The 56,337-nt window shown below is 39.8% G+C and carries 61 protein-coding genes and 1 pseudogene (1 of these 62 running past the window's edge); 51 read left to right on the top strand and 11 right to left on the bottom strand.

Annotation, left to right across the window (positions count from 1 at the left end; all coding sequences use genetic code 11):
- Both pyrF and pyrE read left to right on the top strand, forming a co-directional pair.
- Positions 1-44: the end of an orotidine-5'-phosphate decarboxylase gene (gene pyrF, locus HMPREF2987_RS02920; protein WP_075229262.1), read on the top strand. 658 nt of this gene lie to the left of the window's left edge; the window shows 44 of its 702 coding nt (coding positions 659-702); the start codon falls outside the window, past its left edge; its stop codon occupies positions 42-44.
- 38 nt (positions 45-82) lie between these two features.
- Positions 83-715 (top strand): orotate phosphoribosyltransferase, encoded by a 633-nt coding sequence (gene pyrE, locus HMPREF2987_RS02915; protein ID WP_075229261.1) that lies wholly within the window; start codon positions 83-85, stop codon positions 713-715.
- A gap of 60 nt (positions 716-775) precedes the next feature.
- On the opposite strand, the gene HMPREF2987_RS02910 is transcribed toward pyrE, so the two are convergent.
- Genes HMPREF2987_RS02910 through HMPREF2987_RS02895 form a run of 4 tightly spaced genes read right to left on the bottom strand, consistent with a single transcriptional unit; the run spans position 776 to position 3,737 of the window.
- Positions 776-1,642, bottom strand: a complete 867-nt coding sequence (locus tag HMPREF2987_RS02910) for a cysteine ABC transporter substrate-binding protein (protein WP_075229260.1) — start codon at positions 1,640-1,642, stop codon at positions 776-778.
- 18 nt (positions 1,643-1,660) lie between these two features.
- On the bottom strand, positions 1,661-2,419 hold the full coding sequence (locus HMPREF2987_RS02905; RefSeq protein ID WP_004252334.1) for an amino acid ABC transporter ATP-binding protein: 759 nt from the start codon (positions 2,417-2,419) through the stop codon (positions 1,661-1,663).
- Complete coding sequence (locus HMPREF2987_RS02900) at positions 2,420-3,097, bottom strand: amino acid ABC transporter permease (RefSeq protein ID WP_049509559.1); 678 nt, start codon at positions 3,095-3,097, stop codon at positions 2,420-2,422.
- A complete protein-coding gene (locus tag HMPREF2987_RS02895) occupies positions 3,057-3,737 on the bottom strand; it encodes an amino acid ABC transporter permease (RefSeq protein ID WP_075229259.1) in 681 nt (226 codons plus the stop codon). The genes HMPREF2987_RS02900 and HMPREF2987_RS02895 overlap by 41 nt, the downstream gene beginning before the upstream one ends.
- A 204-nt stretch (positions 3,738-3,941) precedes the next feature.
- Here HMPREF2987_RS02895 and HMPREF2987_RS02890 point away from each other — a divergent pair, with 204 nt between their 5' ends.
- The 5 genes from HMPREF2987_RS02890 to HMPREF2987_RS02870 all read left to right on the top strand — a co-directional run bounded on the left by HMPREF2987_RS02890 (position 3,942) and on the right by HMPREF2987_RS02870 (position 9,402).
- A complete protein-coding gene (locus HMPREF2987_RS02890; RefSeq protein WP_075229258.1) occupies positions 3,942-4,337 on the top strand; it encodes a CopY/TcrY family copper transport repressor in 396 nt (131 codons plus the stop codon).
- Positions 4,338-4,347: 10 nt separating this feature from the next.
- Complete coding sequence (locus tag HMPREF2987_RS02885) at positions 4,348-4,719, top strand: cupredoxin domain-containing protein (RefSeq protein ID WP_004252344.1); 372 nt, start codon at positions 4,348-4,350, stop codon at positions 4,717-4,719.
- A gap of 9 nt (positions 4,720-4,728) precedes the next feature.
- Positions 4,729-6,951 (top strand): heavy metal translocating P-type ATPase, encoded by a 2,223-nt coding sequence (locus HMPREF2987_RS02880; RefSeq protein WP_075229257.1) that lies wholly within the window; start codon positions 4,729-4,731, stop codon positions 6,949-6,951.
- Between the two features lie 217 nt (positions 6,952-7,168).
- Positions 7,169-8,944 (top strand): pyruvate oxidase, encoded by a 1,776-nt coding sequence (gene spxB / locus HMPREF2987_RS02875; RefSeq protein ID WP_075229256.1) that lies wholly within the window; start codon positions 7,169-7,171, stop codon positions 8,942-8,944.
- Positions 8,945-9,054: 110 nt separating this feature from the next.
- The gene (locus HMPREF2987_RS02870) at positions 9,055-9,402 is read left to right on the top strand and encodes a VOC family protein (protein WP_020901924.1); all 348 of its coding nucleotides are present in this window, start codon (positions 9,055-9,057) and stop codon (positions 9,400-9,402) included.
- 177 nt (positions 9,403-9,579) lie between these two features.
- On the opposite strand, the gene HMPREF2987_RS02865 is transcribed toward HMPREF2987_RS02870, so the two are convergent.
- Positions 9,580-9,924, bottom strand: a complete 345-nt coding sequence (locus HMPREF2987_RS02865; protein WP_075229255.1) for a LapA family protein — start codon at positions 9,922-9,924, stop codon at positions 9,580-9,582.
- A 322-nt stretch (positions 9,925-10,246) separates the two neighbouring features.
- On the opposite strand from HMPREF2987_RS02865, the gene HMPREF2987_RS02860 reads away from it, so the two are divergent.
- From HMPREF2987_RS02860 to manA, 3 genes and pseudogenes are all read left to right on the top strand, one after another.
- Positions 10,247-10,507: a SemiSWEET family transporter gene (locus HMPREF2987_RS02860; RefSeq protein WP_025170330.1), complete on the top strand. Its 261-nt coding sequence runs from the start codon at positions 10,247-10,249 to the stop codon at positions 10,505-10,507.
- Positions 10,508-10,741: 234 nt separating this feature from the next.
- Positions 10,742-10,897 (top strand): annotated as a pseudogene (locus HMPREF2987_RS10255) (family 1 glycosylhydrolase); the annotation flags it as partial.
- 120 nt (positions 10,898-11,017) lie between these two features.
- The gene (gene manA, locus HMPREF2987_RS02855; RefSeq protein ID WP_075229254.1) at positions 11,018-11,962 is read left to right on the top strand and encodes a mannose-6-phosphate isomerase, class I; all 945 of its coding nucleotides are present in this window, start codon (positions 11,018-11,020) and stop codon (positions 11,960-11,962) included.
- Positions 11,963-12,004: 42 nt separating this feature from the next.
- On the opposite strand, the gene HMPREF2987_RS02850 is transcribed toward manA, so the two are convergent.
- Positions 12,005-13,345 (bottom strand): sodium-dependent transporter, encoded by a 1,341-nt coding sequence (locus HMPREF2987_RS02850; protein WP_075229375.1) that lies wholly within the window; start codon positions 13,343-13,345, stop codon positions 12,005-12,007.
- A 228-nt stretch (positions 13,346-13,573) separates the two neighbouring features.
- Here HMPREF2987_RS02850 and HMPREF2987_RS02845 point away from each other — a divergent pair, with 228 nt between their 5' ends.
- Positions 13,574-14,314, top strand: a complete 741-nt coding sequence (locus HMPREF2987_RS02845; protein ID WP_075229253.1) for a MerR family transcriptional regulator — start codon at positions 13,574-13,576, stop codon at positions 14,312-14,314.
- 279 nt (positions 14,315-14,593) lie between these two features.
- On the opposite strand, the gene HMPREF2987_RS02840 is transcribed toward HMPREF2987_RS02845, so the two are convergent.
- From HMPREF2987_RS02840 to HMPREF2987_RS02825, 4 genes are all read right to left on the bottom strand, one after another.
- A complete protein-coding gene (locus HMPREF2987_RS02840) occupies positions 14,594-15,049 on the bottom strand; it encodes an 8-oxo-dGTP diphosphatase (protein WP_075229252.1) in 456 nt (151 codons plus the stop codon).
- A 10-nt stretch (positions 15,050-15,059) separates the two neighbouring features.
- Positions 15,060-15,581 (bottom strand): DUF1697 domain-containing protein, encoded by a 522-nt coding sequence (locus tag HMPREF2987_RS02835; RefSeq protein WP_075229251.1) that lies wholly within the window; start codon positions 15,579-15,581, stop codon positions 15,060-15,062.
- A 38-nt stretch (positions 15,582-15,619) separates the two neighbouring features.
- Complete coding sequence (locus tag HMPREF2987_RS02830) at positions 15,620-16,798, bottom strand: aminoacetone oxidase (protein ID WP_075229250.1); 1,179 nt, start codon at positions 16,796-16,798, stop codon at positions 15,620-15,622.
- Positions 16,799-17,048: 250 nt separating this feature from the next.
- Positions 17,049-17,894: a DegV family protein gene (locus HMPREF2987_RS02825; protein WP_075227127.1), complete on the bottom strand. Its 846-nt coding sequence runs from the start codon at positions 17,892-17,894 to the stop codon at positions 17,049-17,051.
- A 124-nt stretch (positions 17,895-18,018) separates the two neighbouring features.
- Between HMPREF2987_RS02825 and HMPREF2987_RS02820 the strand changes: the two genes are divergently transcribed.
- The 22 genes from HMPREF2987_RS02820 (at position 18,019) to HMPREF2987_RS02715 (ending at position 33,571) form a co-directional block, all read left to right on the top strand.
- On the top strand, positions 18,019-18,576 hold the full coding sequence (locus tag HMPREF2987_RS02820; protein WP_000840875.1) for a TetR/AcrR family transcriptional regulator: 558 nt from the start codon (positions 18,019-18,021) through the stop codon (positions 18,574-18,576).
- 18 nt (positions 18,577-18,594) lie between these two features.
- Complete coding sequence (locus HMPREF2987_RS02815) at positions 18,595-19,062, top strand: deoxycytidylate deaminase (RefSeq protein WP_075229249.1); 468 nt, start codon at positions 18,595-18,597, stop codon at positions 19,060-19,062.
- A gap of 87 nt (positions 19,063-19,149) precedes the next feature.
- A complete protein-coding gene (gene upp, locus HMPREF2987_RS02810; RefSeq protein ID WP_075229248.1) occupies positions 19,150-19,779 on the top strand; it encodes a uracil phosphoribosyltransferase in 630 nt (209 codons plus the stop codon).
- Positions 19,780-19,939: 160 nt separating this feature from the next.
- Positions 19,940-20,530: an ATP-dependent Clp protease proteolytic subunit ClpP gene (clpP, locus tag HMPREF2987_RS02805; protein ID WP_000613459.1), complete on the top strand. Its 591-nt coding sequence runs from the start codon at positions 19,940-19,942 to the stop codon at positions 20,528-20,530.
- Positions 20,531-20,605: 75 nt separating this feature from the next.
- On the top strand, positions 20,606-20,875 hold the full coding sequence (locus HMPREF2987_RS02800) for a YlbG family protein (RefSeq protein WP_049549362.1): 270 nt from the start codon (positions 20,606-20,608) through the stop codon (positions 20,873-20,875).
- An 86-nt stretch (positions 20,876-20,961) separates the two neighbouring features.
- A complete protein-coding gene (locus HMPREF2987_RS02795; protein WP_075229247.1) occupies positions 20,962-22,122 on the top strand; it encodes an ABC transporter substrate-binding protein in 1,161 nt (386 codons plus the stop codon).
- Between the two features lie 115 nt (positions 22,123-22,237).
- A complete protein-coding gene (locus tag HMPREF2987_RS02790; protein ID WP_075229246.1) occupies positions 22,238-23,107 on the top strand; it encodes a branched-chain amino acid ABC transporter permease in 870 nt (289 codons plus the stop codon).
- Between the two features lie 3 nt (positions 23,108-23,110).
- Positions 23,111-24,067, top strand: coding sequence for a branched-chain amino acid ABC transporter permease (locus HMPREF2987_RS02785; protein WP_075229245.1), 957 nt, complete (start codon positions 23,111-23,113; stop codon positions 24,065-24,067).
- Entirely contained in the window at positions 24,067-24,831 is a 765-nt protein-coding gene (locus tag HMPREF2987_RS02780) for an ABC transporter ATP-binding protein (RefSeq protein WP_075229244.1), read from the top strand. The genes HMPREF2987_RS02785 and HMPREF2987_RS02780 overlap by 1 nt, the downstream gene beginning before the upstream one ends.
- Positions 24,831-25,541 carry an ABC transporter ATP-binding protein gene (locus tag HMPREF2987_RS02775; protein ID WP_075229243.1) on the top strand — a complete coding sequence of 237 codons (711 nt, stop codon included), beginning with the start codon at positions 24,831-24,833 and terminating at the stop codon, positions 25,539-25,541. Before HMPREF2987_RS02780 ends, HMPREF2987_RS02775 begins: the two co-directional genes overlap by 1 nt.
- A gap of 408 nt (positions 25,542-25,949) precedes the next feature.
- On the top strand, positions 25,950-26,606 hold the full coding sequence (locus tag HMPREF2987_RS02770; protein ID WP_075229242.1) for a CBS domain-containing protein: 657 nt from the start codon (positions 25,950-25,952) through the stop codon (positions 26,604-26,606).
- A 129-nt stretch (positions 26,607-26,735) separates the two neighbouring features.
- A complete protein-coding gene (gene rpsF / locus HMPREF2987_RS02765) occupies positions 26,736-27,026 on the top strand; it encodes a 30S ribosomal protein S6 (RefSeq protein ID WP_075229241.1) in 291 nt (96 codons plus the stop codon).
- Positions 27,027-27,037: 11 nt separating this feature from the next.
- Positions 27,038-27,508 carry a single-stranded DNA-binding protein SsbA gene (ssbA, locus tag HMPREF2987_RS02760; RefSeq protein WP_075229240.1) on the top strand — a complete coding sequence of 157 codons (471 nt, stop codon included), beginning with the start codon at positions 27,038-27,040 and terminating at the stop codon, positions 27,506-27,508.
- 31 nt (positions 27,509-27,539) lie between these two features.
- Positions 27,540-27,779, top strand: coding sequence for a 30S ribosomal protein S18 (gene rpsR, locus HMPREF2987_RS02755; protein WP_000068664.1), 240 nt, complete (start codon positions 27,540-27,542; stop codon positions 27,777-27,779).
- Between the two features lie 143 nt (positions 27,780-27,922).
- Positions 27,923-28,426, top strand: a complete 504-nt coding sequence (locus tag HMPREF2987_RS02750) for a GNAT family N-acetyltransferase (protein ID WP_075229374.1) — start codon at positions 27,923-27,925, stop codon at positions 28,424-28,426.
- Positions 28,427-28,506: 80 nt separating this feature from the next.
- Positions 28,507-29,907, top strand: a complete 1,401-nt coding sequence (locus HMPREF2987_RS02745) for a bifunctional Cof-type HAD-IIB family hydrolase/peptidylprolyl isomerase (protein ID WP_075229239.1) — start codon at positions 28,507-28,509, stop codon at positions 29,905-29,907.
- 1 nt (position 29,908) lies between these two features.
- Entirely contained in the window at positions 29,909-30,271 is a 363-nt protein-coding gene (locus HMPREF2987_RS02740; protein WP_075229238.1) for a S1 RNA-binding domain-containing protein, read from the top strand.
- Between the two features lie 49 nt (positions 30,272-30,320).
- Complete coding sequence (locus tag HMPREF2987_RS02735; RefSeq protein WP_075229237.1) at positions 30,321-31,067, top strand: tRNA1(Val) (adenine(37)-N6)-methyltransferase; 747 nt, start codon at positions 30,321-30,323, stop codon at positions 31,065-31,067.
- Positions 31,057-31,341, top strand: a complete 285-nt coding sequence (locus HMPREF2987_RS02730) for a GIY-YIG nuclease family protein (protein ID WP_075229236.1) — start codon at positions 31,057-31,059, stop codon at positions 31,339-31,341. The genes HMPREF2987_RS02735 and HMPREF2987_RS02730 overlap by 11 nt, the downstream gene beginning before the upstream one ends.
- Before the next feature lie 84 nt (positions 31,342-31,425).
- The gene (locus HMPREF2987_RS02725) at positions 31,426-32,361 is read left to right on the top strand and encodes a manganese-dependent inorganic pyrophosphatase (protein WP_075229235.1); all 936 of its coding nucleotides are present in this window, start codon (positions 31,426-31,428) and stop codon (positions 32,359-32,361) included.
- A 63-nt stretch (positions 32,362-32,424) separates the two neighbouring features.
- A complete protein-coding gene (locus HMPREF2987_RS02720) occupies positions 32,425-32,937 on the top strand; it encodes a YiiX/YebB-like N1pC/P60 family cysteine hydrolase (RefSeq protein ID WP_075229234.1) in 513 nt (170 codons plus the stop codon).
- The gene (locus HMPREF2987_RS02715) at positions 32,921-33,571 is read left to right on the top strand and encodes a DUF1803 domain-containing protein (protein WP_075229233.1); all 651 of its coding nucleotides are present in this window, start codon (positions 32,921-32,923) and stop codon (positions 33,569-33,571) included. Before HMPREF2987_RS02720 ends, HMPREF2987_RS02715 begins: the two co-directional genes overlap by 17 nt.
- Before the next feature lie 192 nt (positions 33,572-33,763).
- Here the strand turns inward: HMPREF2987_RS02715 and HMPREF2987_RS02710 are convergent, their stop codons facing one another.
- Positions 33,764-35,209: a UDP-N-acetylmuramoyl-L-alanyl-D-glutamate--L-lysine ligase gene (locus tag HMPREF2987_RS02710; RefSeq protein WP_075229232.1), complete on the bottom strand. Its 1,446-nt coding sequence runs from the start codon at positions 35,207-35,209 to the stop codon at positions 33,764-33,766.
- 105 nt (positions 35,210-35,314) lie between these two features.
- Here HMPREF2987_RS02710 and HMPREF2987_RS02705 point away from each other — a divergent pair, with 105 nt between their 5' ends.
- From HMPREF2987_RS02705 to nadE, 18 genes are all read left to right on the top strand, one after another.
- Positions 35,315-36,937 (top strand): putative polysaccharide biosynthesis protein, encoded by a 1,623-nt coding sequence (locus tag HMPREF2987_RS02705; protein WP_075229373.1) that lies wholly within the window; start codon positions 35,315-35,317, stop codon positions 36,935-36,937.
- Positions 36,938-37,127: 190 nt separating this feature from the next.
- Positions 37,128-39,086 carry a peptide ABC transporter substrate-binding protein gene (locus tag HMPREF2987_RS02700; RefSeq protein WP_075229231.1) on the top strand — a complete coding sequence of 653 codons (1,959 nt, stop codon included), beginning with the start codon at positions 37,128-37,130 and terminating at the stop codon, positions 39,084-39,086.
- A gap of 145 nt (positions 39,087-39,231) precedes the next feature.
- Positions 39,232-40,326, top strand: coding sequence for a cystathionine gamma-synthase (locus HMPREF2987_RS02695; protein WP_075229230.1), 1,095 nt, complete (start codon positions 39,232-39,234; stop codon positions 40,324-40,326).
- A 4-nt stretch (positions 40,327-40,330) separates the two neighbouring features.
- Positions 40,331-41,497, top strand: a complete 1,167-nt coding sequence (locus tag HMPREF2987_RS02690) for a MalY/PatB family protein (protein WP_075229229.1) — start codon at positions 40,331-40,333, stop codon at positions 41,495-41,497.
- 92 nt (positions 41,498-41,589) lie between these two features.
- Positions 41,590-44,676 carry a pilus expression-regulating Snf2 family helicase gene (locus HMPREF2987_RS02685; protein ID WP_075229228.1) on the top strand — a complete coding sequence of 1,029 codons (3,087 nt, stop codon included), beginning with the start codon at positions 41,590-41,592 and terminating at the stop codon, positions 44,674-44,676.
- Positions 44,677-44,734: 58 nt separating this feature from the next.
- Positions 44,735-45,331 carry a divisome accessory protein ZapJ gene (locus HMPREF2987_RS02680; RefSeq protein WP_075229227.1) on the top strand — a complete coding sequence of 199 codons (597 nt, stop codon included), beginning with the start codon at positions 44,735-44,737 and terminating at the stop codon, positions 45,329-45,331.
- 11 nt (positions 45,332-45,342) lie between these two features.
- The gene (murC, locus tag HMPREF2987_RS02675) at positions 45,343-46,677 is read left to right on the top strand and encodes a UDP-N-acetylmuramate--L-alanine ligase (protein WP_075229226.1); all 1,335 of its coding nucleotides are present in this window, start codon (positions 45,343-45,345) and stop codon (positions 46,675-46,677) included.
- A gap of 8 nt (positions 46,678-46,685) precedes the next feature.
- On the top strand, positions 46,686-47,201 hold the full coding sequence (locus HMPREF2987_RS02670) for a GNAT family N-acetyltransferase (RefSeq protein ID WP_075229225.1): 516 nt from the start codon (positions 46,686-46,688) through the stop codon (positions 47,199-47,201).
- Complete coding sequence (locus HMPREF2987_RS02665; protein ID WP_075229224.1) at positions 47,198-47,692, top strand: GNAT family N-acetyltransferase; 495 nt, start codon at positions 47,198-47,200, stop codon at positions 47,690-47,692. The genes HMPREF2987_RS02670 and HMPREF2987_RS02665 overlap by 4 nt, the downstream gene beginning before the upstream one ends.
- 75 nt (positions 47,693-47,767) lie before the next feature.
- Positions 47,768-49,525 (top strand): endolytic transglycosylase MltG, encoded by a 1,758-nt coding sequence (gene mltG / locus HMPREF2987_RS02660; protein ID WP_373878854.1) that lies wholly within the window; start codon positions 47,768-47,770, stop codon positions 49,523-49,525.
- 267 nt (positions 49,526-49,792) lie between these two features.
- A complete protein-coding gene (gene greA, locus HMPREF2987_RS02655) occupies positions 49,793-50,275 on the top strand; it encodes a transcription elongation factor GreA (protein WP_075229222.1) in 483 nt (160 codons plus the stop codon).
- A gap of 80 nt (positions 50,276-50,355) precedes the next feature.
- Positions 50,356-51,729 (top strand): amino acid permease, encoded by a 1,374-nt coding sequence (locus tag HMPREF2987_RS02650; protein ID WP_075229221.1) that lies wholly within the window; start codon positions 50,356-50,358, stop codon positions 51,727-51,729.
- A 98-nt stretch (positions 51,730-51,827) separates the two neighbouring features.
- Positions 51,828-52,238, top strand: a complete 411-nt coding sequence (locus HMPREF2987_RS02645; protein WP_075229220.1) for a GNAT family N-acetyltransferase — start codon at positions 51,828-51,830, stop codon at positions 52,236-52,238.
- Between the two features lie 56 nt (positions 52,239-52,294).
- Positions 52,295-52,891, top strand: coding sequence for an HAD family hydrolase (locus HMPREF2987_RS02640; RefSeq protein ID WP_075229219.1), 597 nt, complete (start codon positions 52,295-52,297; stop codon positions 52,889-52,891).
- 149 nt (positions 52,892-53,040) lie between these two features.
- Entirely contained in the window at positions 53,041-53,250 is a 210-nt protein-coding gene (locus HMPREF2987_RS02635) for a helix-turn-helix transcriptional regulator (RefSeq protein WP_075229218.1), read from the top strand.
- Complete coding sequence (locus HMPREF2987_RS02630) at positions 53,240-53,728, top strand: DUF6773 family protein (RefSeq protein ID WP_075229217.1); 489 nt, start codon at positions 53,240-53,242, stop codon at positions 53,726-53,728. The genes HMPREF2987_RS02635 and HMPREF2987_RS02630 overlap by 11 nt, the downstream gene beginning before the upstream one ends.
- A 107-nt stretch (positions 53,729-53,835) precedes the next feature.
- Entirely contained in the window at positions 53,836-55,296 is a 1,461-nt protein-coding gene (locus tag HMPREF2987_RS02625; RefSeq protein WP_075229216.1) for a nicotinate phosphoribosyltransferase, read from the top strand.
- The gene (nadE, locus tag HMPREF2987_RS02620) at positions 55,293-56,117 is read left to right on the top strand and encodes an ammonia-dependent NAD(+) synthetase (RefSeq protein ID WP_075229215.1); all 825 of its coding nucleotides are present in this window, start codon (positions 55,293-55,295) and stop codon (positions 56,115-56,117) included. Before HMPREF2987_RS02625 ends, nadE begins: the two co-directional genes overlap by 4 nt.
- Positions 56,118-56,337 lie beyond the last annotated feature (220 nt).

Genomic DNA, 56,337 nt, shown 5'->3' with positions numbered 1-56,337 from the left:
CCTATCATGCCATCAAAGAAGAATGGACACAAGATTGGATTTAAAAAGAAGATTCATTTAACGCTATAAAAAGGAGCACATCATGACACTTGCTAAAGATATTGCTAGCCATCTATTGAAAATTCAAGCCGTTTACCTCAAACCAGAAGAGCCCTTTACATGGGCATCAGGCATTAAGTCACCGATTTACACAGACAACCGTGTAACACTTGCCTACCCAGAGACACGTACCTTGATTGAGAATGGATTTGTAGAAGCTATCAAAGAAGCCTTTCCTGAAGTAGAAGTGATTGCAGGAACTGCGACAGCAGGGATTCCACACGGAGCCATCATCGCTGATAAGATGAATCTGCCATTTGCCTATATCCGTAGCAAACCAAAAGACCACGGAGCAGGCAACCAAATCGAAGGCCGTGTAGCCCAAGGGCAAAAAATGGTCGTTGTTGAAGATTTGATTTCAACTGGTGGCTCAGTTCTTGAGGCCGTGGCTGCTGCCAAGCGTGAAGGAGCAGATGTTCTGGGTGTTGTAGCTATTTTCAGCTATCAACTAGCAAAAGCAGATAAGAACTTTGCGAATGCTGGTGTCAAACTGGTGACACTTTCAAACTATAGCGAACTCATCCACCTAGCCCAAGAAGAAGGTTATATCACACCAGAAGGACTTGACCTTTTAAAACGATTTAAAGAAGACCAGGAAAATTGGCAAAATGTTTAGAACATAGAAAAATCAGGTAGTCACTAGGATTACCTGATTTCTTTTTATTCTCGGAAAGTATTAGTCAACTTTTCCGCCTTCAACAACAAGGTCATCTGCTTTAGCAGCGTCACCGTAAGTTGGGTGGAGTGTTTTTTCATAGGCTTTGTGGAAGAAGTTTTCCTTACCTAATTTTTCGATTTCTTGGTTGATGTAGTCAAGTAATTCTTGCTTACCTTTTTGAACTGCTGGTGCGATGGTATCTGGGTTACCTAGAGAGGTAATTCCTACTTCAAATCCTTTGTTTTCAAGCGCCCAAGCTAGGACTTCAGTATTGTCAGTAGAAAAGGCATCTCCACGTCCGTCAAGAAGGGCTTGGTAGGCATCGCTATATTGATCGTATTTTTGTAGTTTTACTTCTGGGTGATTTTTCTCAAAGTAAGTTTCAGCAGTAGTTCCTTTTGTAACGATCAAGGTTTTGCCTTCAAGTTGCTTAACATCTGTAATGAGACCAGTCTTAGGTGACACAACACCGAGAGAAACTTTCATGTAAGGAAGGGCAAAGTCAACTTGTTTCTTACGTTCGTCAGTAACTGTGAAGTTGGCAAGGGTGATATCAACCTTGTTTGAAATCAAGTATTCAGCACGGTTGGCAGCATCGACAGAAACGTATTTGACCTTTACACCAAGGTCTTGTGCTAATTGGTTACCTAGTTCGATATCATAACCTTGGTAAGAACCATCATTGTCAACGTAACCAAATGGTTTCTTGTCTCCAAATACGGCGATTCGCAGTTCACCGCTTTTTTTGATTTCATCGATTGTGCGAGCCTTGGCAGTGGTTTTACCAGACGATGAACCAGCGTTTCCACCTGAGCTACAAGCTGTGATAAAGATAAGGGCAAAGGCGAGTGCTAAAACAGTTAAAAGTGGTTTAAGTAGTTTCATAATAATCTCCTTTATTGATTATAGATATGAGCCAAACTGGCTAAAGTCAAAGACATTTAAAAATTCTTGTGCTCGTTTCGTTTGTGGATTTGTGAAGAATTCTTGAGCAGTTCCTTCTTCAGCAATTTTTCCCTGGTCTAGAAAGATAATGCGATCCGCAATTGCTTGGGCAAACTGCATTTCATGGGTTACCAGTATCATGGTACGCCCTTCTTGTGCCAAGTCATTGATAAGTTCTAGGACCTCACGCACCATTTCTGGATCCAGTGAAGCAGTTACTTCGTCAAAGAGGATAATTTCTGGATGCATGAGAAGGGCACGAACGATGGCTACCCGTTGCTTTTGTCCACCAGATAACTGGCGAGCGAAGCTATGTTTTTTGTCTAGAAGTCCGACACGTTCCAGTAGTTGCAGAGCTTCTTCCGTTACTTCTTTCTTGTCTCTCCCTTGAGCCTTGATAGGGCCTAGGATGAGGTTTTGAAGGACATCCAAGTGAGGAAAGAGTTCATAACTTTGAAAGACCATACCGATCTTTTGGCGAACCAGGTGAAAATCTTTTTTATTTTCAACGATGGACTGGCCATCCAGCAGGATATCTCCTCCTTGAATACTTTCTAAACCATTGAGGCAACGAAGGAGGGTACTTTTCCCACAACCAGATGGTCCTAGGATGACGACAACTTCACCCTTTTTGATATCTAGAGAAAGTCCTTGGAGGATAGGATTGTCTCCGAAGGATTTTTTTAGTTCCTTGATTTCTAAAATAGTTTCAGACATTTAGTTCCTCCAATGTTTTTCTAGATGAGTAGATAGTTTGGAAATAGGGAAGCAAACTGCGAAATACAAGACTAGGATGGTTCCATATATCCAAAAGGAAGCGGTTGGGATGGTTAAGCGATTGCTATCGATGATTTGTTGTCCAACCTTGGTAACCTCAACAACCCCAATCAAAACAACCAAGGAAGTTGTTTTAATCATCCGAGTGACAAGGTTGATGGCTTGCGGTAGAAGCCTTCTCAAAACTTGAGGGATAATGATATGGTAGTAGAGTTGCACTTTAGTTAAGCCAAGCGCTTGTCCGCTCTCAAACTGATGCTTAGGAAGAGAAGTGATTGCTCCACGGACCAAGTCTCCCATCTCAGCTGTTCCCCAGAGGGTAAAAACGATAATGGCAGAAGTCTCACCAGAGATATTGATATTAAAGTTTCGAGCCAAACCAAAGTAAACGATGAAGAGAAGCACTAGCTGGGGCATGATACGGATAAATTCTAGATATAAGCGTGTCAAGAAGCGAATCACTCTAGAATGAGAAGTCATGATAATTCCCATAACTGTTCCGAAAATCATGGATAAGAAGACAGACAGGATAGAAATCCCAATCGTGACGCCCAATCCCTGTAAGATTCTCAGGAGATTATTTCCCTGAAAGAGTACTTGCATTCCCGAATCCTGCATGACGGAGCCTCCTTTCTATCCAACTAAAGACTAGTGAAATAGGTAGAAGCATGATAAGGTAAGCAACCACCAACATGGCTAGTGCGATATCTGTTTCATAGTAGAGTCCTATCAAATCCTTAGCAACGTACATAAGATCAGCAAGGGCAACCGCTGAGAAGACAGAAGTTTCCTTGATGAGGAAAATAACATTGGCGCTAAAGGATGGTAGAGCAACCGCTGTCGCTTGTGGCAGAACCACGTAGCGAAAGACCTGGAATGGAGTAAGCCCAATGGCTAAACCAATTTCATGCTGGGTTTGACTGACTGCTTCTAGCCCGCTTCGGAAGGATTCTGCCATATAGGAACCACCTAAAAAGATGAGCCCGACTGTTGCACAGACTTCTGAAGAAAGAACAATCCCTATTCTAGGTAGGCCGAAGTAGAGAAAGAAAAGTTGTATCAAAAGGGGTGTATTTCGTGAAAGTTCGATATAGGCTGTTGCCAACTGGGAGAAAACAGGAAGGCGGTAATGCCGGATGACGCTGACAAGTAGACCAACCAAAAAAGAACCTAGAATTCCCCAAACTGCAATATGCAAGGTTAGAAAGAATGCCTTTTGATATAGTGGTAGATATTGTTCAACAATGGACCAATCCAAAAATAGAACCTCCCATCTAGAAATGATAAAAACATTGTAGCATTAAAAATCTGCTTTGGATAATATGTATTTTCTATCACAATGATAGATAAAATCTATTGGAAAGAGAAATTTTAAAATTTTAAGGAAATTTAATTGACAAATGTAGATTTTGAGAGTATACTTAGTTTATAATTGACAAATGTAGATTTAGGAGGGATAACAATGCAGATTTCGGATGCAGAATGGCAGGTCATGAAGATTATCTGGATGCAGGGAGAGCAGACTAGTACTGATCTCATAAAAGTATTAGAGAAAAGGTTCAGTTGGTCCAAATCCACGATCCAGACACTCTTGGCTCGTTTGGTGGAGAAAGAATGTTTGACTCGAGAAAAACAGGGCAAGTCCTTTATTTATTCAGCTCTTTTGACGCAGGAAGATAGTAGGAAGTTACTTGTCCAGGATATCAAAGACAAGCTTTGTTCTCGCAGAATGAAACAGTTACTTGCTGATTTGATTGAAGAATGTGACTTTACCCTAGCTGACTTGGAAAGCTTGGAAGAAGTGATTTCAAAGAAAAAAACAAGTGCTGTAACAGAAGTAAGATGTAATTGTATGTAAAGGAGACGCTATGTTAAATCTATTTGTATCTATTGTTGTTTTAGGAATGATTGCTTTTATCCTCTTTTGGTTTTTCAAAAAACCGCAAGAAGATGCTAAGAGAGCCCAGCAAAAAAATGGCTATCAGGAGATTCGTGTGGAAGTCATGGGGGGCTACACTCCAGGAACTATTATCCTCAAAAAATCGCAACCAGCTCGCATTATTTTCGATCGAAAAGATCCTTCACCTTGCTTGGACCAAATCGTTTTCCCAGACTTTGGTGTGCATGCTGATCTGCCTATGGGAGACCAATATGTGGTTGAAATTACTCCTGAAGAAGCAGGAGAATATGGTTTCTCTTGTGGCATGAATATGATGCACGGTAAGATGATTGTAGAATAGGAGAATGATATGACTGAAATTGTAAAAGCAAGCCTTGAAAATGGTGTGCAAAAAATTCGTATTACAGCAGAAAAAGGCTATCATCCAGCCCATATTCAACTACAAAAAGGAGTTCCTGCTGAGATTACCTTTCACCGTGTGACACCATCAAACTGCTATAAGGAGATTCTCTTCGAAGAAGAAGGAATCCTAGAACCAATCGCTCAAGATGAGGAAAAAGTCATTCGTTTTACTCCTCAAGAGTTGGGTGAGCATGAATTTTCATGCGGCATGAAGATGCAGAAGGGGAGTTATACTGTAGTTGAGAAGACTCAAAAATCTCTAAGCCTTTTACAACGTTTTTGGATTACTAGTATCTTTACTATGCCTCTTGTGATTCTCATGATTGGGATGTCTACAGGAGGAATTAATCACCAAGTCATGCGTTGGGGCACCTTTTTAGCCACAACACCCATTATGCTGGTAGCTGGAGTTCCATATATCAGAAGCGCCTGGGCTAGTTTTAAAAAGCACAATTCCAACATGGATACCTTGGTTGCTCTGGGAACCCTAGTGGCCTATTTCTATAGCTTAGTTGCCCTCTTCACTGGTCTGCCCGTTTACTTTGAAAGTGCTGCATTTATCCTCTTCTTCATTCTTTTGGGAGCAGTTTTTGAGGAAAAAATGCGAAAAAATACTTCGCAGGCAGTCGAAAAATTATTAGACCTACAAGCCAAAACAGCAGAGGTTTTGCGTGATGATGTTTATGTTCAAATCCCTCTAGAACAAGTCAAAGTTGGGGATCTCATTCGCGTTCGACCAGGTGAAAAAATTGCCGTTGATGGGACTGTGTTAGAAGGTGAAACGAGTATTGATGAATCAATGGTAACTGGGGAAAGTATTCCAGTCGATAAATCAGTTGGAGATGCTGTTATTGGATCAACCATCAATAATAGTGGTACGATCATTTTTAGAGCTGAAAAAGTAGGTTCTGAAACAATGTTGGCTCAGATTGTAGACTTTGTGAAGAAAGCTCAAACAAGTCGTGCTCCTATTCAAGATTTGACAGACAAGATTTCTGGGATTTTTGTACCAGCAGTTGTCATTTTAGGACTTCTTACTTTTTGGGTCTGGTTTGTTTTGCTTGGTGAAAGCTTTGTGACTTCCCTTCTTTATGGAGTAGCAGTCTTGATTATTGCCTGCCCTTGTGCTCTTGGACTTGCGACACCGACAGCACTCATGGTTGGAACAGGACGAAGTGCCAAGATGGGAATTCTTCTCAAAAATGGTACAGTTTTACAGGAAATTCAAAAAGTCCAAACGGTTGTTTTTGATAAGACAGGAACCTTGACCGAAGGGAAGCCAGTAGTGACAGATGTTATTGGTGATGAAAGAGAAGTGCTCAGCTTGGCTGCTTCACTGGAAGATGTATCTCAACACCCGCTAGCTCAAGCTGTTGTTAATCGTGCATCTGAACTAGGAATTAGCCTTTACCCAGTGGAAAACTTCCAAGCCTTGCATGGAAAAGGTGTGACTGGGATTATTAATAGTAAACAAGTCTTGCTGGGGAATGCCAAACTCTTAGATGATCTTGCAATTCCACATGATTATCAAGAACGATTTGATTTGCTTGAGAAAGAAGCAAAAACAGTTGTCTTCCTATCCGTGGATGGTGAGTTAAAAGGCTTAATTGCCTTACAGGATGTCCCTAAGGAAAATGCCAAAGAAGCTATTGCTAAATTGAAAAAACGCGGTCTTAGAACGGTTATGCTTACAGGAGATAATGCTGGAGTAGCCCATGCCATTGCAAGCCAAATTGGAATCGAAGAAGTGATCGCAAATGTCTTGCCAGAGGAAAAGGCACATGAAATTCACAAGCTTCAAAAGAATGGCAAATTGGCCTTTGTTGGAGATGGCATCAATGATGCGCCGGCCCTCAGTGTAGCGGATGTCGGAATTGCCATGGGCTCTGGGACAGATATTGCCATTGAATCAGCAGATCTTGTCCTTACAACCAACAATTTACTAGGATTGGCACGTGCTTTTGATATGAGTAAGAAGACCTTTAATCGTATTCTACTCAATCTTTTCTGGGCTTCTATCTATAACCTCATTGGTATTCCGATTGCAGCAGGAGTGTTTTCTGGTCTTGGTTTGGTACTCAATCCAGAACTTGCAGGATTGGCCATGGCCTTTAGTTCAGTATCTGTTTTAATCAGCTCTCTCATGCTTAATTTTACTAAAGTCGATTAAAAAGGCGGTCTTAACCGCTTTTTTGCTATTCTAAAACAGATTTTCAAAACGTTTTCAATCTGTACTGTAATAGAGAATGAAAGTTTCTGAGCACATTCTTATGAAACTATAAGTAAATGTGATAAATTAGGAGTGTAAATTTACTGAATCGTTTTCAAAAAACATATAAAAGCGCTTTTATTATTCATCAAATTAACTTTTAAGGAGAGTTATCATTATGACTCAAGGGAAAATTACTGCATCTGCAGCAATGCTTAACGTATTGAAAACATGGGGCGTAGATACTATCTACGGTATCCCATCAGGAACACTTAGCTCACTTATGGACGCTTTGGCTGAAGACAAAGATATCCGTTTCTTGCAAGTTCGCCACGAAGAAACAGGTGCTCTTGCCGCTGTTATGCAAGCGAAATTTGGCGGCTCAATCGGTGTTGCAGTTGGTTCAGGTGGACCTGGTGCGACTCACTTGATTAATGGTGTTTACGATGCAGCAATGGATAACACTCCATTCCTAGCGATCCTTGGATCACGTCCAGTTAACGAATTGAACATGGATGCCTTCCAAGAATTGAACCAAAACCCAATGTACAACGGTATCGCTGTTTACAACAAACGTGTAGCTTACGCAGAGCAATTACCAAAAGTGATTGACGAAGCTTGCCGTGCTGCCGTTTCTAAAAAAGGTCCAGCTGTCGTTGAAATTCCAGTAAACTTCGGTTTCCAAGAAATCGACGAAAACTCATACTATGGATCAGGTTCATACGAGCGTTCATTCATCGCTCCTGCTTTGAACGAAGTTGAAATCGACAAAGCTGTTGAAATCTTGAACAATGCTGAACGTCCAGTGATCTATGCTGGTTACGGTGGTGTTAAAGCTGGTGAAGTGATCACTGAATTGTCACGTAAAATCAAAGCACCAATCATCACAACTGGTAAAAACTTTGAAGCTTTCGAATGGAACTATGAAGGTTTGACAGGTTCTGCTTACCGTGTTGGTTGGAAACCAGCCAACGAAGTGGTCTTTGAAGCAGATACAGTTCTTTTCCTTGGATCAAACTTCCCATTTGCTGAAGTATACGAAGCATTCAAAAACACTGAAAAATTCATCCAAGTTGATATTGACCCTTACAAACTTGGTAAACGTCACGCCCTAGACGCTTCAATCCTTGGTGACGCAGGTCAAGCAGCTAAAGCTATCCTTGACAAAGTGAACCCAGTTGAATCTACTCCATGGTGGCGTGCAAACGTGAAGAACAACCGAAACTGGCGTGATTACATGAACAAACTCGAAGGTAAAACTGAGGGTGAATTGCAATTGTATCAAGTTTACAATGCAATCAACAAACATGCTGATCAAGACGCTATCTACTCAATCGACGTCGGTAACTCTACTCAAACATCAACTCGTCACCTTCACATGACTCCTAAGAATATGTGGCGTACATCTCCACTCTTTGCAACAATGGGTATCGCTATCCCTGGTGGTATCGCTGCTAAGAAGGACAACCCAGATCGCCAAGTATGGAACATCATGGGTGACGGAGCTTTCAACATGGTTTATCCAGATGTTATTACTAACGTTCAATACAACCTTCCAGTTATCAACGTTGTCTTTACAAACGATGAGTATGCCTTCATCAAGAACAAATACGAAGATACAAACAAACACTTGTTTGGTGTAGACTTCACAAACGCTGACTACGCTAAAATCGCTGAAGCACAAGGAGCTGTTGGATTTACAGTAAACCGTATCGAAGATATCGATGCAGTTGTTGCAGAAGCTGTTAAATTGAACAAAGAAGGTAAGACAGTTGTCATCGATGCGCGCATCACACAACACCGTCCACTTCCAGTAGAAGTTCTTGAGTTGGATCCAAAACAACACTCAGAAGAAGCAATCAAGGCCTTCAAGGAAAAATACGAAGCAGAAGAACTCGTACCATTCCGTCTCTTCTTGGAAGAAGAAGGATTGCAATCACGCGCAATTAAATAATTTCTCTCGTCGAAAATCAAATTTTAAATTTGTAGAATTTATTCTTTGATTTTCATAGAGTGAAACTTAAAAAGATCGGAGCAATCCGGTCTTTTTATGGAGAATAGTAAATGAATTTAAATCAATTAGATATCATCGTTTCAAGTATTCCTCAAGTCTGTGCTGACTTGGAGCGTATTTTGGATAAACAGGCAGATTATGTTGATCAAGGCTTTGCTCAGTTCACGATTGGCAGTCATTGTCTAATGTTGTCCCAAAATCATTTGATTCCTTTGGAAGATTTTCAGTCAGGTATCATTCTTCACATTGAGATTGAGGATCTAGAGCAGAATTACCAACGTTTAAAAGAGAGAGGTGTCGAGATTTTACACGGTCCTTGTGAAACGGATTGGGGAACAGAGTCCTTATTAGTTAAAGGTCCTGCTGGTCTAGTGCTTGATTTTTATCGTATGAAATAAGGGGCTTAGTCATTTGAAGATAACCTTAACTATTCTTAAAACAGAATGTGAGAATATGAACTATTGAAAGATCGGAGCAATCCGGTTTTTTTTCTGTTATGCGATTTTCAGTCCGTCTCGTTCCATTAGGTGCGAGACAAAAAACCACCCGCTGACGGGTGGTTATGATTTCTACACTTATTGTTTGGCTTCCTGTTTTAATTGTTGCACCTGTTCCTTGTACTGGAGAAGCTCCTTGTCTTTTTTATGGATAGTCGTTTCTGCTTCAGCAATGCGGCTTTTCAGCTCTTGAGTCTTGCCATGGTGATAGCTAAAACCAATAGCACTACCAACAATGATCCCGATTACTAGACAAGTAAAAATCACCAAAATCAAGGAAGCAGATAGTTGTGTAAAGACAAGACTGACAGTTACTGTTTGACGATTGAGCAGACCAAAGCAGATCACAATGACTAATAAGATCAAACCGCCAATTAGATAAGCCTTATCTTTCAGTGACAATTCATTAAATTTTTTTAGCATAAGTTCCTTTTCTCCTGACTATGTTGATAGAAAATTACACACCATTTAGGTATTAACAAAATTCATTTTACTAGAAAATTTCGATACTGTCAATAATTTCTAACAGCTTATTTACCATCAATCGATTCATTGAAAAGGAGTATTCATTTTCTAATATTTGATTGACTAAACAGATCGGAGCAATCCAGTCTTTTTTCTGTTCCCACTTTCTTCTCACAAGATTGTGATAGTTTACATCTTTATAACAAAAGCTTCAAAGTCTTGATTGTTTTGAAAGAAGATTATAAAATAAGATTCAGTAAAAATGAAATAGGTTTTGAAAATAACTGAAAAACAAATGAAAATGTTAGGTTGGGTAGCGACCTTTATGTCTGTTATGATGTATATGTCTTACTTCCCACAAATCATGGACAATCTGGCTGGTCAAAAAGGAAATTTCATTGAGCCCTTGGTTGCAGCGATCAACTGTAGTCTATGGGTCTACTACGGTCTTTTCAAAAAAGAAAGAGATATCCCCCTTGCAGCAGCGAATGCACCAGGTATTATTTTTGGCCTAGTAACCGCTATCACAGCTTTGATTTAAAAGGAACAGAGGAGACTAGTTTTCAGTCTTCTTTTTTTGTTTCCGGGGAGGCTATTTGCTTTTTCGAGAGGATAATTTTTTAAAAAACAATCTGATCAACTTAAATAGTAGAATAGTATCAGTATGTCACAGTATTTTATAAGAAAAGGTTTCAGAATGAGCTATAATATAAGTAAATGAACAAGCAAATAAGAAAGTTGAGTAGACTTATGACCGAAAAACTGACTTTTCCGGATGGTTTCGGCTGGAACAGGCGAAATGAACAAGCGCTATGGCTTTATCTATGTTGATCGAGGCAATGCAGGAAATGGGACTCTCAAACGTAGTAAAAAGAAATCCTTCTACTGGTACAAGGACGTCATTGCCAGCAATGGTGCAAGCATTGAGTAGAACACATTTATTCACTATTTTTACAAAATCTTCTCCCTACTTTATAAGATGTGAAAAAGAGTTCAATTAGACCTAGCTTTTTGCTATAATGAGGGGAGAAAAATCAGACAGGAGATCGACATGTCAGAACCATTATTTTTAAATTCCGTTATGCAAGAAAAAATCTGGGGTGGGACTAAACTACGTGATGAGTTTGGCTATGACATCCCGAGCGAAAAGATTGGTGAATATTGGGCAATCTCAGCTCACCCAAATGGTGTTTCCAAGGTAGCCAATGGTCGCTTTGAGGGAATCGACCTCGCTACTTTGTATGCGGAACACCGTGAATTGTTTGGCAACCGTCCAGAGCCAGTATTTCCACTTTTGACCAAAATCCTTGATGCTAATGACTGGCTCAGTGTTCAAGTTCATCCAGACGATGCCTACGGACTAGAGCATGAAGGCGAACTCGGAAAAACAGAGTGCTGGTACATCATCGCCGCAGATGAAGGTTCTGAGATTATCTATGGCCACAATGCCAAATCAAAAGAAGAACTCCGTCAGCAAATCGAAGACAAGAACTGGGATGCCTTGCTGACAAAGGTTCCTGTTAAGGCTGGGGATTTCTTCTATGTTCCAAGTGGAACTATGCATGCTATCGGTGCAGGTATCTTAATTCTTGAAACGCAACAGTCTAGTGATACAACCTACCGTGTTTATGACTTTGACCGTAGGGATGATAATGGCAACTTGCGCGAGCTTCATCTTGAAAAATCCATCGATGTTTTAAATATCGGTGAGCCTGCAAATAGCCGTCCTGTAACAGTCAAAGCAGATGATTTGCGTTCAACTCTCCTTGTATCCAATGAATTCTTCGCAGTTTACAAGTGGGAAATTACTGGAAAAGTTGATTTTGAGAAGACAGCTGATTATAGCTTGTTTAGTGTCTTAGCTGGCCAAGGTCAACTAACTGTTGATGGAAAGAACTATCCAATCCAAAAAGGTAGTCACTTTATCCTACCAAGCGATGTTGAAGCATGGACTTTGGAAGGTCAAGGTCTAGAATTGATTGTTAGTCATCCATAAAAAGAAAGGGCCTGAGTTCATTACTCAAGTCCTTTTTTGTATTTACATAAATTGGGCGATAAAGACCACAATGATGATAATTGGAATGATGAAACGAAGAAGGAAGAGCCAGACTTGGAAAAGTCCTTGTTTCCAAGGTGTTTCATCAAGATGGAGTTCCTCCATTGCCAGTGCCTTTTTGAAAATATAGCCTGTAAAGAGAGACAAGCAGAGGGCGCCGAATGGCATGAAGAGGTTGGAAACCAAGAAATCCATAGCATCAAAGAAGGTTTTCCCAAAGATTTGAACATCCGCCATGACACCGTAGGATAGGGCCGAAGGGATACCAAAGATAAAGGTCAAGATACCTAAAATAAGACTCCATTTATTACGTTTTTCGTTATCTTGGTCAGTGATATTTCCAACATTAATTTCCAGCATAACGACAGAAGAAGTGACCGTCGCAAAGAGGAAGAGCAAGAGAAAGAGGATGTAGAAAATCGTACCAAAAGGCATCTTGTCAAAGAGTTGGGGCAAGACGATAAAGAGGAGACTCGGACCACCTTCAGACTGGATATTGAAGGCTGACATAGCTGGGAAAATAGCTAGTCCTGCCATGATCGATACAGAAATGTTCATGGCAACGATAGACATACCTGATTGGACCAGATTGGTTTTCTTATCTAGGTAAGAAGCATAGGTCAACATGGCCGTAACCCCGAGGGACAAAGCAAAGAATGACTGTCCTAGAGCATAGAGGAAACCAGCACTTGTCAGTTTTGAAAAGTCAGGTTTGAGGAAGTAAACCACACCTTCCATGGCATTTGGCAAGCTAAGAGAGCGCCCGATAATAATGACAAAGATGATAAATAGCAGGGGCATCATGACCTTAGATGCTCTTTCAATTCCTTTTTGGACTCCCTTAGATACGATAAAGATGTTGAGGAAGATAAAAAGAGTTTGAGACCCAAGGGCAATCCAAGGATTTGAAATGATGTCTGTAAAGAGTTGGGCATAATCACTGCTAATCCCAACTTGGAAGGCTTTAGCAATAGCGATACCTAGATAAACTAAAACCCATCCCCCGATAACACTGTAAAAGGATAAGAGGATGAAAAGGGCAAAGGCACCGATCCAACCGATAAAATTGTATTTGCTATTGTTGCCAAGTTTTCCAAAGGTTTTGATTGCTGACACGCCAGCGCACCGACCGAGGGCAAACTCAGCCAAGAGAAGTGGAAATCCAATCAATAGTGTCGAGATGAGAAAGACCAGTAAAAAACCTCCCCCACCATTGGCAGCAGTCATGTAAGGGAACTTCCAAACGGCCCCAAGACCAATAGCAGAACCTGCAGATGCAAGGATAAAGCCTAGTTTTGAGCCCCATTGCGATTTTTCAGACATTGTTAAACTCCAATCTATTTCTAAATAATGAAAGGCTACTTGAGTTGTCAAATAGCCTTCTCTCAATTGCTCTTTTGAGCTTATTCTTTGATTGATAGACTTGATTATCCTATCATGATTTTTCAAGTCTGTCAAGAAAGCGATTTTCATGTTTTTATAAAAAATATGATAAAATACTTGACTCTCCTCAAAGGGGAGGGTATATACTATTTATGTGAGGAGGAAATCATGTACCATATCAAAGAAGCTGCGCAACTTTCAGGTGTCTCCGTCAAGACCCTCTACCATTATGATAAGATAGGACTCTTGGTTCCTTTAAAGTCGGAAAATGGCTATCGAACCTACAGTCAGGAGGATTTGGAACGCCTTCAGGTTATTCTTTATTACAAATATCTAGGCTTTTCTTTAGAAAAGATAGCAGAGCTATTAAAGGAAGAAAGGAAAAATTTATTGCCTCATTTGACCAGGCAGTTGGACTATTTGACTCGAGAAAGGGAACATCTGGATACCTTGATTTCAACCTTGCAAAAAACCATTCAAGAACAAAAAGGAGAAAGAAAAATGACTATTGAGGAAAAATTCACTGGATTTAGCTATCAAGACAATCAAAAATACCACCAAGAGGCTGTAGACAAGTATGGCCAAGAAATCATGGATCAAGCGCTCGAGCGCCAAAAAGGTCACGAAGACGAAGCTACGGCTGCCTTCAACCAAGTCTTTCAAGCCATGGCACAAAATCTTCGAGATAGTCTACCTGTAACAGCATCTGAAAACCAAGAAGAGGTAGCTAAGCTATTGCAAGCCATCCGTACTTATGGATTTGACTGTTCTATCGAGGTCTTTGGTTATATCGGAAAAGGCTATGTCTATAATCCAGAGTTTAAGGAAAACCTTGATAAGTTTGGACAGGGAACAGCCCAGTACACATCAGATGTCATTGCCCACTATGTAAGCACACAAACTCGATAAAACTCAAAGACTAAGCTAAGGTTGACAAAGCTGGTGACAGAATTTTATACTCTTCGAAAATCTCTTCAAACCACGTCAGCTTCCATCTGCAACCTCAAAATAGTATTTTGAGCTGACTTCGTCAGTTCTATCTGCAACCTCAAAGCTGTACTTTGAGCAGACTGCGGCTAGCTTTCTAGTTTGCTCTTTGATTTTCATTTAGTATTAGTAGGAGGACACAGACCTAGCTTGAAGATTAGATAAGATAAAATCGGCGGAGTGACCTCTGCCGATTTACTGTTATTTGAGTTGGTAAGACCAGTCTTCTCCATCCTTATAGTAAAAGAATTCACTGAGATCATCTTCCAAAAAAACACGAAGCATATCAGACATATCCTCAGTAGCTAGTTTGAGATGAGATAGATTTTCAAAGTCCTCCCACCAGACTTTTCCTTCGTCTGAAGATTGGAGCTCACCAGTAAAGTGTTCTGTTTTGTAAAAGAGGACAACATAACGATAGTCCTCGTCATCATACCAGTCTTTGATACCACGGAGTTGGGGTTTAGAAATGGTCAGGCCAGTTTCTTCTTTCACTTCTCGAATGACAGCATCGACAAAGGATTCGCCACGTTCAACATGACCACCAGGAAAAGTAATGCCAGGCCAGTTAGGACTAACTCGGTCTTGAACGAGGACCTTGTCCCCATTTTTAATCAAGCACATGTTGACAAATTCGACTGATTCTCTTCTGCTCATATTATTTTTCCTATTTTGTTAGTAATTTTTCTACCACGTTTAACTTTCGCATGGTCAGATCAACGCTGAACAGCTTTTCAAGATAGTTGGTATTAAGTTTTTTTCGTTTTGCAGTTCTAGGGAGATAGAGGTAAAGACAATGGTTGCCGATACAAATTTCTTCTTCACCATAGTCACTATCCAATTTTTCTAATGGTAGACTTTGGATATCATTTTGAAAAAGGATCACATGTATTCGGTCAAAAAGATAGTGTTTTCCAAATGGGTTTTCTTGGACAATTTTTGCAAAATCATTTTTGTTCTTGATTACCATTTTTAAATCAGCACCAATTTTTTCCTTTATTAGAGTGTGAACCTGTTCTCGTATTTCTTCCAGAGATAAGTCACTTTCAAGAATGATATTCCCACTTTGAATATAGGTTCGAACGTGTTGAAAATCAGCCTCTATCAAGATATCTACTAGATAAGACATTTTAGGGATAGCATTTTTTCCATTAGGAGTAACTCCCCTTAGTAAGATAATATGTTCCAAAGTAGTTCCTTTCTTATCTAACATCCTTAGATACTAAATCATTTATAGATTAAGTTTGAGCCTGCCACCCAGCCAGTACAGAGGGCAGAAGTGATGTTAAATCCACCTGTGTGGGCATTGATATCTAGGACCTCTCCTGCAAAGTGAAGGCCAGGAACCAGTTTGCTTTCCAGCGTTTTAGGATTGATTTCCTTGAGACTAACGCCACCTTTGGTAACAAAGGATTTAGCAAGGGACATTTTGCCAGTTACTGGAATTTTAAGAGCTTTGATAGACTGGACAAGTTGGTCGCGTTCCTTTTCAGTTAGCTGTTTAACTTTTTCAGGATAGCATTGAACAAAGAATTCTGCCAAGCGTTCAGGGAGCAAAGTCTTCAAGGCATTTTTCAAGGATTTTTCCCGGTTTTCTTCTAAAAAGTCAACTAATTCTCTCTCAGAAAGCTGAGGCAAAGTGTCTAAGGAAAGTACCTCACCACCCTTGACAAAACTAGACATACGAAGAGCAGCGGGACCTGATAAACCAAAGTGGGTAAAGAGCAGGTCATGAGTGATGACATGCTTGCCATAGCTTAGGGTCACATCGTCTAGGGAAATTCCCTGCAAGGCCTTATGCGGGAAATCAGTCAACAATGGACTTTCAGCAGCTTCAAGCTCGGTAATGGTGTGTTTGAAATGGCGAGCAATCTCATGACCAAAACCAGTAGAGCCAGTAGAAGGATAGGATTTTCCACCAGTTGTGACGATGAGTTTATCACAAGTAAAGGTCTGGTCTGGTGATTTCAGGACAAACTGGTCGTCAATCTTTTTAACCGAAACAATCTCCGTTTGAGTGGCAACTTGCCCACCTAGCTCCATGATTTTCTTTTCCAGTGCTTCGATAATGGTCCGAGATTTGTCACTGGCTGGAAAGACGCGGCCATGGTCTTCGACCTTGAGTTTGACTCCATTCTCCGTAAAAAAGTTGATGATATCATGGTTATCAAACTGGGAAAAGACACTGTATAGAAAGCGGCCATTTCCAGGGATGCCAGCTAATAGGTCATCTAGAGTTCCATTGTTGGTTACGTTGCAGCGCCCACCACCAGTACCAGCTAATTTTTTTCCGAGTTTTCGATTTTTTTCGATGAGAAGGGTTTTCTGGCCATAAAAGCTACTTGAAATCGTAGCCATCATACCAGCCGGGCCTCCCCCGATTACAATAGTGTCAAAATATTTCATAAAAGTATTGTACCATAAAAAAGACGGAGGGACAGAAATCGGTAGATCAAGTTTTACTTACCTAGTCCCACGAATTTTTAATAAGTCAGTGGTTTGTTGAATCTTATGAATTGACAAGATAAAATTGTCAGTAAAATAGTTTTGTGGATCCGAAAAGAGCCACAAAAGTCTACTCAGCTACAGTAGAAAAGATAATTGCTGATAAAAATTGAGGTCGGGACATTGAATCCCGACCTCTGTCTTATATAAATTAGTCAATTTCATATCCCATGAGGAGTCCACCCTCTTCTGCATAAAAACTGCAGAGGCCAGAAGTTGGGAGAACCTTAATATCAGCTTGTGGGAATGTTTCACGCACACGTTCAGAGAGCTGTTGGCAGAATTTATCATTACTGCGGTGAGCCATGACGATACGTCCACCAGCATAGCCAGCTTTAATTAATTCTTCATAGGTAGCTTGAAGAGATTTTTTAGCACCACGAGCCTTTTGGAGGAGTTCCAAGGTTCCAGTTTCACTTGCTTCCCCAACCATACGAATATTGAGGAGCCCAACAACTGTACCGATCAGTTTACTCAAGCGACCATTCTTAACCAGATTATCAACCTTAGCGAGAACGAACAATAACTTAGTTTTTTCTTGGTAAGCAGTAATAGCATTAACCACTTCTTCAAAAGAAAGTCCTTGGTCAATCAAATCATTGATTTTCTCAACGATTAGATCAACTTCCCCACCAGCAGACAAGCTGTCAATAACATGAATCTGAGTATCAGGATGTTCTTCGAGATAGAGATTCTTAGCTAATTGAGCGCTGTTTTGACTACCAGAAAGAGTTCCGGTAATGGTCACTACAAAAATATGTTTTGCCCCTTCAAATGCTCGCAAGTAATCATCAGGGCTAGGACAAGCTGATTTTGAAGCTTCAGAAGTTGCATACATGGTTTCCATCATTTTGTCAATATCAAGACTAGCATCGTCAATAAAGACTTGATCAGCCACTTGAATGGTTAAAGGAACACTTACAAATTCAGTGTCAATCGCAGGAGTAGGTAATTGACGATAATCACAACCAGAATCTGCCACAATCTTCCAAGTCATAGAAATTCTCCATCTTTGTCACTTATACATTGACAAAGGTTCTGTCTTTTTCTACAATTATATCATGAAAATGCTTAAAACAAAAGTTTCGTCACTCTGTTGTCACAAGTAGAAAGGAAGTGTTATGGCCGAACGAAGAATTTCCGAAAATTCACTTGAAAATCTCAGAAAATCCAATCAAGAATCCAATTTACTGACCAGAGAAGCTATCGAAACAGCTCTCTTGCAACTTTTGGAGAAAAAGGAATTGACAAAGATTAGCATTTCTGAGTTGGTCAAACGTGCTGGTGTTTCCCGTGCAGCCTTTTATCGAAACTATGACTCCAAAGAAGAGATTTTAGAAAGTGTCTTTAAACGAAGCGTCCATAACATTATGGAGCAATTGAGCCATTACGATGTTAAAACGGACCTCTATCTGGTTTGGGTTCGCCTCTTTAGAGAAGCCAAGAAAGAGGCTAAGGTCATTCAGCTTGCCTTGGACTACCACTTGGAAAAAATATTTGTGCAAGCCATGCAAGAATTTTTAGAAAAATACTATGGAAAATCAAAAGGAGTCAGCTCTTACCTGCATTCTTTTTGGAGTTCTGCCATCGTATCAGTTTTGCTTAAATGGATTAAGGATGGAATGAAGGTTCCTGCTGAAAAAATTGCAGATTTACGCCTACCATTTTTTAAAAAATAGAGAAAAAGGAGAAAAGAGATGACTGAAAAAAGACTGGCTTGGGATGAGTATTTTGCTGCTCAAGCTCTATTGATTGCCAATCGTTCAACCTGTAAACGCGCTAAGGTAGGAGCTGTTTTAGTCAAGGATAATAAGGTGATTTCAACAGGTTATAATGGCTCTGTATCAGGAACAGAGCATTGTATTGACCATGACTGTTTGGTGATTGAAGGTCACTGTGTCCGTACCCTTCATGCTGAGGTTAATGCTATTTTACAAGGAGCCGAACGTGGCGTTCCAAAAGGATTTACAGCTTACGTTACTCATTTTCCTTGTCTCAACTGCACCAAGCAATTACTTCAGGTAGGATGTGAGCGTGTCGTTTATATTAACCAGTACCGTATGGACGACTACGCCCAGTATCTCTATCATGAAAAAGGGACCGAGTTGACCCATTTACCACTTGAGACAGTACAAGCAGCTCTTCAAGAAGCTAACTTGATTTAAAAATTAAAAAAAAAGATGGTTTAGAAGGATTTTTAGACCATTTTTTGATATAATAAGAAGAATAAATTGAAAGAAGGAATTCAGAAAATGGGAAAACTTGAAGTCATTAATCATCCACTCATTCAACACAAATTGTCAATCTTGCGTCGTACAGACACTTCTACAAAAGCTTTTCGTGAGTTAGTAGATGAAATTGCTATGTTGATGGGATATGAAGTACTTCGTGATCTTCCGCTTGAAGACGTTGAAATCGAAACACCTATCACAAAAACAGTTCAAAAACAATTGGCTGGTAAAAAATTGGCAATTGTTCCAATCTTGCGTGCAGGCATCGGGATGGTCGATGGGCTATTGAGCTTGGTTCCAGCAGCCAAAGTTGGACATATTGGTATGTACCGTGACGAAGAAACTCTTCAACCAGTAGAATACTTGGTTAAATTACCTGAAGATATCGACCAACGTCAAATCTTTGTTGTTGACCCAATGCTTGCGACAGGTGGTTCAGCTATCCTTGCTGTTGATTCCCTCAAAAAACGTGGCGCTTCAAACATTAAATTTGTCTGCCTAGTTGCAGCACCAGAAGGAGTTGAAGCTCTTAATGCAGCACATCCTGATGTTGAAATTTTCACAGCAGCTTTGGATGAACGCTTGAACGAAAATGGATACATCGTTCCAGGTCTTGGTGACGCAGGAGATCGCTTGTTCGGAACTAAGTAAGATTCTAAGCTTACCCTAAAACTGTTCATTAGTTTTAGTCTAGAAAGGAGGTTGAATTTTTGTGTCTGTTTTTAGGATAGAGCAAAAATTTGACCTTTTTTGACCAAGGATATATAATAATCCTATTAACAAAGAAATTAGAAATCAGAAGGAGAATTGAATGATTCCTGTAGTAATTGAACAAACAAGTCGTGGAGAACGTTCATATGACATTTACTCACGTCTTCTAAAAGATCGTATCATCATGTTGACTGGACCCGTCGAAGACAATATGGCCAATTCAGTTATCGCCCAATTGCTTTTCTTGGATGCTCAAGATAGTACAAAAGATATTTACCTTTATGTAAATACTCCAGGTGGATCAGTTTCAGCTGGTTTGGCAATTGTAGATACTATGAATTTTATCAAAGCAGACGTACAAACGATTGTTATGGGGATGGCTGCCTCAATGGGAACCATTATAGCATCAAGTGGAGCAAAGGGTAAACGCTTCATGCTTCCAAATGCAGAGTACATGATTCACCAACCGATGGGTGGTACTGGTGGTGGTACGCAACAGACAGATATGGCTATTGCGGCTGAGCACTTGCTTAAAACTCGTAAGACTTTGGAGCAAATTCTTGCAGATAATTCAGGTAAGTCAGTTGAGCAAATTCACGCTGATGCTGAACGTGATTACTGGATGAGCGCTCAAGAAACACTTGAATATGGTTTCATTGATGAAATCATGGCTAATAATTCTTTGAATTAATCTTTTGAAGCAAACTCGACTGAGTTTGCTTTTTTTGATATAATAGTAAGAAGATTGTTAGAAGGAAGTTGTAATATGTTTCAAAAAGAGAATCGGTCTGGTCTGATTATCTATCTATACTATAATCGTGATGCAAAAAAACTCGATAATTATGGTGATATTTGTTACCACTCTAAAAAACACCGTTATCTGCAACTTTATGTCCCAACAGAAGAAGTGGAAGAACTGGTTAGCCGTTTAGGAAAAGAGAAATTTGTTAAAAAAGTGAGACAATGTCATATCCAAGAATTGGAAACTCCCTTTGTTGGTAGTCTCTACAGAAATAACGAAAACGTTATCATGTAAAATTTTAGATAAATGTGTTGACAATTTTCTGATAATTCGGTATATTCTTAACATGCAATTTATTTAAGAAATAAGGAGACAAAAAGATGAAGAAAAAATTTGCCTTATCACTTGTAGCTCTTGCAAGTGTAGCTGTATTGGCAGCTTGCGGAGAAGTTAAGTCAGGAGCTTCAAATACAACTGGGAACCCAATTGATGAGAAAGTTGTAAAAATTGGTTTCAACTTTGAAAAAACTGGTGAAGTAGCAGCCTACGGTAGCGCTGAACAAAAAGGTGCTCAATTGGCCGTTGATGAAATCAACGCAGCAGGTGGTATCGATGGAAAACAAATCGAAGTTGTAGACAAAGATAACAAATCTGAGACAGCTGAAGCAGCTACCGTTACAACAAACCTTGTTACCCAATCAAAAGTGAACGCTCTTGTAGGGCCTGCAACTTCAGGTGCCACTGCCGCAGCGGTTGCCAATGCTGGGAAAGCAGGTGTACCATTGGTAACCCCATCAGCAACTCAAGATGATTTGACAAAAGGTCAAGATTACCTTTTCCGTGCAACCTTCATCGATAGCTTCCAAGGACAAATCATTGCTAAATACACAACTGATAACTTGAAAGCGAAGAAAGTCGTTCTATACTACGATAACTCATCTGACTATGCTAAAGGGATTGCTGAAGCCTTCAAGAAATCTTATAAAGGTGAAATTGTAGCGACAGAAACGTTCCAATCTAAGGATACAGATTTCCAAGCCGCACTTACAAAAATCAAAGATAAAGACTTCGATGCCATTGTCCTTCCAGGGTACTACACTGAAACTGGTAAAATTGTAAACCAAGCACGTGGTATGGGAATCAAACAACCAATCATCGGTGGTGATGGATTTAGTGATGCTAAATTCGTTGAACAAGCAACACCTGCTGCAGCTACAGACATCTACTACGTAGCTGGATTCTCTACTGAAGGTGAAATGACTGATAAAGCCAAGAAATTCGTAGAAGCTTATAAAGCGAAATACAACGAAGAACCTTCAATGTTTGCAGCCTTGGCATATGATTCAGTTTACATGATTTCGGAAGCATCTAAAGGTGCTAAGAACTCTGTCGAATTGAAAGACAACCTTGCGAAGTTGAAAGACTTGGAAGGTGTTACTGGTACAATGTCTATTGACAAAGACCATAATCCGGTTAAATCTGCACTTATGATTGGCTTAAAAGATGGTAAAGTTGAGTCAGTTGAGTCGGTTAAACCTTAATCTAGTAGATATCGTAAATGGGGAATGAGCTTCTACTCACTCCCTGTTTCGGTGTTTATGAAAGGATTATTTTTTTATAAAATTCTAAAAATATAAATTAGAAAGAGTGAACCATATGCTTCAACAACTTGTAAATGGTTTAATCTTGGGTAGTGTCTATGCACTGCTAGCCCTGGGTTATACTATGGTTTATGGAATTATCAAGCTTATTAACTTTGCCCACGGTGATATCTATATGATAGGTGCTTTCATGGGTTATTTCTTGATTAATTCCTTGCAATTAAATTTCTTTGTTGCCTTGATCTTATCGATGATCGGTACAGCAATTCTCGGTGTTATCATTGAGTTCCTAGCTTATCGTCCATTACGTCATTCAACTCGTATCTCTGTATTGATTACAGCCATCGGGGTATCCTTCTTACTTGAGTATGGGATGGTCTATCTAGTTGGAGCTAACACACGTGCCTTTCCTCAAGCAATCCAAACAGTGCGTTATGACTTGGGCCCAATCAGTTTGACCAATATTCAATTGTTGATTTTGTCTGTCTCACTTGTTTTGATGGTTCTTCTACAACTCATTGTACAAAAAACGAAGATGGGGAAAGCTATGCGTGCCGTTTCTGTAGATAGTGATGCGGCTCAGTTGATGGGAATCAATGTTAACCGTACGATCAGCTTTACTTTTGCCTTGGGTTCAGCTTTGGCTGGTGCTGCTGGTGTCCTTATCGCACTTTATTATAATTCATTGGAACCATTAATGGGAATGACTCCAGGTATAAAATCATTCGTGGCTGCCGTTCTTGGTGGTATCGGAATTATCCCTGGTGCAGCTCTGGGTGGCTTTGTTATTGGTCTTTTGGAGACATTTGCTACCGCCTTCGGAATGTCAGATTTCCGTGATGCAATCGTTTATGGAATCTTACTCTTAATCTTGATTGTTCGCCCAGCTGGTATCCTCGGTAAGAATGTGAAAGAGAAGGTGTAAACAATGAAAGAAAATTTAAAAGTTAATATTCTATGGTTACTCCTTTTATTAGCAGGCTATGGCTTGATCAGTGTACTTGTTTCGGCTGGAGTACTGAATCTTTTCTATATTCAAATTTTAGAGCAAATTGGGATTAACATCATACTTGCAGTTGGTCTTAACCTTATCGTAGGTTTCTCTGGTCAGTTTTCACTAGGACATGCTGGTTTTATGGCTATCGGTGCCTATGCAGCTGCAATAATTGGTTCTAAATCTCCAACCTATGGAGCCTTCTTTGGAGCCATGCTTCTTGGAGCACTTATCTCAGGATTAGTGGCTTTAGTCGTTGGGATTCCAACTCTTCGTTTGAAAGGGGACTATCTTGCTGTTGCGACACTAGGTGTTGCTGAGATCATTCGAATCTTTATTGTTAATGGTGGTGAACTAACTAATGGAGCTGCTGGTATCCTTGGTATTCCAAACTTTACAACCTGGCAAATGGTATATTTCTTTGCTGTGATTACAACAATTGCAACACTTAATTTCCTTCGTAGTCCAATTGGTCGTTCCACATTATCAGTACGAGAAGATGAAATTGCAGCAGAGTCAGTTGGAGTTAATACAACAAAAATTAAAATTATCGCTTTCGTCTTTGGAGCTATGACTGCAAGTATCGCAGGTTCGCTTCAGGCAGGATTTATTGGATCAGTAGTTCCAAAGGATTATAGCTTTATCAATTCTATCAACGTCTTGATTATTGTTGTATTTGGTGGTTTGGGTTCCATTACAGGGGCAATTGTTGCTGCAATCGTGCTTGGAATCTTGAACATGCTCCTTCAAGACGTGGCCAGCGTTCGTATGATTATCTATGCTTTGGCCTTAGTACTCGTTATGATCTTCAGACCAGGTGGTCTTCTTGGGACTTGGGAATTGAGCCTATCACGTCTCTTTAAAAAAGGTAAGAAGGAGGGACAAAACTAATGGCATTGCTTGAAGTAAAAAATTTAACCAAACATTTTGGTGGTCTGACAGCCGTTGGGGACGTCACTCTCGAATTGAACGAAGGTGAACTTGTTGGTTTGATTGGACCGAATGGTGCTGGGAAAACAACCCTCTTCAACTTGTTGACAGGTGTTTATGAACCAAGTGAAGGAACAATCACATTAGATGGTCACTTGTTAAATGGCAAGCAACCTTATAAAATTGCATCTCTTGGTTTAGGACGTACTTTCCAAAACATTCGTCTCTTTAAAGACTTAACAGTTTTGGATAACGTTCTGATTGCATTTAGCAATCATCATAAACAACATGTTTTTGCAAGTTTCTTGCGCTTACCAGCTTTTTATAAGAATGAAAAAGAATTGAAAGCTAAAGCCTTAGAATTACTAAAAATCTTTGATTTGGATGGAGATGCTGAAACTCTAGCTAAAAATTTAGCCTATGGTCAACAACGTCGCTTAGAGATTGTTCGTGCTCTTGCTACAGAACCTAAAATCCTCTTCTTGGATGAGCCTGCAGCGGGTATGAATCCACAAGAAACTGCAGAATTGACTGAGTTGATTCGTCGTATTAAGGATGAATTCAAAATCACCATCATGCTGATTGAACATGATATGAACTTGGTTATGGAGGTTACGGAGCGTATCTATGTTCTTGAGTACGGTCGTTTGATTGCTCACGGGACACCAGATGAAATCAAGAGTAATAAACGTGTTATCGAAGCTTATCTTGGAGGTGAAGCCTAATGTCTATGTTAAAAGTTGAAAACCTCTCAGTACACTATGGTATGATTCAAGCTGTACGTGATGTGAGCTTTGAAGTAAATGAAGGAGAAGTTGTTTCCCTTATCGGTGCAAATGGTGCTGGTAAAACAACCATCCTTCGTACCTTATCAGGCCTTGTTCGTCCAAGTTCTGGTCGGATTGAATTTTTAGGACAAGAAATCCAAAAGATGCCCGCACAAAAAATTGTGGCATCAGGACTTTCTCAAGTACCAGAAGGACGTCACGTCTTCCCTGGTTTGACAGTTATGGAAAACTTGGAAATGGGAGCCTTCCTTAAGAAAAATCGTGAAGAAAATCAAGCAAATCTGAAAAAAGTATTTTCACGTTTCCCGCGTTTAGAAGAACGTAAAAACCAAGATGCAGCTACCCTATCAGGTGGTGAACAGCAGATGCTTGCTATGGGACGTGCGCTTATGTCAACGCCTAAACTTCTTCTCTTAGATGAACCATCAATGGGGCTTGCTCCAATTTTTATCCAAGAAATTTTTGATATCATCCAAGATATTCAAAAACAAGGTACGACCGTTCTTTTGATCGAGCAAAATGCTAATAAGGCACTTGCCATCTCAGATCGAGGCTATGTTCTTGAAACAGGAAAGATTGTCCTATCAGGAACAGGAAAAGAACTCGCAGCATCAGACGAAGTCAGAAAAGCATATCTAGGTGGCTAAAAAGGTTCGGGGGACCTTTTTAGTCGGCGGATAAAAAATTGCGGCAGCAATTAACATCTAGTCCGGGGGACCTTTTTAGTCGGTAGATAAGGATTACGTAAGTAATCATCCAATCCAGTGGATTGTTTTAGTCGGCAGATAAAGATTGAGCAAGCAATCCACATTAGTCCGTGGGCCCTTTTTAGTCGGCGGATAGAGATTGTTTGACAATCATCCAATCCAGTGGATTGTTTTGGTCTGCGGGAAAGATTGCCAAACAAATTACATAATCATAAGATTGAGGGCCCTAATATAGGGCTCTTTTTATAGTATTTCAGAGTTTTCAGAATCTTGAAAAAGAGATGAAAGCGTTTGATTGATTTTCTTAAAAAGTGTATAATAAAGCTATAAACATAAAGGAGAGTTCCTATGGCAGTTAAAGATTTTATGACACGAAAGGTCGTATATATTAGCCCAGATACGACTGTAGCACATGCAGCAGACTTGATGCGCGAACAAGGTTTGCATCGTCTTCCTGTTATTGAAAATGATAAATTAGTTGGTCTAGTAACAGAAGGAACAATTGCTGAAGCCAGTCCATCAAAAGCAACGAGTCTTTCAATCTTTGAGATGAATTACTTGCTCAATAAAACAAAAGTAAAAGACGTCATGATTCGTAATGTTGTAACTGTCTCCGGTTATGCAAGTTTGGAAGATGCAACCTATCTTATGCTGAAAAATAAGATTGGAATCTTGCCAGTTATTGATAATGAACAAGTCTATGGTGTCATTACTGACCGTGATGTATTCAGAGCATTTCTTGAAATTTCTGGTTATGGCGAAGAGGGAATCCGTGTTCGTTTTATCACAGAAAATGAAGTTGGGGTACTCGGGAAAATTGTTTCCCTCATCGCAGCAGAAAATCTGAATATTTCACATACCATTAATATCCCACGTAAAGATGGGAAGATTATTATTGAAGTACAAATCGATGGAATGATTGATCTCTCAACATTGAAAGAAAAATTTGAAGCAGAAAATATCCAAGTAGAGGAAATTACCCATACTTCAACTAAAAAACTGTAAAAAATAAAATAGAAGCAGTTTTTCACTTGCGAAAAAAAATTTTTTCTAGTATAATAATTTATTGTGAGCAAACCTCACTTACCCCTTGCAATGTCTTGGGGTCATTAGACCAAAAGGAGGAACATATCAATGGCTAAATACGAAATTCTTTATATCATTCGTCCAAACATTGAAGAAGAAGCGAAAAACGCTTTGGTAGCACGTTTTGACTCTATCTTGACTGACAACGGTGCAACTGTTGTTGAATCAAAAACATGGGAAAAACGTCGTCTTGCATACGAAATCAAAGATTTCCGTGAAGGACTTTACCACATCGTTAACGTTGAAGCAAACGACGACGCAGCTCTTAAAGAGTTTGACCGTCTTTCAAAAATCAACGCTGACATTCTTCGTCACATGATCGTCAAACTTGACGCGTAAGAAGGTAGATTATGATTAACAATGTTGTACTTGTAGGGCGTATGACTCGTGACGCTGAGTTGCGTTATACCCCATCAAATGTAGCAGTTGCGACTTTTACTCTTGCAGTAAACCGTACATTTAAGAGTCAAAATGGCGAACGCGAGGCTGATTTTATCAATGTCGTTATGTGGCGCCAACAGGCTGAAAATCTCGCTAACTGGGCTAAAAAAGGCTCGCTTATCGGGGTGACAGGTCGTATCCAGACTCGTAGTTACGATAACCAGCAAGGACAACGTGTCTACGTAACAGAAGTCGTGGCTGAGAATTTCCAAATGTTGGAAAGCCGTAGTGTGCGTGAAGGGCATACAGGTGGAGCTTATTCTGCACCAAGTTCAAACTACACAGCACCTACACAATCAGTACCTGACTTTTCACGTGATGAAAATCCATTCGGAGCAACTAATCCTTTGGATATTTCAGATGATGATTTACCATTCTAATGGACAATTAATACTATAAAGGAGAAAAAACATGGCTCAACAACGTCGTGGCGGATTCAAACGCCGTAAAAAAGTTGATTACATCGCAGCAAACAAAATTGAATATGTTGATTACAAAGATACTGAGCTTCTTAGCCGTTTCGTTTCAGAACGTGGGAAAATCCTTCCTCGTCGTGTAACAGGAACTTCAGCGAAGAACCAACGTAAAGTAACAACAGCTATCAAACGCGCTCGCGTAATGGCTTTGATGCCTTTCGTAAACGAAGATTAAAAAAAGGGGTCCAGTGGACCTCTTTTTCATGAGCTTGAAAACAAGAAAGCGAATTAAGACCCGGTTGGGTCTTTTTTCACGAGATAGTCTGACCTTGGCATGCTATAATGGTAATAGAAAGAGTAAAGGTGGGTAAGTCAAAGATGAATTGTACGATTAGAAATATGATTAAGTCTGATATTGAATCCTTATCTCATGGATTTATGAATCAAGGTTGGCCTGGTAGAGAGGAAATTTTGGCTAGATATTTTCTGGAACAGGAAAGTGGGGAGAGAGAAGTCTTAGTTGCAGAGATTGATGGTGCTGTAGCGGGCTACGTTACCATTTTGCCCTCTGCTAAACATGGTCCTTTTGCAGAAGTCTATCCAGAATTATCAGATTTTAATGTGTTTAAGTCTTTTCGAAATCAAGGGATTGGGAATCAACTACTAGAAGAAGCAGAAAAACGAGTCAAGTTTGTTTCGAGTAAGGTCACTCTTGGTGTAGGTTTGCACTTAGGCTATGGCCCTGCCCAGAGATTGTATATCAGACGGGGCTACATTCCAGATGGGACAGGTGTCTGGTATCGAAATCAACCCTTGGAAATGAATGCAACTAGCCAAAATAATGATGATTTGGTTTTGTATCTAGTAAAGGAATTCGGATAAGAGACAAGGATTTTATTGGGGATGTGGGATTTCTCTACTTTATGGTATAATGGAAAGAGTGAATTGAAGGAGGCAATGAGATGGATGCGAAATTAAGATATAAGTCAAAAAAGATAAAGATTGTTTTTTTTGATATTGATGATACTTTGCGAAACTCAAAGACTGGTTTTATCCCAACCTCAATTCCAACAGTATTTCAACAATTACGTGAAAAAGGTATTTTGACTGGGATTGCGACTGGTCGTGGGATTTTCGGTGTCGTGCCAGAGATTTGCGAACTTAAACCTGACTTTTTTGTTACTCTGAATGGTGCCTATATTGAGGATAAAAAAGGTAATGTGATTGATAGTAACAAAATTTCTAAGGATAAGGTTGAAAGCTATATTGCTTGGACTAAGGAAGTGGGGATTGACTATGGTTTAGTTGGTAGTCATACTGCTAAACTCTCCACTAGAACTGAGTTGATTAGTGAGGCCATTGATCCAATCTATCCTGACTTGGATGTTGATCCTGATTTTTATGAAAAAGAAGACATCTATCAGATGTGGACTTTTGAGGAGCGGGGAGATGATTTGATCTTGCCTGATACTTTGGCATCGACTTTACGTATGGTACGTTGGCATGAACATTCGTCAGATGTGGTACCAATTTCAGGTTCAAAAGCAGCTGGTGTAGCAAAAGTTGTAGAACATTTAGGTCTTAAACCTGAGAATGTCATGGTCTTTGGGGATGGACTGAACGATTTGGAGCTTTTTGATTATGCAGGTATCAGCATTGCCATGGAAGTATCTCATGAAAAAATCAAAGAAAAAGCAGATTATATTACAAAAACATTAGAAGAAGATGGCATTTTTGATGCCTTAGAAAGATTTGGTATGGTAGAAAAAGAATTACATTTGCCACAAGTAGACATTGAAACAGTAGAAGGTCCGATTGCGACTATTAAGACAAATCATGGAGACTTGCGTATCAAGCTTTTCCCTGAACAGGCTCCCAAAACAGTAGCCAACTTTGTTGCTCTTTCAAAAGACGGTTACTATGATGGTGTGATTTTCCACCGCATTATTAAAGACTTTATGATTCAAGGTGGAGATCCAACTGGTACTGGTATGGGTGGCGAATCTATCTATGGTGAGTCATTTGAAGACGAATTTTCAGAAGAACTTTACAATATCCGTGGAGCCCTTTCTATGGCCAATGCTGGACCAAATACCAACGGTAGCCAGTTCTTTATCGTGCAAAATCAACACTTGCCATACTCTAAGAAAGAAATTGCTCGTGGTGGTTGGCCAGAGCCAATTGCGGAGATTTATGCAGAACAAGGTGGAACTCCTCACCTTGATCGTCGTCACACAGTTTTTGGACAGCTTGCAGATGAAGCTTCTTATGAAGTTCTGGATGCAATTGCAGGTGTAGAAACAGGTGCAATGGACAAGCCAGTTGAAGATGTCGTTATCGAAACGATTGAAATCGAGGACTAAGATGAAAATAGGTGATAAGCTAACTGGGCGAATTACAGGGATTCAGTCTTATGGAGCCTTTGTGGAGCTAGAGTCTGGTATGACAGGCTTGATTCATATTTCTGAGATTCGTACTGGATTTATTGAGAATATCTATGATGTACTGAAAATTGGTGAAGAAGTCCAAGTCCAGGTTGTCGATTTAGACGAATATACAGGGAAAGCAAGTCTTTCTATTCGGACTTTGGAAGAAGAGAAACATCAATTACCGAGACGGAGACGTTTTTCAAGTGACCGTGTCAAATACGGATTTGCTCCTTTGGCTCGCATGATGCCTATCTGGACAAAGGAAGCCATCTCGAATCTAGATAAGAAGAATTCGTGAATGATTTCTTACTTCTTGCAATGTTAATATAGTTTGTTATAATTGAAGTATGGTAGAAGAATTATTAAAATCAGGAGAGAGAATCAACCAGCTCTTTTCTACAGATATCAAGATTATTCAAAATAGAGAGGTTTTCAGCTATTCGGTGGATAGTGTACTTTTGTCACGCTTTCCTCGCTTTCCTAAAAATGGCTTGATAGTGGATTTTTGTGCGGGTAATGGAGCTGTTGGACTTTTTGCCAGTAGTCGTACTAAGGCGAAAATTCTGTCTGTTGAAATCCAGGAACGATTGGCGGATATGGCAGACCGGTCAGTCCGATTAAATGGCTTAGAAGAACAGATGCAGGTCATTTGTGATGATTTGAAAAATATGCCTGCTTACATTCAGGGAAGTAAGGTTGATTTGATTTTATGCAACCCTCCCTATTTTAAGGTGGACCCCAATTCTAATCTGAACGAGAGTGAGCACTATTTGTTGGCTCGGCACGAAATTACGACCAATCTTAAGGAAATCTGTCGTAGTGCTCAGAGTATTCTCAAATCCAATGGGCGTTTAGCCATGGTTCATCGTCCAGATCGATTATTAGATATCTTAGATACGCTTCAACAGCATAATCTAGCTCCAAAGCGTCTGCAATTTGTTTACCCTAAACGGGAGAAGGAAGCCAATATGCTTTTGATTGAGGCTATCAAGGACGGCTCCACTAGTGGTTTTAAGGTTTTACCACCACTTATTGTTCATAATAGTGATGGCACTTATACACCAGAAATTCAAGAGATCTATTATGGTTCATAAGGCCTATATGTACGTGGTTGAGTGTCGGGATAGTTCCTACTATACTGGCTATACAACGGATGTCAAAAAAAGAATCGCCGTTCACAATAGTGGTAAGGGAGCCAAGTACACACGAGCTCGGTTGCCAGTAAAACTTATTTATGTAGAAGGTTTCGATAGTAAAGAAGAAGCCATGTCAGCCGAAGCGCTTCTAAAGCGTAAGAAGAGGCCACAGAAGGAAAGATTTTTATCTGAAAACCAAGAAAAAAATTTAATCAGTCATTTTGAAGAGTAGAGGGGAGTTCTTTGACTCCTCTTACTTTTGTCAAAAATTGAAAAAAATGCTACAATAAAGAGAATAAAGAAACGAGGTATTATCATGTCTAAGATTCTAGTATTTGGTCACCAAAATCCAGATTCAGATGCTATTGGTTCATCTGTAGCCTTTGCCTATCTTGCAAAAGAGGCTTATGGATTGGATACAGAAGCGGTGGCTCTCGGAACTCCAAATGAAGAAACAGCTTTCGTATTGAACTATTTTGGTTTGGAAGCACCGCGTGTTATCGCATCAGCTAAAGCAGAAGGCGCAGAACAAGTCATCTTAACAGACCACAATGAATTCCAACAATCTGTATCAGATATCGCTGAAGTAGAAGTTTATGGTGTTGTAGACCACCACCGTGTGGCTAATTTTGAAACTGCAAGCCCACTATACATGCGTTTGGAGCCTGTTGGATCAGCATCTTCTATCGTTTACCGCATGTTCAAAGAGCATGGCGTAGCTGTTCCAAAAGAAATTGCAGGTTTGATGCTTTCAGGTTTGATTTCAGATACCCTTCTTTTGAAATCTCCAACAACACACCCATCAGATAAAGTCATTGCTCCTGAATTGGCTGAATTGGCTGGTGTGAACTTGGAAGAATACGGTCTTGCAATGCTCAAGGCTGGTACAAACTTGGCAAGCAAGTCAGCAGATGAATTGATCGACATCGATGCAAAGACTTTTGAATTGAACGGCAACAACGTACGAGTTGCCCAAGTGAATACAGTTGATATTGCTGAAGTTTTGGAACGTCAAGCTGAAATCGAAGCAGCTATCCAAGCCGCAAATGAAGCTAACGACTACTCTGACTTTGTCTTGATGATTACAGACATCGTCAACTCAAACTCAGAAATTTTGGCTCTTGGTGCTAATATGGACAAGGTAGAAGCAGCTTTCAACTTCAAACTTGAAAACAACCACGCTTTCCTTCCAGGTGCTGTTTCACGTAAGAAACAAGTGGTACCACAATTGACTGAAAGCTTTAATGCATAATCATAGATGGGAAAGCCCATTGTTAAAAAGGAGTTTCAACTCCTTTTTTTCTAGGAGAGAAAGATGTTAGAAAATGGCGATTTGATTTTTGTGAAAGATGATTCGGATATAGGACAGGCAATCCAGGAATCTACTGGTCACTATAGCCATGTGGCCATCTTTTTGGACGGACAGATCTATCATGCTAGTGGGAAAGCTGGTGTTGTTTGTCAAAAACTAACAGAATTTCTTGAATCTGAATGTCTTTACGATATCTATAGCTATCCAAAGATAGATATTCAAAAGGTAAAGAAAAGAGCAGACCAACACCTAGGAGCTCCTTATAATTTTTCTTTTTACCCAGATAGTGATGCTTTCTATTGTTCCCAATATATCGCAGACATTCTACCGATTTTTGAAACCATTCCTATGAAATTTGGTGATGGGGAGCAGGAAATCAGTGATTTCTGGAGAGGGTATTATAAAGAACTAGGATTAAGTGTACCTCTGAATCAGCCTGGCACTAACCCTAGTCAATTAGCAACATCACCACTTTTAGTTTGTAAAGAAAGGAATCTTCATGATTCAGATTTTTAATCCATCTCGCTTGACGCGACAATCATTCTTTAGAGATTTGGTAGACTATCTTGATCAGCATGATGATGTTATCCTACGTGAAATCAAGGCTCAGTTTCCAGAGGTACCAGTTGACAAGTATTTGGAGGAATACATTAAAGCGGGCTTGATCTTGAGAGAAAACAAACGCTATTATCTTAATCTTCCCTTTCTAGAATCTACAGAATCTCTTGAACTAGACCAAGAAATCTTTGTGAGAGATGATAGTCAAATCTATCAAGAAATCCTAGAGAAGCATTTTCAGACCGAATTGCGCAATCAAACCAATGCAGCTATCTTAGAAGAGCATACAGATTTTGCAAGAGAAAAGATGACCTTGTCTAATTACTTTTACAAGGTCAAGTTCCAGTATCCACTGACGCAAGAACAGCAGAGACTGTATGAATTTTTAGGGGACGTAAATCCTGAGTATGCCCTCAAGTATATGACAACCTTTTTGCTAAAATTTCTCAAAAAAGATCAACTCATGCAGAAACGCAGAGATATTTTCGTTGATAGCCTAGTCTTATTAGGTTACATCGTTCAAAATGAAGATGGGAAATATGAGTTGGCTGTAGAATTTGATAAAGAAAGATTCATCTTCAGAAAAAAATAGAAGAGAGAGTGGGACAGAAATCGGTAATTCGTTAGAATTCGATTTCGTCGTCCCACCTCCGCACAGTTGAGTAGGGCTGTAAAAGCTGATGAAATCAGCGTAGAAGAGCCCACTCAACCACTGCGTCTTGCTCGGCAATCCAAAGACAATTGAGAGGCTAGGACTTTTGTCCCAGCCTCTTCTTTAAATATACTATAGATAACGTTCAGCGATGGCTGCATCTCCTGGATAGTCTTCCTTCTTACCTTGGATAATTTGATAGCAGTCAGCTCCTTTACCAGCGATAATAACAGCGTCCAGTTCTTGACTTGTAACAGACATAGCAGCCTTGATAGCTTGCTCGCGATCGACAATCTTTTCAACAGGATGATGGATATAGCTACTGATTTCATCTGCAATGGCCATCGGATCTTCATAGTTTGGATCATCAGCTGTTAGAAAGACTTGAATTTCAGGATGTTGATCGAGGAGAAGTCCAAAGTCCTTACGACGGCTTTCTCCCTTGTTTCCAGTTGAACCAAGTACTAAAGCAATCTTTCCAGTTTGATGAGTTTCAACGACAGAGATTAGTTTTTTTAGACTGTCACCATTGTGGGCGTAGTCGATGAAAACTTTAGCACCATTTTTCTGAGTGAGAACCTCCATGCGTCCAGGAACGCGAGTAGTCGCAATCCCTTTTTTGATGTCTTCAAGACTAGCACCTAGACGAAGACAAGCAAGTCCAGCAGCGACAGCATTCTCTTGGTTGAAATGTCCAATTAGTTGGATGTCATAATCTCCTGCTAATTTACCAGTAGCTGAGAAGCTAAAGGCTTTGGAGTTCTCGATTTGGTTACTTGACTGGCTACCGTAAAAGTCATGCTCTTGGTTCTCAACTTGCTCTTTTAAGACAGAGAAGTGGTCCATATCGCTATTAATGACAACTGCTCGGCTATTTTTCATCAAGAGACGCTTGTGGTAGAAGTAGTCTTCAAAGGTTGGATGCTCAATAGGACCAATATGGTCAGGACTAATGTTGAGGAAGACACCGACATCAAAGGTCAGTCCGTAGACTCGTTTAACCAAGTAGGCTTGGCTGGATACTTCCATGATAAGGTGGGTTCTTCCATTATCAACTGCTTGAGCCATCATATCAAAGAGATCAATGCTTTCAGGAGTTGTTAGAGCAGATTTAAAGAAAGTCTTACCGTCCAAAGTCGTGTTCATGGTTGATAACATAGCTGGACGATGTTGTTGACTTAAGATGTTGTAGGCGAAGTAAGCTGCGGTTGTTTTTCCTTTAGTACCAGTGAAAGCAAGTAATTTTAATTTCTTCTGAGGGTTGCCATAAAACTCCATGGCAATCAAACTCATAGCCTTCTTAATATTGCTAACAACGATAACGGGAATATCTACTTCATAGTCTTGTTCTGCTACATACCAACCAAGTCCTTGTTCAATTGCCGAAAGGAGAAATTCTTTTTTGAAGGCTGCTCCTTTGACAAAAAAGAGGCTATTTTTTTGTGCTTTTCGGCTATCGTAGCAGATGCTATCAAAAACGACATCACTGTAGTTGTAGTGGTAATGTCCTTGGTCGATGATCTCACGGAAGAGACCATCTTTCTTTAAAATATCTAATATAGTTTCAATCTTTATCATACTTTCTATTGTAAACCTAAAGTCTGAATTTTACAAGTAACAAGGAAAAGTTTATAATGGAAGATAAGGAACTTTTCCTAGTGATTAAAAATGAATGAGGAAGTTATGTCTAACGAAAATAATCATCAGCAGGCTCAGATGTTACGCGGGACTGCATGGCTTACAGCTAGTAACTTTATCAGTCGCCTGCTCGGAGCTATTTACATCATTCCCTGGTATATCTGGATGGGGACTTATGCTGCTAAGGCCAATGGACTCTTCACTATGGGTTACAATATCTACGCTTGGTTCTTGTTGATTTCGACAGCAGGTATTCCTGTTGCAGTCGCAAAGCAAGTTGCTAAGTATAATACCATGCATGAGGAAGAACATAGTTTTGCCCTGATTCGGAGTTTCCTAGGCTTTATGACAGGACTTGGTGTGATCTTTGCTTTAATCTTGTATCTCTTTGCCCCTTGGTTAGCAGACCTTTCGGGTGTTGGTAAGGAGCTCATCCCCATTATGCAAAGTCTAGCTTGGGCGGTCTTGATTTTCCCATCCATGAGTGTGATTCGTGGATTTTTCCAAGGGATGAATAATCTTAAGCCTTATGCCATGAGCCAAATCGCTGAACAGGTCATTCGTGTTATCTGGATGCTCTTAGCAACCTTTATCATCATGAAGCTGGGTTCAAAAGATTATCTATCAGCAGTAACTCAATCTACTTTTGCTGCTTTTGTGGGAATGGTAGCTAGTTTTGCAGTCTTGCTTTATTTCCTATATAAAGAAGGATTGCTTCAAAAAGTTTTTGAAACTCGAGATAAGATTGATAGTAAAGGTCTCTTGATTGATACCATTAAGGAAGCTATTCCTTTTATCTTGACTGGTTCGGCTATTCAGCTTTTCCAAATCTTGGACCAGATGACCTTTATCAATAGTATGAAGTGGTTTAGCAACTACAGTAATGAAGACTTGGTTGTCATGTTTTCTTATTTTTCTGCCAATCCAAATAAAATCACCATGATTCTCATATCAGTTGGAGTTTCCATTGGTAGTGTAGGATTACCACTTTTAACTGAGAACTATGTCAAGGGGGATTTGCAGGCAGCTGCTCGTTTGGTGCAAGATAGTATCACCATGCTCTTCTTATTCTTACTTCCAGCAACTGTTGGAGTAGTCATGGTTGGTGAACCTCTCTATACAGTCTTTTACGGTAAGCCAGATAGTTTGGCTATGGGCTTGTTTGTCTTTGCAGTTTTACAGTCAACCATTCTTGGTTTGTACATGGTCTTGTCCCCTATGCTTCAAGCCATGTTTAGAAATCGCAAGGCTGTTCTTTACTTTGTCTATGGATCTATTGCCAAAATCGTTCTACAATTACCATCAATAGCGATTTTCCATAGTTATGGTCCTCTCATTTCAACGACTATCGGTCTTATCATCCCGAATGTCTTGATGTACCGTGATATCTGTCAGGTTACTGGTGCGCGTCGAAAAATTATCCTGAAGAGAACAATCTTAGTTACTATTTTGACTTTAGTCATGTTTATTCTGGTAGGCCTCATACAATGGATTCTTGGATTTGTTTTCCATCCAACTGGACGTTTCTGGAGCTTCATCTATGTCGCCCTAATCGGAACAATCGGTGGTGGTCTCTACGGAGTCATGTGTCTCTATACTCGTCTCTTGGATAAGGTTATTGGACAGGCAAAAGCGGACCAGTTGCGAGAACGCTTGAAAATATCATAATAGTTTATAAATAAAATGAACAATTTGAACTTTCAACTCTAAAAAAGTTTAAATTGTTCATTTTTTATTTAAAAAAGAGAGAAAAAAATAAAAATTGTAGAAAAAAGATTAATTTATGTCTATAATCGCTTGACTAAAAAAAACAATAGCTGTATAATGATACAAATATTTAAATTTGGAGGTTCTGGAAATGAAAAAGTCTAAGGCAAAATATCTGACGCTGGCAGGCCTTGCCCTAAGTGCCGGTCTACTATTGGCAGCTTGTAGCAACTCAGCTAGTTCAACTAAAACATACAACTATGTCTATTCTAGCGATCCGTCTAGTTTGAACTATCTTGCAGAAAACCGTGCAACAACCAATGACATCGTTACCAATTTGGTAGATGGGTTGATGGAAAATGACCAATACGGTAACTACGTTCCATCCTTAGCAGAGGATTGGAGTGTTTCTCAGGACGGTTTGACATACACTTATAAACTTCGTAAAGATGCTAAGTGGTATACCTCTGAAGGTGAAGAATATGCTCCAGTAACTGCCCAAGATTTTGTAACTGGTTTGAAATATGCTGCTGATAAGAAATCCGAAGCTTTGTACCTGGTTCAAGATTCTGTAGCAGGTTTGGATGACTATATCAACGGGAAAACAACTGACTTTTCAACTGTCGGTGTTAAGGCGATTGACGACCAAACAGTTCAGTACACTTTGACACGACCAGAATCTTATTGGAATTCTAAAACAACATCAACCATTCTCTTCCCTGTCAATGCAGACTTCCTGAAATCAAAAGGGGATGATTTTGGTAAGGTGGATCCTTCTAGTATTTTGTACAATGGACCTTTCTTGATGAAATCCTTTGTTTCAAAATCTGTCATCGAATTCAAGAAAAATCCGAACTACTGGGATGAAAAAAATGTCTTTGTGGATGATGTGAAATTGGCCTATTATGATGGTAGTGACCAAGATGCACTAGCTCGTAACTTTGTAGAAGGAGTCTACAGCTACGCACGTCTCTATCCAAATAGCTCAAGCTTTGAAGGAATTAAAGAGAAGAACAAGGATAACATCATCTATAGTATGCAAACTGCAACTTCTTATTACTTGAACTTCAACTTGGACAGAAAATCTTACAACTTCACGTCTAAATCCTCAGATATCGAAAAGAAATCAACCCAAGAAGCAGTTTTGAATAAAAACTTCCGTCAAGCCTTCAACTATGCTTATAACCGCACAGCCTATGGAGCTCAATCTCAAGGGGAAGATGGAGCAACGAAGATTATTCGTAACCTGGTTGTACCTCCTACATTTGTAAGTATCAACGGAAAAGACTTTGGCGATGTTGTTTCAGAAAAGATGGTCAACTATGGCCAAGAATGGCAAGGAATCAACTTTGCAGATGCGCAAGACCCATACTACAATCCTGACAAGGCTAAGGCTAAGTTTGCAGAAGCTAAGAAAGAATTGGAAGCTAAGGGTGTGCAGTTCCCAATCCACTTGGATGTATCAGTTGACCAATCATCTAAAAAAGGTGTACTTGAAGCAAGTTCTTTGAAACAATCCATCGAATCTGTCTTAGGGGCTGAGAATGTGGTTATCGATATCCAACAATTATCAACAGACGACTTTGATAACTCTAGCTACCTCGCTCAAACCGCAGCTCAAAAAGACTTTGACATCTATAATAGTGGTTGGAGTGCTGACTACTTGGATCCATCAAGTTATCTTGATATCTTAAATGTCAATAACGGTGGTATGTTGCAAAACATTGGTCTAGAACCAGGTGAGGTCAATGACAAGGCTAAGGCAGTTGGACTCGATACTTACACTCAAATGTTAGAAGAAGCGAACAAGGAGCAAGAACCAGCGAAACGTTATGAAAAATATGCTGAAGTTCAAGCTTGGCTCGTTGATAGCGCCCTTGCAATTCCAAACGTTTCCCTTGGTGGAACACCGACCTTGAGAAAGACAGTTCCATTCTCATCACCATTCTCACAAGCTGGAAATAAGGGGGTGGAATCATACAAGTACCTCAAGTTGCAAGATAAGACTGTAACGGCTGATGAGTATGAAAAAGCTAGACAAAAATGGCTGAAAGAAAAAGAAGAATCTAATAAAAAAGCCCAAGAAGAATTAGCTAAACACATTAAATAATCAGTCTATTCAACAGGAAAAACGATAGTTTCTTAAGAAGCTATCGTTTTTATATAGTTTGAAACTATAACTAGCTCTTGAAAACAAGAAAACGAAGGATACAAAATAAGTGGTACAATAGTTACTATAGATTTGGAGGTATTGTATGAGTAAATCATTTCACATCAACACAATTTTAGCACAAGCAGGGATCAAGTCTGATGAGGCAACAGGTGCTTTGGTTACACCTATTCACTTTTCAACGACTTATCAGCATCCAGAATTTGGTCAATCAACTGGATTTGACTATACCCGCACCAAAAACCCAACTCGTAGCAAGGCAGAGGAAGTTTTAGCAGCTATTGAATCTGCCAAGTATGCTTTGGCGACTAGTTCAGGGATGTCTGCGATTGTCTTAGCCTTTAGCGTTTTTTCAGTAGGAAGCAAGGTTTTGGCTGTCCGTGATCTTTATGGTGGTTCTTTCCGCTGGTTCAACCAAGTGGAGCAGGAAGGCCGTTTCCATTTTACCTATGCCAATACAGAAGAAGAGTTGATTGCTGAGTTAGAAAAGGACGTGGATGTTCTCTATATCGAAACACCAACCAACCCTTTGATGTTGGAATTTGATATCGAAAAACTAGCAAAATTGGCTCATGCTAAGGGTGCCAAAGTGGTGGTGGACAATACCTTCTACAGCCCTATCTACCAACGTCCGATTGAAGATGGAGCAGATATCGTTCTTCATTCAGCAACCAAGTATCTAGCAGGACACAATGATGTCTTGGCTGGAGTGGTTGTGACCAATAGTTTAGAACTATACGAGAAGCTCTTTTACAATCTCAATACGACAGGGGCAGTCTTGTCTCCATTTGACAGTTATCAATTGATTCGTGGTCTCAAGACCTTGTCTCTTCGTATGGAGCGCTCAACAGCTAACGCCCAAGAAGTGGTTGCCTTTTTGAAGGATTCTCCAGCAGTTAAGGAAGTTCTCTACACTGGTCGTGGGGGCATGATTTCCTTTAAAGTAGCCGATGAAACACGCATTCCTCATATTTTGAACAGCCTCAAGGTCTTCTCTTTTGCGGAAAGTTTGGGTGGGGTAGAAAGTCTTATTACTTATCCAACGACACAAACTCACGCTGATATTCCAGCAGAAGTGCGCCATTCTTATGGTTTGACAGATGACCTCTTGCGCTTGTCTATTGGTATTGAGGATGCTAGAGATTTGATTGAAGATTTGCGTCAAGCCTTGGAAGGATAAAACTATGGGAAAATATGATTTTACGACTTTGCCCAATCGTTTTGGACACCATACCTACAAATGGAAAGAAGCAGAAACTGACCGAGAAGTATTGCCAGCCTGGATTGCTGATATGGACTTTGAAGTGTTGCCTGAGATTCGTCAGATAGTCCATGACTATGCAGAGCAATTAGTTTATGGTTATACCTATGCTAGTGATGGCTTAATTGAAGCTGTTCAAAACTGGGAGGAAAAGCAGCATGGTTATCGCTTTGATAAGGATGCTCTAGTCTTTATCGAAGGAGTAGTACCTGCCATTTCAACAGCTATTCAAGCCTTCACCAAGGAAGGCCAAGCAGTGCTCATTAACACACCGGTTTATCCTCCTTTTGCTCGCAGCATTAAGCTCAATAATCGTAGACTAATCACCAACTCTCTAGTAGAAAAAGATGGACTTTTTGAAATTGACTTTGTCCAACTAGAAAAAGACTTAGTTGAAAATGAGGTTAAACTTTATATTCTTTGTAATCCCCACAATCCAGGAGGACGTGTCTGGGAGAAGGAAGTCTTAGATAAGATTGGACAACTGTGTCAAAAACATGGAGTCTTGCTAGTTTCAGATGAGATTCACCAAGATTTAGCCTTGTTTGGAAACAAGCACCAGTCATTCAATACGGTAAATGAAGCCTTCAAAGAATTTTCACTAATTTTAAGCAGTGCTACCAAAACTTTCAATATTGCAGGAACCAAGAATTCTTACGCTATCATCGAGAATCCTAAGTTAAGACTTGCTTTCCAAAAACGCCAACTTGCTAATAATCAACATGAGATTTCAGGTTTGGGATATTTAGCAACAGAAACTGCCTATCGCTATGGTGAAGCTTGGTTGACAGAACTCAAAGAAGTCATCGAAGAACACATCAACTATGTAGTGGATGTATTTGGCAAAGAAACTAAAATCAAGGTCATGAAACCTCAAGGGACCTATCTCATTTGGCTTGATTTTTCTGCCTATGGTTTGTCCGAAGAGGATTTACAGGGACTATTGAAAAATGAAGCCAAGGTTATCCTGAATAGAGGCTTGGACTTTGGTGAAGAAGGAGCCCTCCACGCTCGCTTAAATGTAGCCATGCCTACATCCGTCTTGGAAGAAGTTTGCCAACGAATCATTATCACTTTCGCTAAACTTTAAGAAGCTAGCCTTTTAGGAGAAAAGTACTCCTAGAAGGCTATTTTCATGGGAAGAAATATGGTATAATTAAGAGATAAAGTAAAGGGGAAAATATGGCTAAATTGATTCCAGGAAAGCTTCGAATGGAGGGGGCTCAACTCTACGAAACTGGTAAGATCCAAATCATCAAAGAGGAAAATCATCGCCTATATGCTCGTGTAGGGGAGGCTGAAATTCGCTATAGTCTAGATGATCAACTGGTTTTTTGTGCTTGTGACTTTTTTCAAAAAAGAGGGTTCTGTGTCCATTTGGCAGCGCTAGAACATTACCTGAAAAATGATCATTTGGGTCAAGAACTTTTACAGAAACTAGAAAATGGGCAGGAAAAGAAGGAGGAAGTCGAAACCCAAGTGACCTTTGGGGGACGTTTCCTAGAGAGTATACAAGCTACTAACTCGCCTAAAATCTATCAGTTAGCCGCTCAGGGGCAAGTTGAAGCTGGAACCAATCGTATTATTTGGACTTTGAGGGTTGGTCTTATCCAGACCCAGAAGTTTTATGTAATTCGAGATATCCCTCTCTTTCTGAAGGTTCTAGAAAATAGTAAACCTTATATGATTGGTAAGCTATATGAAGCTTCCTTGAAGCTTAGTCAGTTTGATGAGACTAGCCAGTTTGTCTTAAATTTTCTTCAGGGAATTGTAGAAGATGAGGCTGAAAATGTCCTCTTTTTCCAGAATCAAGGTCGTCACCTCTATTTTCCTCTATCCTTTTTTGAACAAGGTGTCACTCTTTTGATGGATTTAGATGAATTTCAATTTGACCATCAAATTTCGAGCTATCATCATCTTCTCTTTCAAGACTTGGATGGCCAAGCAGGATTATTTACCTTTGATATCAAAGAAAATCCTGACTACTATGAAATGGAAATCTTTGAGCGGGAACGAGTCAATCTTTTCTATAAAGGGCGGGTTTTATTTACCAAAGGCATGTTTTATCTCTTGTCGAGAGAGCAGGCAGGATTGCTGGAGAAATTAAGAAAACTACCTCTAGATAGTAAGGGAAGAAAAGTTCTCCAGTTTGATACTAGTGATCGCGATAGATTAGCTTCTTCCTTGTCTCAATTTAGGAATATTGGAGAAGTTCAGGCTCCACAAGGACTTCAGATTAAAACTTTCCGTCCCTCTTTTTACATGGATAGAGAAGAAGATGGTTCGATTCGTTTGGAGATGCAGTTTCAATACGATACCTGCTTGGTAAGTAATCGTAGGGAACTGGAAAATCTTCCCTTTGCCAGCGATATTCAACTGGAGAAACGTATTTTTCAACTAGCTCTATCAGCTGGATTTGAAGCTGATTTTCGTTCTTGGCGTCAAAGCTTCAAGGCTGAAGCAGTCTATGCTTTCTTTCACGAGACGTTGCCAGCTTTTGAAGCGCTTGGAAAACTTAGGATTTCGGAGAGTCTCCAAGATCTCTATCAAGTTCAAAGTCCCCAGATAGAGATTTCATCTAAAGGCCATTTATTAGAGATTCAATTTGATTTTAAAGATATTGCCAAAGAAGAGATTGATCTTGCGATGAAAGCCCTAGTTGCCAATCAAGACTTTTATATCAGCTCATCTGATCAGGTCTACTTCTTCGATGACCAAACCAAGCAGATTCGTCAGAATTTGAAAGAACTGGGAATAGAAGACTTGAAAGATGGGGCATTTCGAGCTCGTAAGTCCCTAGCTTATACCTTATCTCATTTATTTAAGGATCAAGAGCAGATTTCTTTTACGGAAGAATTCCGTCATTTGGCCCATGATTTGACACATCCAGAAGAATTCCCGATGCAGAAATTGAATATTCAAGCAGAATTAAGGGATTATCAGAAAAGGGGAATTCAGTGGCTTCAAATGCTCCATCATTATGGCTTTGGCGGTATTTTAGCAGATGATATGGGGCTTGGGAAGACCTTGCAAACTATTGCCTTTTTAAGTAGTCAGGTTCAAGCAGATACTAGTGTCCTAATCCTTGCTCCATCTGGCTTAATCTATAACTGGGCTGATGAATTTCAAAAGTTTGCTCCAGATTTGGATGTTGCGGTCGTGCATGGCTTAAAATCTCATCGAGAGTCAATTTTGGCAGAAAATCATCAGATTTATGTTACAAGCTATGCTACTTTCCGTCAGGACAGTGAGATTTATCGAAACCTATCTTTTGATTTTCTCTTTTTAGACGAAGCTCAGGTCATGAAAAATGCTCAGACCAAGATAGCGCAAAGTTTGCGACAGTTTGTAGTTCCATCTGTCTTTGCACTCTCAGGAACTCCAATTGAAAACCACTTAGGAGAGCTTTGGTCGATTTTTCAGATTGTCTTACCAGGCCTCTTGCCAACTAAAAAAGACTTTATGAAACTACCCGCTGAGAGAGTCGCTCAATTTATCAAGCCTTTTGTCATGCGACGGAAGAAAGAAGATGTGTTGACTGAGTTACCTGATTTGATTGAAGTAGTCTACAAAAATGAACTTGATGATCAGCAAAAGGCTATTTATCTAGCTCAACTGCAACAAATGCAGGAACACTTAGGACAGGTAAGCGATTCGGAATTTCAACGAAATCGTGTCGAAATTTTAACGGGTCTCATGCGTCTTCGTCAGATTTGTGATACTCCAGCACTCTTTATGGAGGATTACCAAGGAGAAAGTGGGAAACTGGATAGTCTACGAGACTTGCTGACTCAGATTGCTGAAGGAGGTCATCGTGTACTCATCTTTTCACAATTTAGAGGTATGTTGGATCGGATTGAGCAAGAATTGCCTGAATTAGGCTTGACATCCTTTAAAATTACTGGTTCAACGCCTTCACAAGATCGTCAAGAGATGACCAAAGCCTTTAATCAAGGTGAGCGCGATGTATTCTTAATTTCTCTAAAGGCCGGTGGGGTTGGTCTCAATCTTACTGGTGCCGATACAGTTATCCTGGTAGATTTGTGGTGGAATCCTGCGGTTGAATCACAGGCTATCGGCCGCGCCCATCGTATGGGGCAAGAGCAAGCTGTAGAAGTTTATCGCTTGGTGACCCGAGGTACAATAGAAGAAAAAATTCAAGAATTACAAGAAAAAAAGAAAAATCTGGTTTCAGAAGTTTTGGATGGAACAGAGTCCCGAGGCAGTTTGAGTCTGGCTGAAATTCGAGAAATTTTAGGGATTTCATAAGCCTAGACTTGAAAAATCAAGACATTACGCTATAATGGAGTATTGAAAGGGAATAAAAATGAAGCAAAAACGATTTCCAATAGTGGCAGATGATGAAGTCATGTTGACAGAAATGCCAGTTATGAATCTTTACGATGAGTCGGATTTCATCAGTAATATCAAGGGGGATTACCAGGATAAAAACTACTTGGACTGGTCTCCTATTGTTAAAGAGAAAAAACAAGAGGAAGCCCAGCCCCTTGTAGAGAAGACTGAGAAAAAAGAAAAATCTTATGCTGAACTGGCACGTGAAGAAGCGCGTGCGGATTTGAAAAAGAAACGTTCAGCTAAGTATTTGACCCAGGACGTGAGTCATACAAGACGTCATACCAAGACAAGTATTGTGAGACAGGCAAATCAACCAACCGCACCTTTCCAAAAGGAAAATCCGGGAGAATTTGCTAAATACAGTCAAAACTTGAGCCAATCTCACTATATTCTGGCAGAAACAGTTTCTCAAGTGGATAGTCCTTCGCCAACTAGCGAAAAGTCTCATCCTAAGAAAAACAACTATGACTTTTTAAAGAAAAGTCAAATTTATAACAAAAAAAGTAAACAAAAAGAACAAGAGCGTCAAGTAGCTCAAGAGCTCAACTTGACTAGAATGAGTGAATAGAGGGGAAGAAAATGGCAAAAACCTATCATTTTATCGGAATCAAAGGATCAGGTATGAGTGCCTTGGCTTTGATGTTGCACCAAATGGGGCATAAAGTTCAAGGTTCTGACGTTGAAAAGTACTACTTTACACAACGTGGACTAGAGCAAGCAGGAATTACAATTTTACCTTTTGATGAAAAAAATCTTCAAGGAGATTTAGAAATTATCGCGGGTAATGCCTTCCGTCCAGATAACAACGTTGAAATTGCATACGCGGACCAAAATGGTATCAGCTATAAACGTTATCATGAGTTTCTTGGTAGCTTTATGCGTGACTTTATCAGTATGGGAGTTGCTGGTGCACACGGTAAGACGTCAACAACTGGTATGCTTTCTCACGTCTTGTCACACATCACTGATACAAGCTACTTGATCGGAGATGGTACAGGTCGTGGTTCTGAAAATGCCAAGTATTTTGTCTTTGAATCAGACGAGTATGAGCGCCATTTCATGCCATATCACCCAGAATACTCTATCATTACTAACATCGATTTTGACCACCCTGACTATTTCACAAGCTTGGAAGACGTCTTCAACGCCTTCAATGATTATGCCAAACAAATTACCAAAGGTTTATTTGTCTACGGTGAAGATGCTGAGTTGCGTAAGATTACAGCAAATGCCCCAATCTATTATTACGGTTTTGAAGCAGACAACAATGACTTTGTAGCTAGCGATTTGCTTCGTTCTACAACAGGTTCAACCTTTACCGTTCACTTCCGTGGTCAAGAGTTGGGCCAATTCCATATTCCAACCTTTGGCCGTCACAATATCATGAATGCCACTGCAGTAATTGGTTTGCTTTACATAGCAGGATTTGACTTGGATTTGGTTCGTGAACACTTGAAGACTTTTGGAGGAGTGAAACGTCGTTTTACAGAAAAGATTGTCAATGATACAGTGATTATCGATGACTTTGCCCACCATCCAACAGAAATCATTGCAACGCTAGATGCTGCACGTCAGAAATACCCTAGCAAGGAAATCGTGGCAATTTTCCAACCACATACCTTTACTCGTACAATTGCCTTGTTGGATGACTTTGCTCAAGCCTTGAATCAGGCTGATGCCGTTTATCTAGCGCAAATCTACGGTTCAGCTCGCGAAGTAGACAATGGTGATGTCAAGGTTGAAGATCTTGCAAGTAAGATTAATAAGAAAAATCAAGTAATCACAGTTGAAAATGTTTCTCCACTCCTAGACCATGACAATGCTGTCTATGTCTTTATGGGAGCTGGTGACATCCAAACTTATGAATACTCATTTGAGCGTCTCTTGTCAAACTTGACTAGCAATGTTCAATAAGGAATATCATGGAATTTTCAATCACTATTCGGGAGGTTCAGCCATCAGATTTAGAGTCAATCTGGCTGATAGGAGAAAGCAACTCTGACTCCCAAGATGAAATTAGTATAGAAATGATAAAAGAGCGTATCCGCAACCATGCGGGTACGTTTCTGCTAGCCAGCCTTAATGAAGAAATCATTGGTTATATCATTGGTGACGAACTCACGAAGTTCACTCAAAGTGATTCTAGGAAGCAGCTTGAAGCAGCAATTCCTGACACGAGTGACTTTATCACTATTTTAGATCTTGCCGTCCATCCTGATTATCAAGGACAAGGATTTGGGACCTTGTTGTTAGGAGCTATGAAGGAGTATGCATTTCAGAAAAATAGACCAGGCCTCTATTTGCTGTCTAGGGATGAATTGCTGGCTTACTTTGAGATGAATGGATTTCTTGACCGAGGTTTAGCTGATGTGCCAACTAGTAGTGAAACTTATTTTCATATGTTTTGGGCAAATCCCTATTTTCAGGAGGAAAGATGATTATTAGACAAGCAAGGCTTACAGACCTTGATCGTATCCTAGAGATTGAGTTGGAAAATTTCTCTGCTGAGGAGGCTATTCCTCGATCTGTCTTTGAAGCTCATCTGAAGGAAATTAAGACCAGTTTCTTAGTGGCTGAAAAGGAGGGACGAATCCTTGGTTACGTTGAAGGACCGGTAATGCCTCACCGATATTTACAAGACCAGTCCTTTACAGAAGAAGTTAAAGATTATAGTCATCAAAAAGGTGGCTATATTTCTGTGACTTGTCTATCCATTGCAAAGAAAGCTCAGGCCTTGGGAATCGGTCGCAAACTCTTGGCAGCATTGAAAGAAGTTGCTCTTGAACATGAACGAGAAGGGATCAATCTAACTTGTCACAACTACCTCATTGCCTATTATGAAAAACATGGATTTATAAATGAAGGAAAATCCAAGTCAACGTTTGCGGGTGAGGAATGGTATGATATGGTCTGGGAAAACAAGAATTAGGCTCTAGAAGGGCATCTATGGTTGCTTTTCTTTGGTTTTTAAGATATAATATTATGGATTATCAACAAGGAGGTAATACCTTTGAGCGAAAATTCAAGAGATGAAGAAAAATTAAGTTTTAAGGAACAAATTTTACGAGACTTAGAAAGATTGAAAAGGGAAGAAGGGCTTGACACTAGTGAGAGTAGCAAGGATGATCTTTTCCCTGATTTCAGTAATCTTTCAAAGACAGAAGAACCAGTGAAAGAGCCATCTGTAGAAGACTTGATGGTAGACTCAGTTTCACTTGTGGATGAACTGCTTGCTAAGGCTCCAACAGTTCCCCCACGTCCATCTTTGGGACCAGATGAACCTGTTGAACCAGTTGCAGTTCCAGAAGAAGTTGCCCCTACTGAACCAATAGTAGCTACAGAACCAGTAGCACCTACTGTAGATTCAGTTGAACCTCCAGTTGAGCCTCTTGCTCCTCCTCAGCCAGTTCAAGAGGAGAAGGAGTTTATTCCTAATTCGACTAGGATTCCAGTTTCTTATCGTACCAATCAAGCCAAACCAAGTCCGGCTAGAAAGGCTATTAAGCCACAACCAAAACTAACAGATTTTGCTAAGGAGACACCTGCTCAAGAGCCGGTAGCTCCAGTTGATACAAGAAATGATCTACCTAGAAGAAGTCGTACAGAGTCAGTTAAGCCAACTAAGAAAAAGAAAAAATCACGCTTGAAAGGATTTTTCGTAACACTCTTTGTGTTATTGGTTCTACTAGGTGTAGGTGGTTTCTTTGGTTACCAATATGTTGAATCTGCACTTCAACCTGTTGATGCAAGTTCTAAAGAGTATATCACCGTTCAAATCCCCGAAGGTGCTAATACTCAGGAAATTGGTGAAACTTTAGAAAAATCTGGTTTGGTAAAACATGGTTTGGTCTTTAGCCTCTATGCAAAGTATAAAAACTACTCTGATTTAAAATCTGGTTACTATAATTTGCAAAAGAGCATGAGTACAGATGATCTCATCAAAGAGTTGCAAAAGGGTGGAACACCAGAACGTCAAGAAGTTTCACTTGCAAGCTTAACAATCCCTGAAGGTTATACAATTGATCAAATCGCAGAAACAGTTGGTCAACTTCAAGGAGAGTTTAAAGAAGCATTGACTGCGGAAGCATTCTTGGCCAAGGTTCAGGATGAAACTTTTATCTCACAACTAGTTGCTAAGTATCCAACACTTCTTGAAAGTTTACCAACTAAGGAAAGTGGTGTTCGTTACCGTCTAGAAGGATACCTTTTCCCAGCAACTTATGCCATCAAAGAAAGCACAACTGTTGAAAGCTTGATTGATGAAATGGTAGCAGCTATGGATAAAAACTTATCAACACACTATGCTGCAATCAAAGAAAAGAACTTGACAGTGAATGAACTCTTAACTATTGCATCACTTGTTGAAAAAGAAGGTTCAAAAACAGAAGACCGCAAACAGATTGCTGGAGTTTTCTATAACCGTCTCAACATCGGTATGCCACTTCAGAGTAACATTGCTATTCTCTATGCAGAAGGGAAACTAGGAAAAAATATTAGTTTGGCAGACGATGCGGCAATTGATACCTCAATCAATTCACCATATAACGTTTATCTGAACCTAGGGCTAATGCCTGGTCCAGTGGATAGTCCAAGTTTGGATGCAATTGAAGCAAGTATCAATCAAACTAAGAGTGAAAACCTATACTTTGTTGCCAATGTACAAGATGGCAAGGTTTACTATGCGACAACACGAGAAGAACATGATCGAAACGTTGAAGAGCATGTAAACAGTAAACTGACACAATCAAGCAGTTCAAACTAAGCCTTTCCGACCTGATAAAAGCGCCTGAAATTTTTAAATTTCAGGCGTTCGGAAAGTTTGAGAGTGACATAGTTTTAGAAACTATTTTAGATTGAGTTCAGAAATGAAAGTTTCAGTGCTCAATGTCTACCTAGTGATTTTTTAAGAAATCACTAGAAACCATCATGACTTACGAAAAGTCATAAAAAGAAAATTATGTGGTTTACCACATAATTTTGCTTTACTACCTATAAAAATATAAATTTAATTAAAAGAAAGTTGAGAAAAATGGCAGAAAAAACATACCCTATGACCCTTGAGGAGAAGGAAAAACTCGAAAAAGAATTAGAGGAGTTGAAACTAGTTCGTCGTCCAGAAGTTGTTGAACGCATCAAGATTGCTCGTTCATATGGTGACTTGTCAGAAAACAGTGAATACGAAGCAGCGAAAGACGAGCAGGCTTTTGTTGAAGGACAAATCTCAAGCTTGGAAACAAAAATCCGTTATGCTGAGATTGTTAACAGTGATGCAGTTGCTCAAGATGAAGTTGCAATCGGTCGAACTGTCACTATCCAAGAAATTGGCGAGGACGAAGAAGAAGTATATATCATCGTGGGTTCAGCGGGTGCAGATGCCTTTGCAGGAAAAGTATCAAATGAAAGTCCAATCGGGCAAGCCTTGATTGGTAAGAAAACAGGCGATACAGCTACAATTGAAACACCTGTTGGTAGCTACGATGTTAAAATCTTAAAAGTTGAAAAAACAGTTTAATAGGATATGAAAAGGAGTAGATATAAGGAAAGCGCTTCCTATCACTCTTTTTTTTAATTTTAAAAACAAGAGGAGACTATATGAATTCAGAAAACAAGCACAAAAAGAAAAATAAAATGGAGCGTGGTTTGACCAATCGCCATGTTCAAGTCATGGCCATTGCGGGAACCATTGGGACAGGACTTTTTCTAGGAGCAGGGCGATCTATTAGCTTAACTGGTCCTTCAATCGTTTTAGTTTATATGATTACTGGTGGTTTTATGTATCTCATGATGAGGGCTATCGGTGAAATGTTATATCAAGATCCAGAACAACATACCTTTATCAACTTTATTACGCGTTACCTAGGTCAGGGCTGGGGTTATTTCTCAGTTTGGTCTTACTGGTTATCAGTAGTTTTTATCGGGATGGCTGAGATAACAGCTGTTGCCCATTATGTTCAATTTTGGTTTCCATCTTGGCCTTCTTGGTCTATTCAGCTCGTTTTTTTAACAATCCTTGGTCTAGTTAATCTGATCGCGGTTAAAATTTTTGGTGAAGTCGAATTTTGGTTTGCCATGATTAAAATTGTTGCTATTCTCGCTATGATTGCAACTGGAATTTTTATGGTCTTGACAGGATTTGAAACACCATACGGATCAGCAAGCCTTTCAAATATCAGTCACCAGTTTTCTCTCTTTCCAAATGGGGGAATGAACTTTGTTATGGCCTTCCAGATGGTTTTCTTCGCCTATCTTATGATTGAATTTATCGGGGTAACAACCTCTGAAACCAAGAATCCAAGAAAAGTATTGCCCAAGGCAGTTAAGGAAATCCCCTTGCGAATTATCTTTTTCTATGGAGGAGCCCTTTTAGCCATCATGTCTATCATTCCTTGGGGTGAGCTATCTTCTGCGGATTCACCCTTTGTAACTGTTTTTGAACTTGCTGGTCTTAAGTGGGCCGCCGCCTTGATTAATTTTGTTGTCTTGACTTCGGCAGCTTCAGCCTTAAATTCAACTCTTTACTCTACAGGTCGACACTTGTACCAAATTGCTCATGACTCTCCAAATAGCTTTTTGAAAGCCATTAAGGCTGATACTCTGTCTCGTCACAATGTTCCTCAGAATGCTATTATAGCCTCGGCTGTCTTGATTGGTCTAGCAGCCTTCATCAATGTCTTACCAGGTGTATCAGATGCCTTTGCCCTGATTACAGCATCTTCATCAGGTGTTTATATTGCAATCTATATCTTGATCATGCTAGCCCATCTCAAATACCGCAAGTCCAAAGACTTTATGGCAGATGGTTACCTCATGCCCCAGTATCGCTTGCTGAATCCCATAACGATCCTCTTTTTTGTCTTTGTATTTGGAACTCTCTTTTTACAAGAATCAACCTTTATGGGAGCAGTTGGCTCAGCTATCTGGATTGTCGTCTTTGGAATCTATAGTCAGTGGAGATTTAGAAAATAAGTTATAAGCTCATCAACTCAGGTTGATGAGTTTTCTAGTTTGACAGCTCTTGGTAATAAGACTATAATCAAGCTATAAGTATCTTCGAGGAGGTTTGGATGCAGTTAAGATTGGAAAATACAGAGTCTCAGAAAGCGCAAGAAATAGGCGATTTGATTCGTTCTTATAATCGATCAAAAAGAGAAAAAGCTGAAAGCGAGCCACTTAACCTTTATGTCGAAGATGAACATGGTGAAATCATGGCTGGTTTAGTAGCAGAGACTTTCGGGAATTGGTTAGAAATTGAGTATTTATTTGTGAAGGAGGACTTGCGAGGACAAGGAATCGGCTCCCAACTATTACAGCAAGCAGAAAGTGAAGCTAAAAAGAGAAACTGTCGCTTTGCTTTTGTGAATACCTATCAGTTTCAAGCGCCAGCCTTTTATCAAAAGCAGGGCTACAAGGAAGTCTTTACTTTAAAAGACTATCCCTACTCAGGACAAAGGCACTATTATCAAAAAGATTTATAACATAAAAATAGAGATTGAAGCAAAGATTGCTATTCGATTAACAATAGAGGTTGATAATGGATATTATACTAGACATGGGAAATGTTTTATTAGAATGGAATAAGGATAAGATTTTACGAGGTGTGGTAAAAACAGAGAAGGATTATATGATATTGGACAAGGCGATCTTTCAATCAGGTCTTTGGGAAAGATTAGATCTCGGAACCCTGACCAGAGAAGAGTTGGTCTTGAAAGTTATTTCCATGATTGGAAGCATATATCAAGAAAAGGTTCAAGAAGTAGTCTGGAATTGGCCTTCTTACATTGAAATTTACACGGAAGTCTTTCCTCTTCTTGTACGTTTAAAGGAAAAAGGCCATCGTATTTTTGTTTTGTCAAATACATCACCAGTTTTTTATGAATTATTAGAGGAACAACTCTCTCCTTTAAATGAAATCTTAGATGGTTTCGTCCTTTCTTGTGATATCAAGGCCATCAAACCAGATCCAAAAATGTTTGAAGAAATCCTCCATAAATATCAGTTGGATCCAGTAAATTGTATTTTTCTGGATGATGTAAAAGATAATACCAAGATGGCAGAAAGTTTAGGCATCAAAGCCTACCAAGTCAAACAGAGAAGTGACGTTGTAGATATTTTGAAAAAATTTGAATAAACATAGAACTCTCTATCATGTAAGTGGTAGAGAGGTTTTTGTTAAAAAAATCGCACAAAATGTAATGTATATATTGCATAATGTAAAATATATGATATAATAAAGTTGAAAAAGAAGCGCGACTTTTAAAATTAAGGAGGAGGTAACAAGTGGCTAAGAATTTAAAATTAAAGTTAGCTCGAGTGGAGCTTGATATGACACAAGGTGATTTGGCAGAAGCTGTGGGTGTCACTAGGCAGACTATCGGCTTGATAGAAGCAGGAAAGTACAATCCTTCGCTTTCACTTTGCCAATCCATTTGTAGATGCTTAGGGAAAAGTCTAGATCAATTATTTTGGGAGGAAGAAGATGAAAAATAGATTATTTTATTATCAATTACTGGATGAAAGAGAAGAACAACTGATGAACAAAGCAGGTGCAGAAACTTTTCATATCTCTATAGGATTATTATTCCTAACTTACTTAATTGCAGTATTAGCGCCAAGTCTTTTTAATCCGAGTATGATGCTCATCATTATCATTATTGGGACTTTTTACTTTTTCAACCGAGCTCGCAATCTCGGTGTGACCTACTATAGTCGGTTTCATTTTAAGATTCAGGGATGCCTATTAGTGACACTGCTAATCACAACTATTTTAATGCTGCAAAACTACCAGTTCAATATAGATAGTTATCAGCATAATCCATTGAACTTCAAATACCTTTCTGCTTGGTGTTTTACCTATGTCTTTTATCTTCCTTGGGTATTTATCGGAAATCTGGGGTTAAAAAGTTATGGGCAATGGGCTCAGAAAAAGTTTGAGCAGGATATGGATGAGCTAGAGAGTATGGAATAGCTTGTTAGTTTTTTATCCATCTTAATAAAATGTGTTATAATATTACTAATTTATGAGAAAAGAAGAAACATTTTCATCTTTTTACAAATAGGGAAGAAGGACAGTATATGTACCCAGATGACAGTTTAACTTTGCACACAGATTTGTATCAAATTAACATGATGCAAGTTTACTTCGACCAAGGCATTCATAACAAGAAAGCAGTTTTTGAAGTTTATTTCCGCCAACAACCCTTTAATAACGGCTATGCTGTTTTTGCAGGTTTAGAGAGGATAGTAAAATACCTAGAGAACTTACGCTTCTCAGATAGTGATATTGATTATCTAGAATCACTTGGTTATCATGGAGAGTTTTTAGACTATCTCCGTAATCTCAAATTGGAGTTGACAGTACGTTCTGCCAAAGAAGGGGACTTGGTCTTTGCTAATGAGCCAATCGTTCAGGTGGAAGGTCCACTGGCTCAATGTCAATTGGTGGAAACAGCTCTCTTGAACATCGTCAACTTTCAAACTTTGATAGCGACCAAGTCTGCTCGTATTCGTTCTGTCATTGAAGATGAGCCTTTGATGGAATTTGGAACACGTCGTGCACAAGAAATGGATGCAGCGATTTGGGGAACGCGTGCTGCTGTAATCGGTGGTGCAAATGGAACCAGTAATGTCCGTGCTGGTAAGCTCTTTGGAATTCCGGTTTTAGGGACTCATGCTCATGCTTTAGTTCAAGTTTATGGCAATGATTACCAAGCTTTCAAGGCTTATGCCTCAACTCACCGTGATTGTGTCTTTCTTGTAGATACTTATGATACTCTTCGTATCGGTGTTCCTGCTGCCATTCAGGTTGCAAGAGAATTAGGTGACAAGATTAACTTTAAGGGTGTTCGTATTGACTCTGGTGATATCGCCTATATTTCTAAAAAAGTTCGTCAACAACTGGATGAGGCTGGATTTACAGATGCTAAGATTTATGCATCAAATGACCTTGATGAAAATACCATCCTTAACCTCAAAATGCAAAAAGCTAAGATTGATGTCTGGGGTGTCGGGACTAAGCTCATTACAGCCTATGACCAACCAGCTCTAGGAGCAGTTTATAAGGTTGTTGCCATTGAAGATGAAAATGGTCAGATGCGCAATACTATCAAACTTTCAAACAATGCAGAGAAGGTTTCAACACCAGGTAAGAAGCAAGTTTGGCGAATCACCAGTCGTGAAAAAGGCAAGTCTGAAGGTGACTACATTACTTACGATGGTGTAGATGTTACTAGTATGACGGAGATTAAGATGTTCCATCCGACCTATACTTACATCAAGAAAACTGTCCGCAATTTTGATGCTGTTCCTCTCTTGGTAGACATTTTCAAGGACGGTAAGCTGGTCTATGATTTACCAAGTCTGCCTGAAATCCAAGCTTATGCTCGTAAGGAATTTGACAAGCTCTGGGACGAATACAAACGTGTTCTGAACCCACAACATTACCCTGTAGACTTGGCTCGTGATGTATGGCAAGATAAGATGGACTTGATTGCTAAGATGCGTAAGGAAGCTCTAGGTGAAGGAGAAGAAGAATGAGTTTGCAAGAGACCATTATCCAACAATTGGGCGTAAAACCAGTGATTGATGCCCAGGAAGAAATCCGTCGTTCCATTGACTTTCTAAAACGATATTTAAAGAAACATCCTTTCCTGAAAACTTTTGTGTTAGGAATCTCTGGAGGACAGGACTCGACTTTAGCGGGACGCTTGGCTCAACTAGCCATGGAAGAAATGCGAGCTGAAACCGGTGATGATTCTTATAAATTTATAGCAGTTCGCCTGCCTTATGGAATTCAAGCAGATGAGGATGATGCCCAAAAAGCCCTAGCTTTTATCCGACCAGATGTGAGCTTGGTCGTTAATATCAAGGAATCTGCTGATGCTATGACAACAGCAGTGGAAGCAACAGGCAGTCCTGTTTCAGATTTTAACAAGGGAAATATCAAGGCTCGTAGTCGTATGATTGCCCAATATGCACTCGCAGGAGCTCATAGTGGAGCAGTTATCGGGACTGACCATGCTGCGGAAAATATCACAGGTTTCTTTACCAAATTTGGTGACGGTGGTGCAGATATTCTCCCACTTTATCGCCTCAATAAACGCCAAGGAAAACAACTTTTGAAGGAGCTTGGAGCTGATCCAGCCCTCTATGAAAAAATCCCAACAGCAGATTTGGAGGAAGAAAAACCAGGTATTGCAGACGAAGTAGCCTTAGGAGTTACTTACAATGAAATTGATGATTACCTCGAAGGTAAGCAAGTCAGCCCAGAAGCTCAAGCAACCATTGAAAAATGGTGGTACAAAGGCCAACACAAACGCCATCTACCAATCACCGTATTTGATACGTTTTGGGAGTAAAAACCTCTGGGGGAGGTTTTTACCCCGAGCCTGAAAATAGAAAAGCGAGGAAAGTCCGGGGGACCTTGAACCCCGAGTCTAGAAATAGGGAAACGAGGCAGGTCGGTAACTCGAAGAGTTCGATTTCGTAGTCTCACCCCCGCAAGGCTGACTAGGCTTGATAAAGCGTATTTCAAGCCAGACAGATACTGCGTCATGAATTAGAGGGAACTGTTATTAT

The organism is Streptococcus sp. HMSC067H01, from assembly GCF_001814775.1.
Lineage (GTDB): Bacteria > Bacillota > Bacilli > Lactobacillales > Streptococcaceae > Streptococcus.
Note: the sequence above shows the minus strand (reverse complement) of the source record. Positions and strands in the feature narration are given on the sequence as shown.

What these genes read in the sequence shown, in the direction of transcription:
- HMPREF2987_RS02720 (WP_075229234.1), top strand. Translation starts at nt 32,425, where the DNA reads ATGTTAGAAAATGGCGATTTGATTTTTGTGAAAGATGATTCGGATATA.
- HMPREF2987_RS02645 (WP_075229220.1), top strand. Translation starts at nt 51,828, where the DNA reads ATGCAGTTAAGATTGGAAAATACAGAGTCTCAGAAAGCGCAAGAAATA.
- HMPREF2987_RS02670 (WP_075229225.1), top strand. Translation starts at nt 46,686, where the DNA reads ATGGAATTTTCAATCACTATTCGGGAGGTTCAGCCATCAGATTTAGAG.
- HMPREF2987_RS02685 (WP_075229228.1), top strand. Translation starts at nt 41,590, where the DNA reads ATGGCTAAATTGATTCCAGGAAAGCTTCGAATGGAGGGGGCTCAACTC.
- HMPREF2987_RS02710 (WP_075229232.1), bottom strand. Translation starts at nt 35,209, where the DNA reads ATGATAAAGATTGAAACTATATTAGATATTTTAAAGAAAGATGGTCTC.
- HMPREF2987_RS02850 (WP_075229375.1), bottom strand. Translation starts at nt 13,345, where the DNA reads ATGTCTGAAAAATCGCAATGGGGCTCAAAACTAGGCTTTATCCTTGCA.
- HMPREF2987_RS02665 (WP_075229224.1), top strand. Translation starts at nt 47,198, where the DNA reads ATGATTATTAGACAAGCAAGGCTTACAGACCTTGATCGTATCCTAGAG.
- HMPREF2987_RS02825 (WP_075227127.1), bottom strand. Translation starts at nt 17,894, where the DNA reads ATGACTTGGAAGATTGTGGCAGATTCTGGTTGTGATTATCGTCAATTA.
- HMPREF2987_RS02745 (WP_075229239.1), top strand. Translation starts at nt 28,507, where the DNA reads ATGGATGCGAAATTAAGATATAAGTCAAAAAAGATAAAGATTGTTTTT.
- HMPREF2987_RS02880 (WP_075229257.1), top strand. Translation starts at nt 4,729, where the DNA reads ATGACTGAAATTGTAAAAGCAAGCCTTGAAAATGGTGTGCAAAAAATT.
- murC (WP_075229226.1), top strand. Translation starts at nt 45,343, where the DNA reads ATGGCAAAAACCTATCATTTTATCGGAATCAAAGGATCAGGTATGAGT.
- HMPREF2987_RS02815 (WP_075229249.1), top strand. Translation starts at nt 18,595, where the DNA reads ATGACTGAAAAAAGACTGGCTTGGGATGAGTATTTTGCTGCTCAAGCT.
- HMPREF2987_RS02770 (WP_075229242.1), top strand. Translation starts at nt 25,950, where the DNA reads ATGGCAGTTAAAGATTTTATGACACGAAAGGTCGTATATATTAGCCCA.
- HMPREF2987_RS02640 (WP_075229219.1), top strand. Translation starts at nt 52,295, where the DNA reads ATGGATATTATACTAGACATGGGAAATGTTTTATTAGAATGGAATAAG.
- HMPREF2987_RS02910 (WP_075229260.1), bottom strand. Translation starts at nt 1,642, where the DNA reads ATGAAACTACTTAAACCACTTTTAACTGTTTTAGCACTCGCCTTTGCC.
- ssbA (WP_075229240.1), top strand. Translation starts at nt 27,038, where the DNA reads ATGATTAACAATGTTGTACTTGTAGGGCGTATGACTCGTGACGCTGAG.
- HMPREF2987_RS02840 (WP_075229252.1), bottom strand. Translation starts at nt 15,049, where the DNA reads ATGAGCAGAAGAGAATCAGTCGAATTTGTCAACATGTGCTTGATTAAA.
- clpP (WP_000613459.1), top strand. Translation starts at nt 19,940, where the DNA reads ATGATTCCTGTAGTAATTGAACAAACAAGTCGTGGAGAACGTTCATAT.
- HMPREF2987_RS02900 (WP_049509559.1), bottom strand. Translation starts at nt 3,097, where the DNA reads ATGCAGGATTCGGGAATGCAAGTACTCTTTCAGGGAAATAATCTCCTG.
- HMPREF2987_RS02820 (WP_000840875.1), top strand. Translation starts at nt 18,019, where the DNA reads ATGGCCGAACGAAGAATTTCCGAAAATTCACTTGAAAATCTCAGAAAA.
- HMPREF2987_RS02890 (WP_075229258.1), top strand. Translation starts at nt 3,942, where the DNA reads ATGCAGATTTCGGATGCAGAATGGCAGGTCATGAAGATTATCTGGATG.
- HMPREF2987_RS02780 (WP_075229244.1), top strand. Translation starts at nt 24,067, where the DNA reads ATGGCATTGCTTGAAGTAAAAAATTTAACCAAACATTTTGGTGGTCTG.
- HMPREF2987_RS02800 (WP_049549362.1), top strand. Translation starts at nt 20,606, where the DNA reads ATGTTTCAAAAAGAGAATCGGTCTGGTCTGATTATCTATCTATACTAT.
- spxB (WP_075229256.1), top strand. Translation starts at nt 7,169, where the DNA reads ATGACTCAAGGGAAAATTACTGCATCTGCAGCAATGCTTAACGTATTG.
- greA (WP_075229222.1), top strand. Translation starts at nt 49,793, where the DNA reads ATGGCAGAAAAAACATACCCTATGACCCTTGAGGAGAAGGAAAAACTC.
- HMPREF2987_RS02790 (WP_075229246.1), top strand. Translation starts at nt 22,238, where the DNA reads ATGCTTCAACAACTTGTAAATGGTTTAATCTTGGGTAGTGTCTATGCA.
- HMPREF2987_RS02905 (WP_004252334.1), bottom strand. Translation starts at nt 2,419, where the DNA reads ATGTCTGAAACTATTTTAGAAATCAAGGAACTAAAAAAATCCTTCGGA.
- HMPREF2987_RS02865 (WP_075229255.1), bottom strand. Translation starts at nt 9,924, where the DNA reads ATGCTAAAAAAATTTAATGAATTGTCACTGAAAGATAAGGCTTATCTA.
- HMPREF2987_RS02680 (WP_075229227.1), top strand. Translation starts at nt 44,735, where the DNA reads ATGAAGCAAAAACGATTTCCAATAGTGGCAGATGATGAAGTCATGTTG.
- HMPREF2987_RS02725 (WP_075229235.1), top strand. Translation starts at nt 31,426, where the DNA reads ATGTCTAAGATTCTAGTATTTGGTCACCAAAATCCAGATTCAGATGCT.
- HMPREF2987_RS02705 (WP_075229373.1), top strand. Translation starts at nt 35,315, where the DNA reads ATGTCTAACGAAAATAATCATCAGCAGGCTCAGATGTTACGCGGGACT.
- HMPREF2987_RS02795 (WP_075229247.1), top strand. Translation starts at nt 20,962, where the DNA reads ATGAAGAAAAAATTTGCCTTATCACTTGTAGCTCTTGCAAGTGTAGCT.
- HMPREF2987_RS02700 (WP_075229231.1), top strand. Translation starts at nt 37,128, where the DNA reads ATGAAAAAGTCTAAGGCAAAATATCTGACGCTGGCAGGCCTTGCCCTA.
- HMPREF2987_RS02750 (WP_075229374.1), top strand. Translation starts at nt 27,923, where the DNA reads ATGAATTGTACGATTAGAAATATGATTAAGTCTGATATTGAATCCTTA.
- HMPREF2987_RS02625 (WP_075229216.1), top strand. Translation starts at nt 53,836, where the DNA reads ATGTACCCAGATGACAGTTTAACTTTGCACACAGATTTGTATCAAATT.
- rpsF (WP_075229241.1), top strand. Translation starts at nt 26,736, where the DNA reads ATGGCTAAATACGAAATTCTTTATATCATTCGTCCAAACATTGAAGAA.
- HMPREF2987_RS02830 (WP_075229250.1), bottom strand. Translation starts at nt 16,798, where the DNA reads ATGAAATATTTTGACACTATTGTAATCGGGGGAGGCCCGGCTGGTATG.
- manA (WP_075229254.1), top strand. Translation starts at nt 11,018, where the DNA reads ATGTCAGAACCATTATTTTTAAATTCCGTTATGCAAGAAAAAATCTGG.
- HMPREF2987_RS02715 (WP_075229233.1), top strand. Translation starts at nt 32,921, where the DNA reads ATGATTCAGATTTTTAATCCATCTCGCTTGACGCGACAATCATTCTTT.
- nadE (WP_075229215.1), top strand. Translation starts at nt 55,293, where the DNA reads ATGAGTTTGCAAGAGACCATTATCCAACAATTGGGCGTAAAACCAGTG.
- HMPREF2987_RS02845 (WP_075229253.1), top strand. Translation starts at nt 13,574, where the DNA reads ATGTACCATATCAAAGAAGCTGCGCAACTTTCAGGTGTCTCCGTCAAG.
- HMPREF2987_RS02785 (WP_075229245.1), top strand. Translation starts at nt 23,111, where the DNA reads ATGAAAGAAAATTTAAAAGTTAATATTCTATGGTTACTCCTTTTATTA.
- pyrE (WP_075229261.1), top strand. Translation starts at nt 83, where the DNA reads ATGACACTTGCTAAAGATATTGCTAGCCATCTATTGAAAATTCAAGCC.
- HMPREF2987_RS02650 (WP_075229221.1), top strand. Translation starts at nt 50,356, where the DNA reads ATGAATTCAGAAAACAAGCACAAAAAGAAAAATAAAATGGAGCGTGGT.
- upp (WP_075229248.1), top strand. Translation starts at nt 19,150, where the DNA reads ATGGGAAAACTTGAAGTCATTAATCATCCACTCATTCAACACAAATTG.
- HMPREF2987_RS02630 (WP_075229217.1), top strand. Translation starts at nt 53,240, where the DNA reads ATGAAAAATAGATTATTTTATTATCAATTACTGGATGAAAGAGAAGAA.
- HMPREF2987_RS02735 (WP_075229237.1), top strand. Translation starts at nt 30,321, where the DNA reads ATGGTAGAAGAATTATTAAAATCAGGAGAGAGAATCAACCAGCTCTTT.
- HMPREF2987_RS02740 (WP_075229238.1), top strand. Translation starts at nt 29,909, where the DNA reads ATGAAAATAGGTGATAAGCTAACTGGGCGAATTACAGGGATTCAGTCT.
- HMPREF2987_RS02730 (WP_075229236.1), top strand. Translation starts at nt 31,057, where the DNA reads ATGGTTCATAAGGCCTATATGTACGTGGTTGAGTGTCGGGATAGTTCC.
- HMPREF2987_RS02870 (WP_020901924.1), top strand. Translation starts at nt 9,055, where the DNA reads ATGAATTTAAATCAATTAGATATCATCGTTTCAAGTATTCCTCAAGTC.
- HMPREF2987_RS02690 (WP_075229229.1), top strand. Translation starts at nt 40,331, where the DNA reads ATGGGAAAATATGATTTTACGACTTTGCCCAATCGTTTTGGACACCAT.
- rpsR (WP_000068664.1), top strand. Translation starts at nt 27,540, where the DNA reads ATGGCTCAACAACGTCGTGGCGGATTCAAACGCCGTAAAAAAGTTGAT.
- HMPREF2987_RS02775 (WP_075229243.1), top strand. Translation starts at nt 24,831, where the DNA reads ATGTCTATGTTAAAAGTTGAAAACCTCTCAGTACACTATGGTATGATT.
- HMPREF2987_RS02695 (WP_075229230.1), top strand. Translation starts at nt 39,232, where the DNA reads ATGAGTAAATCATTTCACATCAACACAATTTTAGCACAAGCAGGGATC.
- HMPREF2987_RS02885 (WP_004252344.1), top strand. Translation starts at nt 4,348, where the DNA reads ATGTTAAATCTATTTGTATCTATTGTTGTTTTAGGAATGATTGCTTTT.